This is a genomic window from Lactobacillus delbrueckii subsp. bulgaricus, from assembly GCF_046938665.1.
Classification (GTDB): Bacteria; Bacillota; Bacilli; order Lactobacillales; family Lactobacillaceae; genus Lactobacillus; species Lactobacillus delbrueckii_C.
This window is the reverse complement of the sequence record NZ_JBKZCD010000009.1, coordinates 1-57,076: the sequence shown is the minus strand read 5'-3', so window position 1 is coordinate 57,076 and position 57,076 is coordinate 1. Positions and strand designations below refer to the sequence as shown.

At 50.3% G+C, this 57,076-nt stretch carries 55 protein-coding genes, 2 tRNA genes and 1 pseudogene (1 of these 58 cut by a window edge); 13 read left to right on the top strand and 45 right to left on the bottom strand.

What is annotated here, in order from left to right; genetic code table 11:
• The 6 genes and pseudogenes from ACLUXO_RS05905 to ACLUXO_RS05880 all read right to left on the bottom strand — a co-directional run.
• Positions 1-64 carry the start of a hypothetical protein gene (locus ACLUXO_RS05905; protein ID WP_412136727.1) on the bottom strand. 509 nt of this gene lie to the left of the window's left edge, so the window shows 64 of its 573 coding nt (coding positions 1-64); its start codon is at positions 62-64; the stop codon falls past the left edge of the window.
• A 465-nt stretch (positions 65-529) separates the two neighbouring features.
• Positions 530-721: pseudogene (locus ACLUXO_RS05900) on the bottom strand (2-hydroxymuconate tautomerase); the annotation flags it as partial.
• A 75-nt stretch (positions 722-796) separates the two neighbouring features.
• Positions 797-1,642, bottom strand: coding sequence for an NAD(P)H-binding protein (locus ACLUXO_RS05895; RefSeq protein WP_412136726.1), 846 nt, complete (start codon positions 1,640-1,642; stop codon positions 797-799).
• 138 nt (positions 1,643-1,780) lie between these two features.
• Positions 1,781-2,209 (bottom strand): Rrf2 family transcriptional regulator, encoded by a 429-nt coding sequence (locus ACLUXO_RS05890; protein WP_270449300.1) that lies wholly within the window; start codon positions 2,207-2,209, stop codon positions 1,781-1,783.
• An 89-nt stretch (positions 2,210-2,298) separates the two neighbouring features.
• Complete coding sequence (locus ACLUXO_RS05885) at positions 2,299-2,778, bottom strand: YcxB family protein (RefSeq protein WP_412136725.1); 480 nt, start codon at positions 2,776-2,778, stop codon at positions 2,299-2,301.
• A gap of 98 nt (positions 2,779-2,876) precedes the next feature.
• Positions 2,877-3,587 (bottom strand): DUF975 family protein, encoded by a 711-nt coding sequence (locus tag ACLUXO_RS05880; protein ID WP_412136724.1) that lies wholly within the window; start codon positions 3,585-3,587, stop codon positions 2,877-2,879.
• Positions 3,588-3,736: 149 nt separating this feature from the next.
• Between ACLUXO_RS05880 and ACLUXO_RS05875 the strand changes: the two genes are divergently transcribed.
• Positions 3,737-6,502 carry a DEAD/DEAH box helicase gene (locus ACLUXO_RS05875; protein WP_412136723.1) on the top strand — a complete coding sequence of 922 codons (2,766 nt, stop codon included), beginning with the start codon at positions 3,737-3,739 and terminating at the stop codon, positions 6,500-6,502.
• 25 nt (positions 6,503-6,527) lie between these two features.
• On the opposite strand, the gene ACLUXO_RS05870 is transcribed toward ACLUXO_RS05875, so the two are convergent.
• The 3 genes from ACLUXO_RS05870 to ACLUXO_RS05860 form a co-directional block, all read right to left on the bottom strand.
• Positions 6,528-7,085: an ECF transporter S component gene (locus tag ACLUXO_RS05870; RefSeq protein ID WP_412136722.1), complete on the bottom strand. Its 558-nt coding sequence runs from the start codon at positions 7,083-7,085 to the stop codon at positions 6,528-6,530.
• A gap of 35 nt (positions 7,086-7,120) precedes the next feature.
• Positions 7,121-7,954 (bottom strand): pyridoxamine kinase, encoded by an 834-nt coding sequence (locus tag ACLUXO_RS05865; RefSeq protein WP_412136721.1) that lies wholly within the window; start codon positions 7,952-7,954, stop codon positions 7,121-7,123.
• Between the two features lie 398 nt (positions 7,955-8,352).
• Entirely contained in the window at positions 8,353-8,874 is a 522-nt protein-coding gene (locus ACLUXO_RS05860) for a GNAT family N-acetyltransferase (protein WP_270449309.1), read from the bottom strand.
• Positions 8,875-9,134: 260 nt separating this feature from the next.
• Here ACLUXO_RS05860 and ACLUXO_RS05855 point away from each other — a divergent pair, with 260 nt between their 5' ends.
• The gene (locus ACLUXO_RS05855) at positions 9,135-10,295 is read left to right on the top strand and encodes an SLAP domain-containing protein (RefSeq protein ID WP_412136720.1); all 1,161 of its coding nucleotides are present in this window, start codon (positions 9,135-9,137) and stop codon (positions 10,293-10,295) included.
• 112 nt (positions 10,296-10,407) lie between these two features.
• Here ACLUXO_RS05855 and ACLUXO_RS05850 read toward each other — a convergent pair whose 3' ends face one another.
• The 17 genes from ACLUXO_RS05850 to ACLUXO_RS05770 form a co-directional block, all read right to left on the bottom strand.
• Positions 10,408-10,827 (bottom strand): hypothetical protein, encoded by a 420-nt coding sequence (locus tag ACLUXO_RS05850; RefSeq protein WP_206989591.1) that lies wholly within the window; start codon positions 10,825-10,827, stop codon positions 10,408-10,410.
• 9 nt (positions 10,828-10,836) lie between these two features.
• Positions 10,837-11,184: a hypothetical protein gene (locus tag ACLUXO_RS05845; protein WP_412136719.1), complete on the bottom strand. Its 348-nt coding sequence runs from the start codon at positions 11,182-11,184 to the stop codon at positions 10,837-10,839.
• 426 nt (positions 11,185-11,610) lie between these two features.
• Entirely contained in the window at positions 11,611-12,189 is a 579-nt protein-coding gene (locus ACLUXO_RS05840; RefSeq protein ID WP_008460351.1) for a hypothetical protein, read from the bottom strand.
• A 57-nt stretch (positions 12,190-12,246) separates the two neighbouring features.
• Positions 12,247-12,609, bottom strand: coding sequence for a type II toxin-antitoxin system PemK/MazF family toxin (locus tag ACLUXO_RS05835; protein WP_412136718.1), 363 nt, complete (start codon positions 12,607-12,609; stop codon positions 12,247-12,249).
• Positions 12,590-12,829, bottom strand: coding sequence for an antitoxin of toxin-antitoxin stability system (locus ACLUXO_RS05830; protein WP_195837424.1), 240 nt, complete (start codon positions 12,827-12,829; stop codon positions 12,590-12,592). The genes ACLUXO_RS05835 and ACLUXO_RS05830 overlap by 20 nt, the downstream gene beginning before the upstream one ends.
• A 758-nt stretch (positions 12,830-13,587) precedes the next feature.
• The gene (locus tag ACLUXO_RS05825) at positions 13,588-15,186 is read right to left on the bottom strand and encodes an RNA-guided endonuclease TnpB family protein (RefSeq protein ID WP_412136717.1); all 1,599 of its coding nucleotides are present in this window, start codon (positions 15,184-15,186) and stop codon (positions 13,588-13,590) included.
• Positions 15,110-15,769, bottom strand: coding sequence for an IS607 family transposase (locus tag ACLUXO_RS05820; protein WP_412136716.1), 660 nt, complete (start codon positions 15,767-15,769; stop codon positions 15,110-15,112). The genes ACLUXO_RS05825 and ACLUXO_RS05820 overlap by 77 nt, the downstream gene beginning before the upstream one ends.
• A 348-nt stretch (positions 15,770-16,117) precedes the next feature.
• The gene (locus ACLUXO_RS05815; RefSeq protein WP_206989599.1) at positions 16,118-16,885 is read right to left on the bottom strand and encodes an ABC transporter permease; all 768 of its coding nucleotides are present in this window, start codon (positions 16,883-16,885) and stop codon (positions 16,118-16,120) included.
• Positions 16,882-17,520: an ABC transporter ATP-binding protein gene (locus tag ACLUXO_RS05810; RefSeq protein ID WP_412136715.1), complete on the bottom strand. Its 639-nt coding sequence runs from the start codon at positions 17,518-17,520 to the stop codon at positions 16,882-16,884. The genes ACLUXO_RS05815 and ACLUXO_RS05810 overlap by 4 nt, the downstream gene beginning before the upstream one ends.
• Positions 17,521-17,618: 98 nt before the next feature.
• Positions 17,619-18,449 (bottom strand): alpha/beta fold hydrolase, encoded by an 831-nt coding sequence (locus tag ACLUXO_RS05805; RefSeq protein ID WP_412136714.1) that lies wholly within the window; start codon positions 18,447-18,449, stop codon positions 17,619-17,621.
• 12 nt (positions 18,450-18,461) lie between these two features.
• The gene (locus ACLUXO_RS05800) at positions 18,462-19,460 is read right to left on the bottom strand and encodes an NADP-dependent oxidoreductase (RefSeq protein ID WP_412136713.1); all 999 of its coding nucleotides are present in this window, start codon (positions 19,458-19,460) and stop codon (positions 18,462-18,464) included.
• A complete protein-coding gene (locus ACLUXO_RS05795; RefSeq protein ID WP_412136712.1) occupies positions 19,438-19,884 on the bottom strand; it encodes an Rrf2 family transcriptional regulator in 447 nt (148 codons plus the stop codon). Before ACLUXO_RS05795 ends, ACLUXO_RS05800 begins: the two co-directional genes overlap by 23 nt.
• A 123-nt stretch (positions 19,885-20,007) precedes the next feature.
• Positions 20,008-20,080 (bottom strand) — tRNA-Thr (locus ACLUXO_RS05790).
• Between the two features lie 94 nt (positions 20,081-20,174).
• Positions 20,175-20,336 (bottom strand): hypothetical protein, encoded by a 162-nt coding sequence (locus tag ACLUXO_RS05785; RefSeq protein WP_412136711.1) that lies wholly within the window; start codon positions 20,334-20,336, stop codon positions 20,175-20,177.
• Between the two features lie 19 nt (positions 20,337-20,355).
• On the bottom strand, positions 20,356-22,857 hold the full coding sequence (lanKC, locus tag ACLUXO_RS05780; RefSeq protein WP_412136710.1) for a class III lanthionine synthetase LanKC: 2,502 nt from the start codon (positions 22,855-22,857) through the stop codon (positions 20,356-20,358).
• A 6-nt stretch (positions 22,858-22,863) separates the two neighbouring features.
• Entirely contained in the window at positions 22,864-24,570 is a 1,707-nt protein-coding gene (locus ACLUXO_RS05775; RefSeq protein WP_412136709.1) for an ABC transporter ATP-binding protein, read from the bottom strand.
• Between the two features lie 3 nt (positions 24,571-24,573).
• Positions 24,574-24,732, bottom strand: a complete 159-nt coding sequence (locus ACLUXO_RS05770) for a hypothetical protein (protein WP_412136708.1) — start codon at positions 24,730-24,732, stop codon at positions 24,574-24,576.
• 183 nt (positions 24,733-24,915) lie between these two features.
• On the opposite strand from ACLUXO_RS05770, the gene ACLUXO_RS05765 reads away from it, so the two are divergent.
• Together ACLUXO_RS05765 and ACLUXO_RS05760 are read left to right on the top strand one after the other, a co-directional pair.
• A complete protein-coding gene (locus ACLUXO_RS05765) occupies positions 24,916-26,220 on the top strand; it encodes an autolysis-associated sensor histidine kinase (protein ID WP_412136707.1) in 1,305 nt (434 codons plus the stop codon).
• Positions 26,221-26,225: 5 nt separating this feature from the next.
• A complete protein-coding gene (locus ACLUXO_RS05760) occupies positions 26,226-27,008 on the top strand; it encodes an autolysis-associated response regulator transcription factor (RefSeq protein WP_412136706.1) in 783 nt (260 codons plus the stop codon).
• A 29-nt stretch (positions 27,009-27,037) separates the two neighbouring features.
• On the opposite strand, the gene ACLUXO_RS05755 is transcribed toward ACLUXO_RS05760, so the two are convergent.
• The 3 genes from ACLUXO_RS05755 to ACLUXO_RS05745 are packed head-to-tail and all read right to left on the bottom strand — an operon-like array spanning position 27,038 to position 31,174.
• Positions 27,038-28,612, bottom strand: coding sequence for an ATP-binding cassette domain-containing protein (locus ACLUXO_RS05755; protein WP_412136705.1), 1,575 nt, complete (start codon positions 28,610-28,612; stop codon positions 27,038-27,040).
• A complete protein-coding gene (locus tag ACLUXO_RS05750) occupies positions 28,602-30,182 on the bottom strand; it encodes an ATP-binding cassette domain-containing protein (protein ID WP_412136704.1) in 1,581 nt (526 codons plus the stop codon). The genes ACLUXO_RS05755 and ACLUXO_RS05750 overlap by 11 nt, the downstream gene beginning before the upstream one ends.
• A gap of 11 nt (positions 30,183-30,193) precedes the next feature.
• Complete coding sequence (locus ACLUXO_RS05745) at positions 30,194-31,174, bottom strand: ThiF family adenylyltransferase (RefSeq protein ID WP_412136703.1); 981 nt, start codon at positions 31,172-31,174, stop codon at positions 30,194-30,196.
• A 306-nt stretch (positions 31,175-31,480) separates the two neighbouring features.
• Here ACLUXO_RS05745 and ACLUXO_RS05740 point away from each other — a divergent pair, with 306 nt between their 5' ends.
• Positions 31,481-31,882 (top strand): LytTR family transcriptional regulator DNA-binding domain-containing protein, encoded by a 402-nt coding sequence (locus ACLUXO_RS05740; protein ID WP_412136702.1) that lies wholly within the window; start codon positions 31,481-31,483, stop codon positions 31,880-31,882.
• 22 nt (positions 31,883-31,904) lie between these two features.
• Here the strand turns inward: ACLUXO_RS05740 and ACLUXO_RS05735 are convergent.
• From ACLUXO_RS05735 to ACLUXO_RS05725, 3 genes are all read right to left on the bottom strand, one after another.
• Positions 31,905-31,977 (bottom strand) — tRNA-Thr (locus ACLUXO_RS05735).
• 90 nt (positions 31,978-32,067) lie between these two features.
• Positions 32,068-32,292: a hypothetical protein gene (locus ACLUXO_RS05730; protein WP_412136701.1), complete on the bottom strand. Its 225-nt coding sequence runs from the start codon at positions 32,290-32,292 to the stop codon at positions 32,068-32,070.
• A 12-nt stretch (positions 32,293-32,304) separates the two neighbouring features.
• Entirely contained in the window at positions 32,305-32,460 is a 156-nt protein-coding gene (locus ACLUXO_RS05725) for a hypothetical protein (RefSeq protein WP_227671932.1), read from the bottom strand.
• Between the two features lie 381 nt (positions 32,461-32,841).
• On the opposite strand from ACLUXO_RS05725, the gene ACLUXO_RS05720 reads away from it, so the two are divergent.
• A complete protein-coding gene (locus tag ACLUXO_RS05720; RefSeq protein WP_412136700.1) occupies positions 32,842-34,947 on the top strand; it encodes an ABC transporter ATP-binding protein/permease in 2,106 nt (701 codons plus the stop codon).
• A gap of 105 nt (positions 34,948-35,052) precedes the next feature.
• Complete coding sequence (locus tag ACLUXO_RS05715) at positions 35,053-36,210, top strand: DUF2974 domain-containing protein (RefSeq protein ID WP_412136699.1); 1,158 nt, start codon at positions 35,053-35,055, stop codon at positions 36,208-36,210.
• 259 nt (positions 36,211-36,469) lie between these two features.
• Here the strand turns inward: ACLUXO_RS05715 and ACLUXO_RS05710 are convergent, their stop codons facing one another.
• From ACLUXO_RS05710 to dnaA, 13 genes are all read right to left on the bottom strand, one after another.
• A complete protein-coding gene (locus tag ACLUXO_RS05710; protein ID WP_412136698.1) occupies positions 36,470-36,829 on the bottom strand; it encodes a hypothetical protein in 360 nt (119 codons plus the stop codon).
• 284 nt (positions 36,830-37,113) lie between these two features.
• Positions 37,114-38,484 (bottom strand): replicative DNA helicase, encoded by a 1,371-nt coding sequence (gene dnaB, locus ACLUXO_RS05705; protein WP_412136697.1) that lies wholly within the window; start codon positions 38,482-38,484, stop codon positions 37,114-37,116.
• 23 nt (positions 38,485-38,507) lie between these two features.
• Complete coding sequence (gene rplI / locus ACLUXO_RS05700; RefSeq protein WP_003612605.1) at positions 38,508-38,963, bottom strand: 50S ribosomal protein L9; 456 nt, start codon at positions 38,961-38,963, stop codon at positions 38,508-38,510.
• 22 nt (positions 38,964-38,985) lie between these two features.
• A complete protein-coding gene (locus ACLUXO_RS05695) occupies positions 38,986-41,007 on the bottom strand; it encodes a DHH family phosphoesterase (protein WP_412136696.1) in 2,022 nt (673 codons plus the stop codon).
• 140 nt (positions 41,008-41,147) lie between these two features.
• Positions 41,148-41,384 (bottom strand): 30S ribosomal protein S18, encoded by a 237-nt coding sequence (gene rpsR / locus ACLUXO_RS05690; protein ID WP_003612635.1) that lies wholly within the window; start codon positions 41,382-41,384, stop codon positions 41,148-41,150.
• 26 nt (positions 41,385-41,410) lie between these two features.
• Positions 41,411-42,001 carry a single-stranded DNA-binding protein gene (gene ssb, locus ACLUXO_RS05685; RefSeq protein ID WP_412136695.1) on the bottom strand — a complete coding sequence of 197 codons (591 nt, stop codon included), beginning with the start codon at positions 41,999-42,001 and terminating at the stop codon, positions 41,411-41,413.
• 40 nt (positions 42,002-42,041) lie between these two features.
• Positions 42,042-42,335: a 30S ribosomal protein S6 gene (gene rpsF / locus ACLUXO_RS05680; protein ID WP_412136694.1), complete on the bottom strand. Its 294-nt coding sequence runs from the start codon at positions 42,333-42,335 to the stop codon at positions 42,042-42,044.
• 214 nt (positions 42,336-42,549) lie between these two features.
• A complete protein-coding gene (gene gyrA, locus ACLUXO_RS05675) occupies positions 42,550-45,027 on the bottom strand; it encodes a DNA gyrase subunit A (protein WP_412136693.1) in 2,478 nt (825 codons plus the stop codon).
• Between the two features lie 12 nt (positions 45,028-45,039).
• The gene (gene gyrB, locus ACLUXO_RS05670; RefSeq protein WP_002879426.1) at positions 45,040-47,001 is read right to left on the bottom strand and encodes a DNA topoisomerase (ATP-hydrolyzing) subunit B; all 1,962 of its coding nucleotides are present in this window, start codon (positions 46,999-47,001) and stop codon (positions 45,040-45,042) included.
• Positions 46,985-48,130 carry a DNA replication/repair protein RecF gene (gene recF / locus ACLUXO_RS05665; RefSeq protein WP_412136692.1) on the bottom strand — a complete coding sequence of 382 codons (1,146 nt, stop codon included), beginning with the start codon at positions 48,128-48,130 and terminating at the stop codon, positions 46,985-46,987. Before recF ends, gyrB begins: the two co-directional genes overlap by 17 nt.
• Positions 48,130-48,360, bottom strand: coding sequence for a S4 domain-containing protein YaaA (yaaA, locus tag ACLUXO_RS05660; RefSeq protein ID WP_003623647.1), 231 nt, complete (start codon positions 48,358-48,360; stop codon positions 48,130-48,132). Before yaaA ends, recF begins: the two co-directional genes overlap by 1 nt.
• Before the next feature lie 224 nt (positions 48,361-48,584).
• Positions 48,585-49,712, bottom strand: a complete 1,128-nt coding sequence (dnaN, locus tag ACLUXO_RS05655) for a DNA polymerase III subunit beta (RefSeq protein ID WP_412136691.1) — start codon at positions 49,710-49,712, stop codon at positions 48,585-48,587.
• Between the two features lie 180 nt (positions 49,713-49,892).
• Positions 49,893-51,257 carry a chromosomal replication initiator protein DnaA gene (dnaA, locus tag ACLUXO_RS05650; RefSeq protein WP_002879422.1) on the bottom strand — a complete coding sequence of 455 codons (1,365 nt, stop codon included), beginning with the start codon at positions 51,255-51,257 and terminating at the stop codon, positions 49,893-49,895.
• Between the two features lie 475 nt (positions 51,258-51,732).
• On the opposite strand from dnaA, the gene rpmH reads away from it, so the two are divergent.
• The 6 genes from rpmH to ACLUXO_RS05620 form a co-directional block, all read left to right on the top strand.
• Positions 51,733-51,873, top strand: a complete 141-nt coding sequence (gene rpmH / locus ACLUXO_RS05645) for a 50S ribosomal protein L34 (RefSeq protein ID WP_008459582.1) — start codon at positions 51,733-51,735, stop codon at positions 51,871-51,873.
• A gap of 48 nt (positions 51,874-51,921) precedes the next feature.
• Positions 51,922-52,287 (top strand): ribonuclease P protein component, encoded by a 366-nt coding sequence (gene rnpA / locus ACLUXO_RS05640; RefSeq protein WP_003612638.1) that lies wholly within the window; start codon positions 51,922-51,924, stop codon positions 52,285-52,287.
• On the top strand, positions 52,287-53,156 hold the full coding sequence (locus ACLUXO_RS05635; protein WP_270448919.1) for a YidC/Oxa1 family membrane protein insertase: 870 nt from the start codon (positions 52,287-52,289) through the stop codon (positions 53,154-53,156). Before rnpA ends, ACLUXO_RS05635 begins: the two co-directional genes overlap by 1 nt.
• Positions 53,157-53,264: 108 nt before the next feature.
• On the top strand, positions 53,265-54,650 hold the full coding sequence (mnmE, locus tag ACLUXO_RS05630) for a tRNA uridine-5-carboxymethylaminomethyl(34) synthesis GTPase MnmE (RefSeq protein WP_412136690.1): 1,386 nt from the start codon (positions 53,265-53,267) through the stop codon (positions 54,648-54,650).
• A 26-nt stretch (positions 54,651-54,676) separates the two neighbouring features.
• Positions 54,677-56,572 (top strand): tRNA uridine-5-carboxymethylaminomethyl(34) synthesis enzyme MnmG, encoded by a 1,896-nt coding sequence (mnmG, locus tag ACLUXO_RS05625; RefSeq protein ID WP_412136689.1) that lies wholly within the window; start codon positions 54,677-54,679, stop codon positions 56,570-56,572.
• Positions 56,573-56,878: 306 nt separating this feature from the next.
• A partial coding sequence (locus tag ACLUXO_RS05620) for a thiamine pyrophosphate-binding protein (protein WP_412136688.1) occupies positions 56,879-57,076 on the top strand: 198 nt, incomplete at its 3' end.

Genomic DNA, 57,076 nt, shown 5'->3' with positions numbered 1-57,076 from the left:
GCTCGCTGTCCAAGACCTGGGCCAGGATCTGGTTGGCTTCCAAAAGTTTGATACTGGTAATCATTTTTACTACCTCCGTTCGAGACACATTATCTGTGTCAGAAACTTTTTTTGCAGCCGGCAGCGCTCAAAGCCTGGTCTGGCGCGATTTCGACTTTATTACGATTTAGTCGTAATGAAAAATCGGCAGCGCAGCAGCAGCCAGCCCCCTTTTCTTTCCGAAAACAAAAGCCAGCCCTGACCCTTCCTTGTCAGTGCTGGCTTTCTAGTGCTGTGTTGTTGCGTTTTATCTTCCGCTTTCGCCTCAGTCGCTGTTTTCTACTCACTTTTCACCTATTATCTTATCATAAAACTTATACCAAGTTTAGCTAATCCTTATACTAATTTTGCTAATATTTTTTCTTTTAAGAAAGGCCCCTCATCCTTTGCTTCTCTAGCCCTCCTTCCCTTTTGATTCACTTTGCACATTATTTCCCACCTGTTATTTTCCCGAAAAAAAGACCCACCCGCCTTGGGTGAGTCCAAATCTTTAGGCTTGTGGTTCTCTCCATTCGCCGCCTTGAGCCAGCTGCTGCTTGCCAAGTTCATTAATAATCACGGAGATGTGTTCCTGTGGCGCGCCAGTGTCTTCTGAGATCACCCGGGTCACGTCCTTCATCATCTTTTCCAGTTGTTCTGGCGTCCGGCCAGCCAAGAGTTCAATATGTACAAATGGCATTGTTTTGCTCCTTTTTTCAAAAACAAGTAACTTTTCCTACATTATACCTGCTTTTTTAGAAAAAAGTATCTGCCAAAGCTACTTTGCCAAAAGTTCCTTAATTGCCTGGTCCAGCGGAGTCAAGCCGCCCAGAACTTCTTCCAGGTCACTGCTTTCTTCCGTCAATGAACCATCATCAATTGGCTGCTGGAAGGCAGCGTACATTGCCGCCGTATCATGATCCAAGCCCAGGCCTTCCAAGACCTGCACGTATTCGTCCTGGCTGACCTGCTTGGCTGCTGCTTCTTCACCAGTTGCCGCGTTCAAGGCCGCTGCCAGGTCCTGGTAGCTCCGCTTCGGGCCGGCAAATTCGTAAACTTCCTTTGGATCATCACTGGTCAAAACCTTAACCGCTGCCGCGGCATATTCACTTTCCAGTGCCCAGCCGGCAAAGTTGTTAGCCCAGTAGATCCGGTTGGCCGGACCTGGAGCCAGGAAAGTCATTTCGTTTTCCAGGTACCAGTTGTTGCGCAGGAAGGAGTGCTTGAGGCCGCTCTCCTTGAGCAGCTTTTCCGTCAGCTTGTGATCAGCTGCCAGCCAGTTTTCGCTTTCACTGGCCTTCGGGAAACTGGTGTAAGCCACGTAGCCAACGCCGGCATTCTTAGCAGCTTCAACCACATTCTTGTGCTGGTCAGCTCTAGTTACTGCCCCGCCTGGCTGAGAGGAAATAAAGAGCAACTTGTCCACGCCGGCCAGGGCCTTTTCTACAGCTGCTTCATCGCCGTAGTCTGCCTGGCGGATTTCAATTCCGGCTGGCAAAAGCTGCTTCCCCTTTTCTTCGTTGCGGACGATCGCCACTACATTTTCTGCCCCAACTGCATCAACCAAATTCTTGACCGCGGTCTGGCCGAAGTTGCCAGTAGCCGCTGAAATAGCGTACTTCATAATTGCCTCCGTTAGTTTCTTTTTCTCTTTTTTCTATTTCGTTTGCTTGTTATTTTTAAATCTACACTTATTCTAGCACGTGTATTTTTAAAGTCAACACCCATTTCCATAAAAAAACGCCAGCTTTCGCTGACGTAATTAGGCAAGCTGCCCTTCTTCTTTTATCTGGTCGACAATTTCCTGCAGGCTGATCTCCCGCATCTTGGCAAAAGCCGCCTCTTCTACTTCCGCGTAGGCTTTGGCCAGCGGCCCTTGAATGTTGCCGCCAACCGGGCACTTTTGCTCCGTGTCTTCATCGACGTGCAGCAAGTGGTGATCCATGTCGACTGCCGCGAAGATATCGTAGAGGCTGATCTCTTCCGGCTTCTTGGCCAGTTCCGGCTCAGCACTCCCCTGCTTGGTCTTCAAAAGCCCTGCCTTGCGCAGGTCCATCATCAGACTCCGCACCATGCTGGGATTGGTCACGATGCTGCGCGCGATTGCCCGGCTGGACAGGTCATCATCGGGAAAAATCTCGATGTAGGCCAGTAGGTGGACCGCGTCACTCAATTTATGGGAAAATTTCATTTTTTACCAGCTCCTTTATAAAAAGCCTGTTTTCTTAATCTTAACAGCTTTTCCGGCAATTTGCCACTTTCACTGTGTTCCACGTGAAACTATCGCTGGCATTTCTCTTGTAAAAACTTGATTAGTTCCTGGCTGCAGTTTTTCTTCAAAAGCAGGGTGCCCTGGTCCGGGGCCGGCATCAGGATGATTTCCTCGTCAGTTTCAATATAGCGGGTGATCTGGTCATAGCGGTATTCCCCGTCCCCCCGGTTGGTCAAAACCAGGAAATGGTCCGAGTAAAACTCGTAGCGCACGTAGTCATCCTTGGTCGCCGGCATGCCTGCGTAAATCTTCTTCAGCCGCCGCTTGTAGAGGTAGACGATTGCTGCTGGATAAAAAGCAATCACCAGAGCAAACATGACCGTGAAGTCATACTGCTTCAAGGCAAAAGCCACCGCTCCGGCCACGATCCAGATTGCTTCCGCGATCATGATGATCCGCCGCCGGCTCTTTTCCGTCACCTTCATGGCCATCCTGGTGTATTCGTTCAGGTCCATGTGAACCTCGCTGATATATAAGGCTTGTGCCATCTGCCTCACGTCCTTTCTATATAAAAATTATAAGCTATTCTTCCCCGCCCGTAAAAAAAGACGCGCTATCGCGCGTCTTTGAGTCAATACTAATAATCCTAATATTTATCTTCCTTGCTCAGCTCATAAGTTTCGGCGATTGTCAAATTGTAGTATGGCATCAGCCAGATCCCCAAAATTCCCAGGGTAAAAGCAGTCAGAATATACCAACCTAAAAAAGACAGGTTCAAGCAAAGCAGCTTCCAAGCCCGGCCCTTAGTCAGCTTCCAGCCAGCCCCGATTTCTGCCCAGACTGACCGCTTACTGCCGGTCCGCACGTCATCATCGATCACGTAGACGACATAGGTTAAGCGCAACTCGATCCAGACCAGCAAAACTACCAGCAAGATCAAAAGAATGATGCTTACCGCCACCGGCACTTGTGGAACAGCTGACCCGACTACCGCGGCCGCGATTGCCACAGTCACGGTCCCGATAATCAATGCTTCAATCACGCCATAGATGAGCAGCCGGACCAGGTGCTGACCAGTCAAGCCACACCAAGTATTTGGCTCTTCTGCGCCCTTTTGGACTTTGTTCCGCCAGCGGTCAAAAAAGATATATCCGTTGGCTGACAAAAGCGCGGCCGCGATTTCCAACAGGAAAAAGATGATGTCGGCTCCGGCCCCGGACTTGGAGTCAGTGGCCTGGTCAACGACATTCGGTATGATATTTGCCACAACCAGAAGCAGGCCCATCGGCATGTAGACCTTCTTCGGGATCTGCTTCAAGTTTTCCCGGGCCAGGGCCCGGATTTCCTTTGCTTTCATTGTTCTCTCCTCTGCAAAAAAGCTTTTATTATTTTCATCATTATTATAGCGCTGATTGTTTCACATGTAACATAGTTCTTTTCCTATCTTCCCCGCAGCTCCCTTGTGTTATGATGGTTAAAAATCTTTTTCCCAGTGAGGTCGATTCCATGGAACTTTCCCCCTTGAGCCCACCCCGGCTCGTCAGCAATCAGCAAGAAAACATCTGGCAGACCCTGCGCCGGCAGCTGCTGACCTGCCAGTCCTTTACCTGGGCCGTGGCCTTCATTACCGCCGACATGCTGCCTCCTTTCAAGCTGGTTATGGAAGACCTGCAAGCCAGCGGAGTCCGCGGGACTATCATCACCGGGACCTACCTGGCCTTCAACCAGCCCCGAGTTTTCGCCGAGCTCTTAAAAATTTCCAATCTTACCGTCCGGATCGCGGACGGCCCCTTCCATGCCAAGGGCTATCTTTTTGATCACGGGGACTGGCAGACCGCCGTCATCGGCAGCGCCAACTTCACCCGGTCCGCCCTCCTGGCTAACCAGGAATGGTGCCTCAAGGTCGATTCCCAAACCGATTCAGCCTTGACCCAGCAACTAGCCGCGGCTTTAGCGGACTTGACGGGCAAAAGCCAGCCATTGACTGCCACCTGGCTGGCCGACTATGAGAAAAGCTGGCAGCCGCCAGCCAAGCCTGTGTTACACGTGAAACAAGAAAAGATCGTTTCCAACCAGATGCAGGCCGCCGCCCTGGAAAATCTCCAAGCCTTAGTCAAAAGCGGCGCCCGCCGGGCCCTGGTCGTTTCCGCTACCGGGACAGGGAAGACCTACCTGGCGGCTTTGGCGGTCAAATACTTTGCCCCCCGCCGCTTCCTCTACCTGGTCCACCGGGAAGAGATCGCCCGCAAAGCCCTGGAGACTTTCAAAAAGGTCATCGGCGGCAAGGGCAGTGACTTCGCCCTTTTGACCGGGACCAGCCACCAGCAGGCCCGCTACACCTTCGCGACCATCCAGACCGTTTCCCAGGACCAGTTCCTGGCCAGCCAGGCAACTGATTTTTATGACTACATCTTGATTGACGAAGCCCACCGGTCTGCCGCGCCCAGCTATCAAAAAGTCCTCAGCCACTTCAGCCCGGCCTTTTGCCTGGGTCTGACAGCCACGCCGGAGCGGATGGACCAGCAGGATATTTTTGCCCTCTTTGACTACAATTTAGCCTACGAGATCCGCCTGGCCGATGCCCTGGAAAGCAAAATGCTCACGCCCTTCCACTATATCGGTATCCGCGACTATGAAATTGACGGCCAGACTTCTGATGACTTCAGCGACCTCCGCTGGCTGGGCGCGAAAAAGCGGGTCAGCTACCTCCTTAAAGAACTGGATTATTACGGCTGCAGCGGTCCCCGCCCCTGCGGCCTGGTCTTCTGCAGCCGGCAGGAAGAGGCCCGGCAATTGGCAGAATCTTTTACTCAACAGGGCCAACCGGCCCAGGCCTTGACCAACCAGGATTCCCCAGCCGTCCGCCGGCAGGCGGTCAAGGATCTGGAAAACGGCCGCCTCCACTACTTGGTGACGGTCGACCTTTTCAACGAAGGCGTGGACATTCCCGCCCTCAACCAGATCGTCATGCTCCGGGCCACCCAGTCAGCCACGGTCTTTATCCAGCAGCTGGGCCGGGGCTTGCGCCTCTACCCCGGCCAGGACTTCGTCACCGTCCTGGACTTCATCGGCAACTACCAGAACAACTACCTGATCCCCCTGGCCTTAGCCGGGAAAAAGCTCTCCCGTGACCAGCTGAAGTACCAGTTGCAAACCGTCAGCTTTGCCGGCCTGTCCACCATCAACTTCAGCCGGATCGCCAGCCAGGAGATCCTGGCCTCCCTGGACAAGGTCAAGCTGGACTCACTCAAGCAGCTGCGGGAAGCCTACGGTGACTTGGCCCAGCAGCTGGGCCGCCCGCCCCTTTTGCTGGATTTCGCCAAAAAAGGCCAGGTCTCACCCCGCCTCTGGCTGGACAACAAGTCCCTGCCCCACTACGGGGCCTTTCTGGCAAAAATGGGCCAGCCCTGCCAGCTGTCTTCTTACGAAAGCCAAGTCCTCTCCTTCGTTACTAAGGAACTGGCCCCAGGCCAGCGGCCGCATGAACTTTTGCTCTTGCAGGCCCTTTTGCAAAAAGACAAAATCAGCCAAAACGACTTCCAAGCTCTGCTGAAAAATTACGGGGCCTACGACTCGGCCGCCTTGGAAGAATCCCTGGCTGCCATCCTCTCCTTGGACTTCTATGATGTCAAAAGCGGATCAACTACCCAAAAGGCCAAGTACGGCGGCGAACCCGTCGCCAGCTTAAAAGGCGGCTGCTGGTTCTTAAACTCCAAGCTTGTCCAAGCCAGTCCGGACTTCCTCCGCCTGTTTAAAGACGCGGTTGAAACCGGCCTCTTCCTCACCAAAGAAAAAGACCCGGCGCAAGACTTCACCCTCTACGCGGCTTACGACCGCAAGGAGGTCTGCCGCTTGCTCAACTGGCCGCTAGACGTCAGCCGGCCCATGTATGGCTACCGGCTGAGTGGCAATGTCTGCCCGGTTTTTATCACCTACAAAAAGACTGACCAGGAGCAAAGAAATGCCCGCTATGACAACCAAGCCCGCGGCCAGCGCCTGGCCTGGTATACCAGAACTCCCCGCCACCTGTCTTCCCCGGAAGTCCAGCAGCTCTTGCGGAGGACGGAATCTGGCCACCAGGTCACCCGGATTCCGGTCTTCGTCAAGCGGGCAGATGCCTACGGCCCGAAGTTTTACTATCTGGGCTCGGCAAAAATCGATCCCGCTACTGTCCGCGAGGTCAGCCTCAAGGGCAAGAGCGCGGTCGGCCTGGACCTGGTTCTGCCCGATCCCCTACCGGCTAAAATCGCCGACCAGCTTTTTGGCAATTAAAAAGGCTTCCCAGCCGGGAAGCCTTTTAGTGTGCCCGCTTCATGACGCGGACGGTAATATCTTTCAAGGCAAAGTAGAGGATCGGCGTGCAGACCGCGGTTGAACAGGAGTTGATCACCGTGGCCAGCAGGCTCAGGAAGGCCGCTACCAGGGCGGGCTGCAATGCCGTCCCGGCCATCAAGGCCTCTACGACCGTCGTCGCGTAAGAGGTAAAAATCTTGGTTACCCCGGCGATGACCGCCAAAATAATGATGTTCTTCTTGCTGTCGTTATACTTCATGCCCCTGTAGACAGCGGACAAAACGGCAGCCACGACTACGACTTCCAGCATGGTCAGCCAGCTGGTAGCCGCGTAGCCGTTGAGAATGTCAAAGCCGCCCAGGCCGATGATCCCCGCCAGGGCCCCGTTGCGGAAGCCCAAGTAGAGAATGGCCACGGCCGTCAAGGTATTGCCGAAGTGGATGAAAGGCCGGCCCACGACTGCCGGCAGCGGGATCCGCAGGACCCAGATGCCGATGTAAATCATGGCCGCGAACAAGCCGGTCATCACGACTGCTCTTAAAGAATTCTGTTCATCGCGCATTTTTCTTCCCCTCCTAAAAATAGATGATCAATGCACTAATTTTGCAACTGCTGCAAGAGCCAAGGCAGGGCCGCCGCGTAATTAGGGCCAAAGCGCTGGTCCTGGTCCAAATCAGTCGCCAGGATTGCCTTGGCCACGAAGTCCCCGGCCACGCCAGCCGCCTGCTGCAAGTCCAGCCCGTGAAGCAGGCCGGCCAAGAGGCTGCTGGCAAAAAGGTCCCCCGTGCCAAAATAGCTGTGCGGAATCCGGTCCTGGGTCCTTTCCCAAACCCGGCCGCCCCGGCTGAGCCCGTAAACCCCGATCCGGTTGTCGGCCAGGGGCACCCCGGTCAAAACTACCTGGGACAGGGCAAACTTCTGGGCCAGGCGCTGGGTGATCACGCAGGCCCGGTGGCTGTCAATCTCAGTAAAGTCCACCGGCTCATTCAAGAGCAGCAGGGCTTCGGTCAAGTTGGGCGTCAAAATCGTTGCCTGCCGGGCCAAGCGCTGCATCTGGACAACATAGCTGTCATCAAAGCCGCGGTAGAGACGGCCGTGATCAGCCATAGCCGGGTCCAGCAGGATGAGTTTCCCCTGCCGGCTGTATTCTTCCAGCCCCTTCTCCCAGACCCGGCTGGCCGCCTGGCCCAGGTAGCCCAAATAGATGGCGTCAAAGGAGATATTTTCCTTGTCCCAGTGCGCCCAAATATCTGGCAGACTAGCCGACAGGTCCAGGAAGGTGTTCTCCCCGAACCCGCCCGTATGTGTTGACAAAATTGCCGTTGGCAAAGCCGCGGTCTGCAGGCCGCTGGCCCCTAACACGGGCAAGGCGACCGCCAGCGAGACTTGACCAACACAGGATAGATCTTGACTGATCAAGACTGATTTCACTTTTGGCCCCTCCTTATTGCTCAGTAGCTCTATTATATGCTTGCTTAAAAAATATGAAAGTAATTATTGCCAAACTTTTTTCTAATCTGGTAATAACTAGTATAACACGGGTATTTTCATTTTCAGAGCACAAGAAAAGCCAGTTGCTTAGAAGAACAACTGACTTTGGTTAGGAATGTGTTGTGTATGTATAAAATTCAATGCAATGTTACATTGAGGAAAGAAAAATAAAAGAAATTTGGATGTTGCAACTTGCGGCTCTCCACAACCTCAAGCTACGAATCTAATATACAAGATAGTTGTGATGAAATTATGACCTTTTCCTTACGAATTTCAAAACAGCTATTATTTTTAAACCGTTCGCTTATATGACTTGCTTATTACTTAGTAAGTATAATTTAAGCAGTCAGAAGTTCGTAAACGTAGCTGGTCTCATTTTCCCGGTAGACCCCATGCAGGGTGCCCACCCGCTTAAAGCCGCTCTTTTCGATCAAGTGTTGCATAGGCAGGTTGTCCTCATGAGTGTCGACTCTGACGGACTTGATGTCATTGAAGCCGCTGGTAAAGTAGTTGATCACTGCCTGGTAGAGCTGTGAAGCATAGCCGTGGCCGGTATGGTCGGAGTGGATAGCCACCCGGTGGATGGTAACGTAGTCATTCGTGTCAACTTGCCAGTGGCCGTCCAATTGGTCGTAAGCATGGTCCGGCGCTGGAATGATAGTCAAGGTCCCGACGGTTTCCCCATCGTCGGCCTTGGCCAGGTAAGCGTAGCCGTTTTCGATGTCTTGACGGACATGGTCTGGATTCGGATAGTCTCCTTGCCACTGGTCAATCCCGCTTTCTGCCAGCTGGTTGCGTCCGTCCTGCAGGATCGCCATCACTTGGTCAAAATCTTTCAACTCTGCTTTTCTAATCTGCATTTCCTATTCGCTTCCTTATCTATATTACTGGTTCAATGACAACGACAAAGGGTATTTTACATAAGTCGGCAAGCAAGCTCAAACGATCTGCTTAAAGGGAAGCCTTTTCAGTGCTAAAAACTGTAATATTATTTAAGAATTAGAAAAGGCTGTGTCAAGGTTTTGTAACATTACAGTTATATAATGAGAATTGTTGCAAAATAAACCACTTATTTTGATCATTTTCAATCACACACTTTTTTAATGGGAGTACCAGATACATGAAGTTTAAACACCTTAAACTGCTTGCATTAGTCTCCACATTGACGGCAGCTGTGAGCATGAGCTTCGCCGGCCTGGCACAGGCCAGCACGACCAGCGCCAGCAGCCGTTCTTATGGGGTCGACGTGTCAAGCTACCAGCCAACCAGCACGACCAAGTACAGCAAGGCGGGCGCCCAGTTCGTCATTGTCAAGGTCAGCGAAGGCACCAGCTACCGGAATCCAAACGCCAAGGCACAAGTAGCCAGCGCCAAGGCCAACAAGCTTTTGCCAATGGCCTACCACTTCGCCAACTTCGGTTCCAGCTCATCTAGAGCGAAGAGTGAAGCGGACTACGCTATCGCCAGCGCCAAGGCTGTCAAGCTGCCAGCAGGCTCATACCTGGCTATCGACTGGGAAACCAGCAGCGGCAACTCAACCAGCGGGAGTAGAAGCGCCAACACCAGCGCCATCATGGCCTTCATGAAGAAGGTTAAGGCAGCTGGCTACCAGCCATTGCTCTACTCTGGTTCTTACCTTTTGAACAACGCGATCAACACGAGCACGGTTACGGCAGCCTACCCTAACTCACTGTGGGTAGCCTACTACACCAGCTCAGGCCGGATCGACGCGCCAGACTTTTCATACTTCCCGTCAATGAACGGGGTCATCATCTGGCAGTTCACTGAAAACTGGAAGGGTCTGAACGTTGACGGGAACATCTCAGTGCTGCCACTGTCAATTAGCTCAAGCTCATCATCCAGTTCTTCATCAAGCTCCAGTTCATCTAAGACGCCAGCCAGTCAAGCACCTGTAAGCAAGACTAAGAAGAAGATCATGTCTAAGTCTTACGTCTACACTTCCGCTGGTAAGAGAACCGGTGCTTACAAGAGCGCGTACACTTACGTTTACGTGATCGGCGGGATTGTTAAGATCGGCAAGAGCAACTACTACAAGATTGGCGACAACCAATACATCAAGGCTAACAATGTCGATGGTACTGCCCGCAAGCTGGTTCACAATGCTTGGACTTACAACAGCAAGGGCAAGCGGGTGAAGTCAGTTGCGACCTTGAAGAAGGGCAAGCAGGTCTTCACTTACGGCGGCAAGCGAAAGATCGGTAAGAAGACTTACTACCGGATCAACGTTGGCCGTTACATCAAGGCTGCCAACGTGAAGTAAGCCGGATCACGAATTAATTTTAGAAACAAACAAAGCTCTGATTGCTACTAAAGCAGTCAGAGCTTTTTCGTTCTCAGCTATTTACACAAGTTTTTAGACAGAAAACTAAAAGTCATGACTTCGAGAGTAACTGTTCCATTACATCAGACCACATTTTCATGTCCTCGTGAGGACAAGCCAGCAAAACTGTTAAGGTAGGAAATTCTGTCTTTAAGTACTGTATAGCTTGGACGCAACGTTTGAGAAAGAGCAAATTCATGATCTCTGAATAACAGTTAAGATCCAGCTCAACAATTAAACTTGTACATTCTGGCTGAACTTCAACCAAATTCCTCAGTTTCAGCAAACTTTCTGTCTGCAACATTTTCGAAGCAGAAAGTTTCCTTCGACAAAGCGGATAATCAAACAGACAGTATACAGCCCCTAACTCTAAAACATCAGACACGGTTTCACTGGCCACTAAGCGAAGTGGTTTAGCCGGCATCGGCAACCGGTCTAAATGTATCGTAAGCAAAGAATATGACTTCTTCAATAGCGCCTCCTAAAAGTCAAAGGCAATGCCGGTATTGCACTTAATCGCCAGATTAGCAAATTCCAGCATCTTCTCGTACACTGGACGGACCGTATCGTTCATTGGCCGCTTCATCCGGTCAAGCAACCATTCCCGAAATTTCACGCACTTGTCAGGCTCAAAGAAATCAAAATCCCCCCAGTCAAACATGGCATCGAACTTATCCCACATCTCGGTCAAAAATCCATCGTCTTCCAAGGCCTGGGCCGTCTTCTCATCAAAGTAATACTCAGCCGCTGGCTGACCATCGACATAATGGATTTTGTACGCTTCGTCATACTTTAATGCACGATCATCTAATGCGACCAACAACCACATGTTACATCTCTCCTCTCTTTTTAATTTTAAAGTGAGTCTCTTTTAAGTTCCTAGATGGCGTACCATCTAATTTACAAAACATTCCTACTTTTTTGTCAAAAATACGCATTATTGCATAAGTAAAAGAGATATACTTTCCTATAGAATGTATATCTCTTTTGTTTATTTTTTAGTGTGCTTTCTAATAACCGCTCGAACTGCCGCACAACTGTTGACTACGATTAGTGCAATACCAACAAAAATAATCTCAGTTTTCCAAAAATTATTAGTAGCTTCTTCAAAAGTTTCTTCCCCTGAAAGAAAAAAGCTATATGACTGATCTAGTACCCAAATAGTAATTACTATAATAGTAACAAGATTGATAATTAGCATGTCGCCGAGCCAACTATTACAGATCTTTTTAAATAGTCTTTTCATTAGGGAGAATCATCGTGCCTTTATGCCACATTTTCCAACTACCCATCCTAACGAGGCCCAACCGATTCCTGGAACTAATGAGCTTGCTATTTTTTCTGCTAGTTTTTTTGCGACCTTTTTTCCTAAACGTTTAGCAACTCTTTTAATTATTGCTTCTGATGCTTTTTTCCAGGCATGCGATCGTAGCAATTTCTCGATTTGGCGGCTATATAACGCTTTGGCAGTATTTTTCACTCCAATTATGCCGTATTGATTTAGGAGACATTTTCCAAATTTTTCTGCTGAAAAAAACGAAGATCCGTATAAAGCCTGAAGTTGTAGCTCCTTCTCTGTAGGTAATTCTAATTCTCCAGTCGCATATGAAAGCACCCCTTTTGATAATTCAACTTCGTCCATTCCTCTGTTGGCATCATATGCATCTTCAAAAGCTTGTGCTAACTTATCAATAGCCGAGTCTAACTGCTTTCTTGTCTCCTTAGTTGTATTATTTTTATTCACAGCTTTAGCATATGTAATATTAGTTAATCCACTGAAAAAAGCTGTTCCTAAAGTTACAGCTATAAGTATGCTATAAATAATCTTCTTCATGTATTTTCCTCACACATAATAAAAGATATTCCTACTGATTTTCACCCACGAACCGAATTACTTAGTAATTAAGCTTACGATTCGTTGTTGAGCCATGGCAAATGTTGCTGTTGGTAACATTCCAACATACTCAGCATTCCGCTTTCTATAATCTAATGTGTAGAACTGCAAGGTGTTCACGTAACCGTCTATGCTTTTCATCTGAACTGGTAGAAAAAGCTGCCTAAGTTGGTTGTTAGACGCATGTGTTATCGGTGCTACTATCGTTAGACCAGAAACCTTACTGTACTTCTTTGAACTTAGAACAACAGCTGGGCATCTTTTTCGAATTTCTTTACCCAAAGAAGGATCAAAATCAATCCAGATTATATCCTGTCGGTCTGGGATGTACGCTCTCTGGCTACCATTCATCGTCGTCATCGACATTCAATCCTCCAAATGCTTCTTCTTGTTTGCAATCAGTAAATTTCTTATCCCAATCTGGATCATTGAATGGGTTTGAACTTTCAGGAATGTAAACAATAACTCCATCTCTTCCCTTATATACGCTGTATTCCTCAGCGTCTGCAACAATATCTTTCGGAATTGTAAATACTTTAGAATTTCCAACCTGTCTTGCTTTGACTGTATTTGATAGCATTTTTGTTCCCCCCTCTCTTCTTTCGTATACACTGAGTATATACTCAGCGGGTAACGCTTGCAAGCAGAAGGCTCAAGCGATGATTGAATCCAATTAATATCTACCAAAGCGTAACCGGCTACTCACTAGAACTTCACGATCTGCAAAAAGTAATTTCACTATCCGGGAGAGGGCAATTCTGACCAGCATGTCCAAAAGCACCGTCGGCCGAAAGCTAAGGGACGACTAATTTTTTGCAAACAAATAGCTACATTAACTCACTCTGTGTTGATGTGAGATAATGTAGCTTTTTTCTTATCTATAATATTTCTTACTGATGCGCGTCAAGTCATGTGCTCATTGCTGTTCATAACTTAGGCATCCTCTAGTTACTTCTTACGCCGAATCATAAAACTTACTAAATCTTGATAATCACATCAATATTGGTAAGTTTTTCTGATATTCCTTTCTAGTTAAATCTATGGGTAGATTCAACTTGGCAAAAGAAATCAGATTTTTAACCTTTTGGAGTTAAGGTCAGTGGGTACGGTTGGCTGTCAAACAACGCCAAACGGCATTATCCAATAGCTTTTTATCTGCCCCACTGGAAACTTTTAGCATGACAGTCTTGAAGGCATCTTGCCTGCTAAAAAAGCAGGCAAGCATATCGTGATGCCTTCTCGAAGCAGTCAAGCTGCGATTTTAATACCCCGAACTAAGTTCGTTAAAGCTGACTGCTCTTACATGCTAGAACCTTCAACTTTGTAGTATTACCTGGCTTATGCTTCTTTTATCCGACTGTCAAGAATCTCCTTAACTCGCTTGTAAGGCGTGTAAAGCGTGATTTCTTCGTCTGTTAATCTACTTAATATATTTTTTGCTGCGGCGGTATTTGCATTCATCTCGCCGCATTTCTTGCACCTGGTGAGTTCATGATGACTGCCGTATCTTTCCTCAAAATGCCGCCCGCAAATTGGACAGTACTGAGAAGTATATGCCGGGTTGACATCATGAGTTTCAATCGAATTCTTGCTTGAAAGATATACAATGCGCTCATCTAATTGACCCTTAGTCCATGAATTCAAGCGCTTGCGCATCTTTCTTGCGAATCTGCTGTTGTCTGATTTGACGCCTTTTTCTTTTACGAACGTCAAGTCTTCCTTGGCAATGACCGCTGGATGCTCAGTCTCGATCATTCTGTTTATCGCATGGTTGATAAAGCTTCTGACAGTTTCTTGCGCTGAGCGGTAGCTCTTGTCATACGACTTTCTGCCGATATTGTTCTGCTCCAGATTCTTGAGCTTGCCAAGCAGTTTTATTTTCTTCCTCAAAGCAGTCTTAGACAAAGGTTGGTTTGCCTTCTCCAGCTGCTCAAGCTGCTGATTGAGCCGCCAGCGCAAACTCATATATGGTTGCCGGTTTGCGTTTCGCTTGCCATATTTGTCAACAATGGCATTGGCAAGCTTGCTGAAGTTTTTACCATACTCATTGCCGCTGCTGCAGGAAAGCAGGGTGGCACGCCCCTTGTCAATGCCGATTGCCTTCTTTGAATCGCTGCTGTAGCGTTTGCTAGAGATTAGCTTATGAACTTCAAGGCGCTGCTTGATGCGATCAAGCACCACTGTGATATCGCCGGTGCGTGGATAACTCCACGGACTGGTCATCTCTACAGAAAACTGCTTTCTAGGCAGGTCTGAACTAAATGAAAAAATATTTCCTTCAAATGCCCAATTCAAGTCACACTTCATGCTGGAGCCAAGCTTGCCCGACTTGCGTGCCCGGTAGTGGTAGCGGTAAGTAATCCGGCACAGGTAGCTATACGCTTGCTTGATTTGCTTATCCGTTAGCTTAGCTTCTATTTCAGTTAAAGCCTCAGCGTATTCTTCTGGCAGCTCAATTGGCTTGTGAAGAAGAACCGCTTGCCATGCGCTCTTAAATTTTAAGATAAAGAACAGAAGGTGGCGCTGATCTGCAGAAAGATTTTCATTTCCTTGGATCAGCTTCTTCAAACGGTTAGCCAGATTCGACCACATGCTTTTTATGTTAGCGCATGCTTCACGGAGAGCACCGACCCAATGCTTGGTCTGAAAGCTATAGACTGTTTCCAGCTTGCCTTTTGAGCCTTTAACCGGCTTGTCCCACTTGCGAACTCGGTTGCGCAGAGCCTGCCAGTTGTTAACCGCTAGCATTGATTTGATGCCGCAGTAGCGGTTCAAAAAGAAATGCCGGCACCTGCCGTATCTTTCAAAGAAGTCTGACATTCTGGCAAATTCTTCATCGCTTAACTTTTTAGAGTAGACTCTAACTGTCTTGGGCTGGGTCTTGGTCACTGTCTGCTTGATTGAAGAGCTTTTTACTTTCTTGGATGACTCTTGCATTTTGATGCGACCTCTTTCCATACAGCTTAGCTGAGAAAACAGTGATTATAGATAAAACATCTTCCACAAGTTCTGAATTCGGATCAACGTTGTCCGTCTGATTGATGACAACCAAGTCAACGTCGTTTGCTTGGCAGATTGTCTCAATTATTTCAAAGCCAAAACGAACAAGTCGATCTTGGTAATTTACCACGACTCGTTCGCACTGTTTCTTGCAAATCATGTTGATCAGCTCTGTTAAGCCCTTTTTCTTATAGTTGAGACCAGATCCAATGTCTTGAATGATCTTAAACTGATAGCCATTGACTTCGCAATATCTGGATACTACGTCTTTCTGCCTTTGAAGGTCTTCTTTTTGATGGCCAGAAGAAACCCGGCAATAGCCGATGGTCAGCAGCTTCTTAGGCTTGGTAGCTTTCACATTTCCTTGTAGAACTTCATCTAGCATTTCTTTAATGTAGCGACGTTGATTGGAGGCAGTTCTAAGCGGAGTAATCAGTCCCTCAGCTTCCCAATTGCGGAGAGTTGACTTGGCAACATTAAGATATTCAGCTGCTTTTGATATGGACATGTATTCGCTCATTATTTCTTCCTTCCAATCTTTTGACACCGGCATTGTATCATGAGTTGGCAAGAAATAACACTATTTAGCATTGGATAAAATGAATACTTTTTAGCAGTCACACCCTTTTAAAAGATCTGACGATTTGCGTGCTTACAGCAATGACTATCACCGCGACAGTGTAAATGCTACCCCAAAGCTTTTCACTTTCCCAAAACATTTCAGTTGCTGCCGCGGAATGCTCGGCAAAAATCATCATGCCATAACTATAGTAGAGCGAATGGAGAGTTATCAAGACCAAACCTACTACTATGATTAACAGTAATCCTGCCAGCCATTTTATAATCTTCTTAGCAGCATGCATCGCTCCTACCCCTCTTCCCGCAGCTGGCTACGCTTGTTGAAGTAATTGCGGTAGGACAGGTAGCCCGCGATCACGGCACCCAGGCCAGTCGCTGACAAAAGCATGAAGGTGACCATGATCTGATACTTAATGGCGTAAACTGGGTCCACGCCGGCAAAAATCAATCCAGACATCATCCCCGGCAGGCTGACCAGCCCCACCGTTTTAGCCGAGTCGATCGTCGGCTGCATGGCGGTCTTGATGCTCCGCCGCAGGATGGTCATGCTGGCCGTCTTCACGTCAGCCCCGAGGGCAATTTTTTCCAAAACCTGCTGGCGCTGGTCATGAAAACCCGTGGCTAAAGCCTTATAGCAGAGGCCCATGGCCACCATCTCATTACCAGCAATCATCCCCGTAATCGGAATAATCTGCATCGGCTTTAGCTTCACCGTCTGAGTCAGCAGCAAAACACCCAAGGTGATGTAAGTCCCGATCAAGAGTGCCACGATTGACTGCCAGAGCTGGCGGTTCGGGTTGGGATCCCGTTTGTTGGCGTTCCAGGCCGCGTTAAAAATGATAAACAAGGTCATCAAGAGGGTTAAAATGGCATTGTTGACCTGCATGATGAACTTCAAGACGTAGCCGACGATGACCAGCTGGACGATAGCCCGGGCAACGCTATAAAAAATGTCCTTGGTCAAGCCCAGCTTTTCCTTCCAGGAAATCGCCACGGACACCAGAACCAGGGCAAAAGATAAGATTAGTGACAGATCGCTGACAGCCATTGATTTCATTTAAGAACTCCTCCTTTTTCCATGTGCAGGAGCTGCTTGGAAGCGGCCAGCTCCTCTTGGTCGTGGGTCACTTGCACGATCGTGGTCCCCTCCTGGTGCACCCGGGCGATCAGCTGGTGGACGATCTGCTTGCTCTCTTCATCCAGCCCAGTCGTCACCTCGTCCAAAAGGAGGACCTCCGGCCGGAAAAGCAGGTTGCGGATCAAAGCCACCCGCTGCTTCTCCCCGCCAGACAGGGTGGTAATCTTTTTGTCCAAATAGTCAGCTGGCAAATCCACCTGCTTCAAGGCTTCCTGGGCCCGCTTTTCAGCAAAGTCCTGCTTGCGGATGGCAAAAGGCAGGGCCAGGTTGTCCTTAACCGTTTCGTCGAACAAGGTTGGCTGCTGGAAGCAGTAGGACACCTGCCGGCGGTACTGGACCAGGTCCAGGTCATCAAGATTTTGCCCCTTGTAAAAAATCTCTCCCTTATTAGGCGAGATCAAGCCCGCGATCAGCTTCAAAGTCGTGCTCTTCCCGCTGCCCGACGGCCCGGTCAAGGTGAGGTAGTCCCCCTTCTCCACGGCAAAAGAAACGTCCCGCAGGATTTCCTGGCCACCAGCCCGGTAGGCCACCCGCTTGAGTTCAATAAGTGCCATTTTCTTCCTCCTAATTTCTGCAACTTTAATACTACCGTTACATTATAATTCAAAAAGGACGCGCTGCTTTTGCCAAACGACTCGTCCTTTTTCGATGATTAAGCTTGTAAAAATTTTACCGTCCGGGCGGCGAAGTCACTGGCATTTTGGAAAATGCTCATGTGCCCCGCGTCAGGGTAAATATGGAGCTGGCTGTTGGGGAACATTTTCTCCAAAACATATGAGTTTTCCGTCAGCACCATCGCGTCATGATCGCCGTTGACAATCAAAACCGGCTGCCGCCAAGCCGAAAAATCAGCTGTCGGAGCCTGCCCCCAGGCATGGATCGCCCGCAGCTGGCGCAGATAAGATGAGACCTTGATCCGCTTGTCTTTCTGCTGGCCCCGGCTCTTGATCCGCTTTAAATACTCTTTAGCCGCCTGCTTGCCCCGGAGCGTTCTGGTAAAGAATAGGTATTCTTTGACATTTTTGCCGGTCAAGAGGGCCTTGACCATAAACTTGTTGGTTTCCCGGGTTACCTGGTCTATCCCCTTCCCGCCCCGCGGGCCGGTCCCGGCCAGAATCAAGTGCTTGATCCGTTCTGGAATCAAGGCGGCCACTTCCTGGGCAATCATGCCGCCCATGGAAATGCCCAATAGGTCAATCTCTTCCAAGTCCAGGGCCTGAATGAACTTGACCACGTGCCGGGCCGCGCCCTGCAAGGTCGGCGGCACCTGGCCAGAAGACGCGCCAACGCCGGCATTGTCCAGCAAGAGCAGGTGAACTTTGGGACTTAAGGCATCGATCAAGGCTGGGTCCCAATTGTCCAAAGTCGCCGACAGGTGGTGCAACATCACCAGCGGCCGCTGGTTTGTTGGCCCGGCTTCCCGGTAGGCGTAAGTCATTTTGCCAGTTTTGACAAATTTCAGTGGCAAATCAATGTAACTCATCTGTCAGTCCTTTTAAAACTTGATTAAGACCTTCCCCCGGCTGTGGCCGTGAGCCACGTCCGCCAGGGCTTCTTTGACCTGCTCCAGGGAATACTGCTTGCCCAGAGCCGGGCGCACCTGGCTCTGGGCCAGGATCTCGCTGGCTTGAGCCAGCTGGGAACCATTGGCCGTGACGAAAACAAAGTCATAGCGCTGCTGTTTCTTCTTGGCTTGGCGCTCAATTTTAGCCGCTGCCAGCCCAAACAGGATCTGCTTGCCCCAGCCCAGGCCCATTCTTTTGGCAAAAGTCCGGTTGGGCATGGCCCGCAAGGAAACGATCCGGCCGCCCCGCTTTAAAATGCCCAGCTGTTTGAAGACTTCCTCCCCGCCCAAGGTGTCGATCACCAGGTCTACATCCTTGACCAGCTTGGTATAGTCTTCCGTCCGGTAGTCAATAAATTGGCTGACGCCCATGTCCAAGAGCGCTGCCTTCCTGGCACCAGCGCCAGTCGTGATCACCTTCAGCCCCCGGGCCACGGCCAGCGGAATGGCCATGGCGCCAAAGCTCCCGCTGCCCCCGGAAATAAACAGGGTCTGCCCCGCCTTGGCGTTCAGCAAATCGAAAGCCTGCATGGCCGTCAAAGCCGTCAATGGAACCGCCGCTGCTTCTTCATCGGTCAAGTAGTCCGGCACCTTGGCCACTGCCTGCTCACTGATGACGATTTCTTCAGCAAAAGCCCCCATATTGTCCAAAGGCGTCCGGGCATAGACCCGGTCGCCAGGCTGGAACTTTTGGACAGCAGCTCCGGTCTGCTTGACGATGCCAACGAACTCATTGCCCAAAGTCTGCGGCAGCTTGTAAGGCACGACCAGCTTCAAGTCCCCGTGCGCCACGAGGTTGTCCAGGGGGTTGACCGCGGCCACTCTGGTTTCAACCAGCAGGTCATGGTCGCCGACCGGCTTAGCCGGCGCCGTGGTCAGCTTGATAATTGGGTTCTTTGCGTCATATTTAATCAGTTGTGCTTCCTGCATCCGTTTCCTCCGCGACTTGCTTGAGCCGGTCAATGACGTCGGCCAGACTATCCTTGGCCAGCGCCGCTTTCAGTTGTCTCTCCGCCTCATCCAAGAATGGAAAGACGGCTTGCTTGATGTTTTTGCCAACAGGACAGTCTGGATTGGGATTCTGGTGAATTTGGAAGATCTCCACTTCCTCACCGTTGACTGCTTGGTAAATTTCCAGCAGGGACAACTCCTCCGGCCGCTTCAGCAGCCGCGTCCCCGACTTGCCGCGCTGACTGGCAATGATTTCGTGGTCCTTCAAAAGGGCCATCACCTTGCGGATGTAGCTGGCGTTGGTGCCAACGCTTGCCGCTAGGTCGTCGGAATTCAAGTCACGCGGGCTGGTGGCCAGCATGACCAAGATGTGAATCGCTACCGTGTATTTCGTGTCTCTCATGTCCACCTCTTTGTTAATGTATCTGATACAAATACATTAACAAGAAAGCCGGCTGCTTGTCAACTGCCAAGTTTTATTTTCGCGCAAGAAAAAACCGCCACCCTGCAGGTGACGGTTTAACTATGCTGACTAGAGGATTCGAACCTCCGACCCCTTCATTACTAGTGAAGTGCTCTGCCAACTGAGCTAAGTCAGCGACTCTTGTGCCTTAACACAGTTATTAATTAAACCATAAAAACGTGTCCTTGACAAGAGCTTTCGCGAAAAAAATTGATTTTTTAGGCGGACAGTTATTTAAACAGCTTGAAAAGAAGCTCGCCAATCCCAAAATTGCTGACATCATGCCCCGTGCAAAGAATGCTGAGACTGCTGGCCGGCGTAATCTCCTTACGGGACAATTGCTCAGCCTTTCTTTCAACCATTTTTTCAAAATCTAAAATTACATTGTTCATGCTTCTCCCTCCTTGCCTGTCAAAGCGGTAGCCAGCTGAACTCATCGCCCTGCCGCAGGTCTTTCAGTAGGGTCAACAATCCCGCGCTCCCGGTTGAAAAGTCCAAGCTCAGCTTGTAGCCGTATTTTCCAGGCGCCAAAATTTCGTCATTATTAGCGACCAAATACTGGTTCAAAGCAGCTAAAGCGTAATCCAGCAGCGCATAGTCGCCATCGCCAGCCAGGCTCTTAGCCAGCGGAAGTACCCCGCTGTAGCCCGATACCAGCGTCTCCATGTAGGTGCAATAGGTCAAACAGGACTTTTTCAGCTTATCGAACGGGAGCTGATATCTCTGCTTAAAGGCCGGGTCCTCCCTCATGAATTTATGCAGCAGCAAGGCCAGGCCGAAGTTCCCGTTTTCTAAATATGGAAGCAGCCTTTCAAAGCCACGCGATTGATCGCTAATGGTCAAAGTCTCTGCTTCTTCAGCGTGGTCCCGCAAAATCCGCGAAACGATTTCTTCCGCTGCTTCTTTTTGCCCTAATTGCCAAAAAAGCCAGCTCACGCCGCCCCAGCCTGTCAGCAGGCCAACATCCTCATCCGCGAAATTGGCAAAATCCACCTGTTGCCATCTGCCGGCCAGCTCTTCCGCGATTTTTTCACTTACTTCCGGCTTCTCTTCCAGCAAGGCCAGGGCGATCCCGGTCAAGCCCGTGGCCAGCGAATTGTCCGCCATATTCAGATCAATTTTTTGCCGCAGGATTTGCCGAAGTTGCTTGGCCAAGGCCGGAAAATCCCGCTTTTCGAAGACGCTTGCCAGACCAGCCAGACCGTTGAACAAGCCGGTTGCCTCAGACTCTTCCGCAATCTTGATTATCTTTCCTTGATTTCTTGCTACCCAAGCCTGCAGGTCCGCGTTCTGCCCAACTGCCCATAAAATGCCCGCGGCACCGCGAGCTAAGTTCAGCATTTCTATAGGATCGGCATTTTCTTCATGCAAATTTGGCACTAATCCCACCTGGTCAAAGCGCGAATGCCGCAAGATCCCCCTAGTTAAGCCATCTGTAAAAAAGTCCACGGTCTGCCGGCTCAGATCTTTCTTGGGGATAGCCAGGGGCTTTTTCAGAAAAATCGGTTCGGACGCCTGCATGTTTCCAGCAATTTTCCGTAAAAACTGGACCAGGTCCTGGCCAAAATAGCCCCCAATCCATTTTTCCTGCTTGGCAATTATATCCGGCGCCAAATCAGCGACTGGAATGACCGGCAGGAAAAGATAGTAGGCAATCCGCGCCAAGGCAAAATCGTCAGCTTCCGCGTAAGTCTTGGCTGCCCGCGAAACAAAGCCAACCGTCGTCAAACCCGGGACATACTTCTCTGTAGCCTTGCCCGCGTTTTCAAGGTCAATCAAGCGGACATCCCCGTCTTCTGTAACCAGGATATTGCTTAAGGACAGGTCGCCAACGGCGAGACCGCGGGCGTGAATCTGCTTTAGCAGTTCCTTCAGCTGCTCTAAAATTTTGATCGCCTTGGCCTTATAGCGGGCCTTTTTTTCAAGATCCCCAACGACAAAGGGAAATTCCGTGGCTAGAAGCTCTTCCAGGTTTTGTCCAGCAATATATTCCTCTACCAAAAAGTGGTGCCGCCATGAAGTAAAATCGGCCAGATAATTCACCACGCCTGGCAGGTCCGCCAACTGCCGCAAGATTTCAGCTTCATTTTCAACTCTGGCAAAGCCGTCCTTCAGATTGGCATCCAGTCCTGCCTGCTGGCGTCCTTCCTTTAAAACTACTTTTTTCCCCTCATGCAAGGCCAAATACACCCCGCCAGCATTGCTGAAGTGCAGGGCTTCTTTGACTTGATACTCCTCTAAAGGAGCGAAAGCCTCCTGCTTTGGAAAAGTGTTTTTGCCAAAAATTGGCAGGTCTTTGACAAAATCGGCTTGCTGGTAATAAGGCAGCCGCTGGTCTTCTACTTTGTTTCCAGCCGGGTCATATATTGCCGGAACCCGCTCGCCAGCCGCGTTGATCAGATAAAGCGGCTTAAAACCGCCGTAACGGAAATAAACGTTGCTTTCCTGCCAATTTTGGTCGCTCAAAATATACGGCCCCAGAGCAAAAGTTTCCGTCAGCTTTTGCAATTCTGCCAGCAGGCAAGCAAATTCCTCCTCGCCGCGTGGGTAAACCGTGATAAACTTCCCGCTTTCGCCGCGGTCAGCGTACTTGGAATTAGATTCAACGTATTGCTCCAGGCTGCTTTGAAACTTGAAAGAAACTTTCTGCTTGATCAGGCACGGCGCCACCGCATCCAGCATCCCCTGGGCCTGCTTAACCGTGGCACTCAAGTGAATCTTCCAGCCCTGGACCGGCAATTCATCTGGCTCATACAGGACGTAATGCCAATTAGCAGTCTTTTTCTCCAGCCAGGCCGCATCCGACCAGTCTTTAAGCGTAAAAAAGTGCTCTTCCTCTCCTTTTTGCCGGGTGTAAAAGAGGCTGCCGCTGTTCCTGGCCGCCTCCAAATACTTTATTTGCTCCTCCAGCATGCCTGCCTACCTCTTTTCCTTGAGCTGCTGTTCATGAACATAGCGGCGGTAGTCGGGAACTTTTTCCAGCAGTTCCTCATGACTGCCGCTGGCAACAACTGTTTTATTCTTGATGAAATAGATCCGGTCGCTGTTGGCGATCGTGGCCAGCCGGTGTGCGATCGTGATCAGGCCGCAGTTCTTGTCCCGCTTCAATCGGTCCAAGGCGGTCATGATGATTTTTTCAGTATCCGCGTCTAAATTTGACGTTGCTTCATCTAAAAGCAAAAACTTAAAGTCGCGCAGGCAGGCCCGGGCAATCTGCATCCTCTGCCTTTGCCCGCCTGACAGCTGTTTTCCGCTCTCTCCCAGCAGACTGTCTAACCCTTTCGGCAATTTTTTTGCGTATTCCTCCAAACGCACCAGAGCCAAAGCCTCCCAAAGCTCCTGGTCTGTCACTTTTCTGTTTAAGCCCAGGGTCAAATTATCACGAATGCTCCCCGAGATAATCGTGTTTTCCTGCAGCACGACGCTGAAAAAGCCCCGCCATTGCTCCAGGGAAAAATCCGTGCTGGCCTGGCCGTTTAAGCTGATCTGGCCCGCGGCAACTGGATACAAGCGGGTGATGACGTTGGCCAAGGTGGTCTTCCCAGCCCCCGTCGCCCCAACCAGGGCAATTTTTTCACCACTCCTGGCTTCCAAATCGACCTTTTCCAAGACTGGCAGATCCTGGTAGGCAAAACTGACCTGGTCAAGCCTCAGCAGACTGCTGCCTGGCGCGACGGCCAGCTGCTCCTTGCCAGTTTCTTCAGCAGTTTCGTTAATGATTTCGCTGATCTTGCGCGTGGCGCCCAACATTTGCTTTCTGTCAGAGTAAAAAAGCGCGACATTGTTGATTGGGCCAATAATTTGAAAGAAGTACATCATAAAGGCCCCCAGGGTTCCAGTCGATAGAGAGCCGCTTTTTACCCTCAGTATCCCATAAAGAACGACGGCCATAATCAGACAAAAAGACAGCATTGACTGCAAGGGCCTAATCATCGCCGCGATCCGGTCACCTTTCAGGGACAGGCGGTAGAGCTTGTTGATCTCCCTGGCATTTTTGGCAAAAACGTCCTCTTCCGCCTTATTCAATTTAACAGTCTTGATCTGCTTGATGCTCTCACTGGTGACCCCGGTCAGAGCAGCCAAGCTGCTTTGGGTTTGGTCAGCGATCACTTCGCTGATTTTTCCTAAAGGAACGGTCACTAGTCCGTCAATGGGAAAGACCAGCAGCATGAGCAGAGTCAGCTTCCAGTCCAAAGAGAAGGTGATAAGCATCGTGCCCAAGATAGTCAAGCTGCCGGTAACCACCGCCGGGATCGTTTCGGTCAAAAAGCTTCTCAGCACGTTGACATCGTTGATGATCCGGCTGGTCAAATTGCCGCTGATCTGCTGGTCAAAATATTTCTGCGGCAGGCGCAGGACCTGCTTTTGAAGACGCAAGCGCAGCTGGCGGACTTGGCGGTCGCCTTCACTGCTGATCAAGTAGTCGCTTAGGCTACTGACCAAGAGGTTGCCGATCAGGATCAGCCCGCCCAGCAGCAAGACTTTTTTAGAAAGGCCGGACCAGGCGAACTGCTTAAGGTTGATAAAATGGCGAACCAGCAGGGGCAGATACAGGTTCAGCAAACTGGCAATCATGCTCAGCAGGATCCCCCACAGCAAGCGCAGCGTGATCTTTAGCAGCTTCATGGCTTAACGGATTTTAATCGAAAAGTGGCTGTCGCTGTTTGGGCACATGATGCTGATATGGCTATGGGCATTTCGCCAATTCCAATGCTTGCTTCTTGGCTGCTCCAATTCCTTGAAAGCCTGGTTCAGTTCTTTTTCGATCATCAAAATATAATTTTCCATCTGTATTTCCTCCCTTAAGATCTATGCTTCCTGTTATATGCCTTTCCAGCCTCCCGCGAAAAAATAATTTTTGAACGTTGAATTTCTGGCCTTGAGCGTTGCTGGCGTTGCACTTTGCCGGGCACTGCTTTAACATAAATAACAACTATTCTGTAGCACGTGTATTTTCAAGGAAATGAAAAAATGATCAACAGCCTGTTCAACAATCTAGCTTTCAACCCTTACCTTTTCTCGGTCCTTCTAGCCTTTACCCTTGCCAGCGTAAGGCGGTCTGACCTGCTCCTTTATCCTCTGTTGCTGCTCCCGGTGCTCTTTGACTACCAATATGTCCTGGCGGCCATCATTGCCGTGCAATTAATCTTCCAGCTTTTCGCGCGCGGGCAGGCAAAAAGATTAAGCAGGCTCTTTTTCTACTATTTAGTCTTGATCCTTTACCCTATCCTGGGTGAGCTCTTCGGCTGGCTCGTCCAGCTGCTCTTCTACTTTTTTACTCACCAGTTGCTTGACAACTTGGCCATTAATTTAGTTTGCTTCCTTCCGGAAATCTTGATCTGCCTGCTCTTTTGCTTTTTGAAAAAGCGCTTTGCCCTAAATCTGGAAAAAATTGCCGCTGACGTCAAAGGCAACCCCCAGTTTTTAAACTTGCTGGTTTGGATCGTTTGGTCCTTCCTGCTGGTCACCTACGTGATTTGGTCCATGATCGAGGTCTTCAACATCGCTCCCTTGGTGGAACTGGGCTTGATGACTATCGTGCTTTTGCTGATCACGGTCCTCTTTTTCAATCTCTACCAGGCGATTCAAGAAAACCAGGAAATTATGGCCACGCGGGTTCAAAAAGCAGAAATCCAGCAGATTCAGGAGTATTCCGCCCGCTTGGAAGAGGCAAATATCTCCCTGCGCAAGGCGCGGCATGATTACAAAAACAGCCTCCTGGCGCTAAACGGCTACCTGCTGACCGCCGATGTCGCCGGAGCCAGCAAGTATCTTGAGGAACTGGTCGCAAGCAGCAACCGTCTGCAAGAAGCGGCCAACTCAATGACTTTGGAACTGGCCAATTTGCAGATCAAAGAACTGAAGTACTTGATCATCGACAAGCTGCAGCAGGCCCAAGACAAAGGCATCAAGACCAAGGTTGAAATCAACAAGCCAATTGCTACTCTGCCCGTAAATATCGTAAGCATCATCCGCTGCGTTGGCATTTTTTTGGACAACGCGATTGAAGCCTGCCAGTCACAGGCAGATGGGCAGATCAGCGTTCTGCTGACCAAATACTCGGGCAATAACTATTCCCTGATCGTGCAAAATACGATTTCCCAGCCAGTCAATCTTGCCCAAGTTCTGAAGCCAAGGGTAACGAGCAAGCAGAATCATGATGGACTGGGGCTTGATAACGTCAACGAAATCGTCAACAGTGACCCTTATTTGTCCTTGGAAATTGAGCAAAACGCCAGCGAAATTTCATTTGAATTAGTTATTCAGAAGGGATAGAAAAAATGCTAGCCATCATCATTTTGGAAGACAATACTGCCGAACGTGAAATCATTCAGCAAATGATTGAAAACAGAATTCAGATCAACCCGACGCCTGCTGCTTATGATGCCCGTATCGTCTTGAGTACCGGCGATCCTCACAGCGTATTGGCTTATATCGCGGAGCATCAAGACCTGAACTACCTGGCTTTTTTGGATATTGACCTGAAGACCAGTCTGGACGGCATTGAAGTCGCCAGCCGGATCAAAAATATCGGTATTTTAAGCCAAATTGTCTTTGTTACTGCCGACGCGACGGCCTTGCGGCTAACCATTGAACGGCACGTTGAGCCATTGGACTACATCACCAAAGACGCGGCTCCCTTAGAAATCCAGCACAGAATCTATGAAACAGTTGATACCGCGTATAAGCGCTACCGGCTGACCATGACTTCAGCAAAGCAGACGAGCTATTTTACCTACAGCAAGATCCGCAATTTCGTTGAGAAGATCCCACTTGCTGACCTCTATTACATCAGCATTCAGCCGAAGAAGTACAAGACCTTACGTGTCTACGCCAAAAATAAGGTCTTCGATTGCCTGGGCACCCTCAAGGATTATGAAAAAAGGTATCCAAACTTGGTCCCAGCTGATCGGCAAAGCTTGATAAATCTGGATGCAGTGCAAAATTACGATGAAAAAAAGGGCATCGCCTATTTTGATCAAGGCGTTGCCCATTCCGTTGCCGTCCGTCGCCGGCGGTCTGTCATGTTGAAACTAAATGCAACAAAAAATGACCTTGCTTAAACAAGGTCATTTTCTTTATATATGCTGATCTATGCTCGCAAGGCTACTTCCCGGTCAAACAGGTCCCGCTCTTCTTTAGTCAGATTGTGCGCGATCAAAACCACTGTCTGTTTAGACTGGAGCAATTTGTCCAGGATTTTCCGGCCAGCTGCTTGGTCGATCGCGCTGGTCCCTTCATCAACCAAGAGAAGCTGGCTGTCACGAACTTCCGCGCGGGCCAACACTACTTTCTGCTTCTGCCCGCCAGACAAATTGTCCCCCGCCAAGTCAACCGGCGTTTCCAGGCCTTGAGGCCAACTATCAACTGCCTCAGACAGCTGGGCATCAGCCGCGCTGGCCTTCGCCTTTGACTCAAGCTCTGGATCAAACATGGTGATATTGTTCATGACGCTGCTTGGCAATAAGACCGCCTGCTGAGGCAGATAGCCGATTTTAGTCCGGTCAGGCTTCACCTTTTTTCCAGCTTGGTCAAAAAAGCTGATCTGTCCTCCGCTGGCCGCTGCTTCCCCTACCAGGAGCTTAAACAGAGTCGACTTGCCAGTCCCGTTGGCCCCGGTCAAGAGTACTTTTTCCCCCGGCTTGACTTGAATATCTGGATACTTGATTTCGTGGCCATTGGCAAAAGTCAGCCGCAGATCCTTTACAGAGAAGGCAGCTGGCGCTGTCCCCCCTTCTTCCGCTTGAGCCAGTGGCTGCCGCAAGTCCAGAATCTTTTCCCGCAAGCCGCGGCTGGCAACCAGCTGCCCCCGGTAATTGGCAATATTCATCAGAGAGCCAAACAGGTACAAGCTAAAGTCATTTATCGAGGCAATCAAGCCGAATTCGAGCTGTCCGCGCGCTACCAAATAAGCAGTCAGCAGGAAAATCAGCGTGTTCCCCAAAGAATAAATAGCTTGATTGAGGTAGTCCAGTTCCTGGTCAGCTTTCTGCTGCTTTACATAAGCAGACTCTAACTCGCGGGCATCAGCATGAATAATGCTTAAGAATTTTTCCCCGACCGCGTAGCGGCGCAAAGTATCAATGCCATTGAGCCAGTCGGCTAGAGTCTGCAGATATTTCCGGTTGCTGGCCGAAATTTTGTCAGTAGCTTTTTGCAACGGCTCATCAAGAACGCGTGGCAAGTACATCTGCAAGACGCTTACGGCAATAACCAGTAAGAGCAGGCTCCAGCGGAAAGACGCCAGAGAACCGGCAACCAAGGCCAGCAGGACGGCCGAGTGCACGATGCCGCCAATAGAATCAGCATACTGGTCCTTCAGCATTTCCAGGTCATTGGTCAATTCACTTTGCAGATTTTCCTTTGTCCCAGCCCCTTCAGCATAGGCGTGGGCCAGAACCTCCTGCCGGATCTGGTGAAAATACTTTTCAAGGTGCAGTTCCCAAAAATAATCAGCCACTTGATCTAGCAGGCTGCCAAGCAAGAGCAAGAAAAGCTGCAGAGCCGCAAATAGCAAAAATTGCTGAAAATGCCGGTCTTTTATCGCGCTGAACTCCCAGGTCAAGGCAAAAGCTGCCCACACCGTCAGCAGGGCCGTCAATGCCCGGGCCAGCAGTAATGCCAGAAAGCGGCCGGGATTTAGCCGAAATAAATCCTTAATTTGCAAAATCTTCCCCTTCTTTCAAATTGATCACTTGATCAAACTGCTCCCGCTCATCTGGCGTCAAATTATGGCCAACAAAAATCAAAGTCTGTTTCCGCCCCAGCAGGAGTGGCAAAATTTTCTGCCGGCTGGCCTGGTCAAGCGCGCTCAGCGGTTCATCCATCAAAGATACTTTTTTATGACGCAGGAGGCCACGGGCCAGGAAAATCTTCTGCTTCTGCCCGCCAGACAGGTCTGCCTGCTGGGGACTGACCTCACGGTCGAGGTCAACCGCCTTAGAGAAGTCCCGGTCTAAGCCAACCTTTTTCAGTACCTCCGCCAATTTGGTCTGCTTTTTGGCATCATACATGGTGATATTGTCAGCGACTGTTCCGGGGAAAATCCAGCCAGCCTGCGGCAGATATTCAAAAGACCGGGCCGGATTTGGGATTTCCTTCCCTTCAGAATCCAAATATGTCAGCTGGCCTTTACTCGGCTCAATTTGGCCAAGCAGAAGTTTAAGCAAGCTGCTTTTCCCGCAGCCACTTGGCCCGGTAAGCAAGACCTTCTCTCCTGCCTTGATTGTAAAATCTGGATATTTAATCACTTGCCCGCCCAAGTTCACTTCTATCCCCCGGCCGATAATCGTTTGGGGATCTTCAGTCTTCGCGGCCGCTTGAACTTGCAAATGCTGGAGCATGTTTTCGTTCAACTTAGTCGTTGATTTTGCCGAAATGTAAGCCGAAAAAGCCTCTTGCAGGGAACTGAAAACGCCATTGGCTAAATAGCCAGCAGCGATGATTGCCCCGAAAGCCACCTGGCCCCTGAAGTACAGTATTCCCGCCAGAAAAGGGACTCCCACAATCCCGATATTATCGACTATTTCTTGCGTGAATTCCGCGACTGACAGGCAAGCCTGCCGCTTAATCCGGGCATCCTCCAATTTTTGGCTTTCCTCACCAAGCTGCCGGCACAATACCTTTTTTAAAGAAAAACGCCGCAGTTCCTCAATCGCTGCCAGCCACTGATCCAGTGCCTGCAGGTACTTTTGATTGCGGTTAACCACGGCTTCCGTTGCCACGCTGCTTTTTTCTTCAAAGAGCTTCGGCACAAAAAGGGCCACAAGAGCGATTGCCCAAGCACAAAGAACCAGCTGCCAATTAAAGGAAAGAATTGCCACGCTGACAAAAAAGGCGTAGAGCACATTGTTGACGAAATAATAGATGCTTTGCCAATAATCTTGGTTGATCACCTGCAAATTATTGACCAAGTCATTCTGCAGATCAGCTGTCGGCCACTGATCATTGCTATCATAATAGGCCTGCAGCAAATTTTGCCGATAGCTGTCGATTGCTGCCTGACTCTGCTGGCTGAACAAGTAGTTATTTACCGCCAAGAGCAGGTTGCCAAACAAATCCAAAGCCAATTTAAGCAGGGCCAGGCCGAAAAGCCAGGTAAATTTTCCACCAATCAAGCTGTTCAGCTGCGGACTGATCAAGTACAGACTGTAGGCTGACACAGCTTGAAACAAGACGCTCAGCGCCAGCAATACGGCCGCCCGCGGCCGATTAGCTTTCAGCCACAAATTTAACAATTTACTCCTCCTTATCCCGCTACAGAAACATTAATCTTCAAGATTGTCCATCCATCAAAATCTATCTGAATAGCATCTTTCGGAATTCGAATTCCAGTTAGAAACATAATTGCGTAGTAACTAGCCATGCCCGCTGCCATTGCTGTTACAGACGAGATTGCCGCCATTGGAAAGCTGTTGTCAATTATGCAGTCTTTTGTAATCTGTTCCTTACCTAAAAATTCACTGTAATCTCTTGTTACACCTGGAATTTTAGGATACACATTTGCTGCAGTTGAAGCGTAGCTGCTAAAAATCACAGCTTTTTTAGTCTTGTTAGAAACTTCATCAAACCAGCTGTCTAACTCTGCTGGTTGATCCATCGAATTTACAATCAGATCGGTTTCAGCATCAATATTCGCTTCAATATCAGCTGGCCCTGTAATCTTACAATGTACAGTCTCCACACTAACAGTGCTGTCTATCTTTTTTAAGTAATCTGAACACGCCTGTATCTTAGCTTTATTTATGTCGCTTTCCACATAAGCCGTTTGTCTCGTGAGATTTGATTCTTCCACTGTATCAAAATCAACCAGTTTGATATTCTTTACTCCTGCTCTAACCAGGTATTCAGCCATTGCGGATCCAATCCCGCCAACTCCAAACACAGCTACTTTTGCTTTCTGCAATTTTTCTTGGTATATATTTGGATCAACATTGTCAGACGTATCCATCCATTCAAAGAAACTGACATTTCTGGAATATTTTGAGTTATCGCTATACGAATTAGTAGTAACTAAGCCTAAAGACCGAAATTTCTCAATTATATTGATCAATTCTTGATCTGAAATCTTCAAGTCTTTTCTGTCCAGTTCCCCGTTTAAGTATTTAATGACTTTTTCGTTTAACTCGGTATACGGAACTTTTCTGATTAAGCCTTTATTCCCGATACCAAATACAATTTGATCTCCATTGACCAGAGGTTGTAAAGTCCTTTTAATATGTAAATCCATGCCCTCTCCTCCATATACAAAAAGCGCCAAACACAATTAGTGCTTGACGCTACAAAACTAAGCTATCTTGTACCACAGCCCTTACGCCAACCGATTCTATCACTGTTGCCAAATTCAACGCACATTTTTTCACATCTCCTTTCCAATATTTTTATTCATTGTTGTTTATACCGGTATTCTAGTACCTAAAAATGAGAAAGTCAATACTTTTTAATAAAAAAATAATTTTGTTCTATCCACTACTTAAACAGCTTGAAGAGCAGACTGCCGATTCCAAAATTGCTGATGTCATGCCCCGTGCAAAGAATGCTGAGACTGCTGGCCGGCGTGATCTCCTTACGGGACAATTGCTCAGCCTTCCTTTCAACCATTTTTTCAAAATCCAAAATTACATTGTTCATGCTTCTGACTAAAGGCCAAGCCGAAGTTTCCGTTTTCCAAATATGGAATCATCCCATCAAGACTTTACGCGTTTACGCCAAAAACAAGGTCTTCGATTGCCTGGGCACCCTCAAGGATTATGAAAAAAGGTATCCTAGCTTGGTCCCAGCTGACCGGCAAAGCTTGATAAACCTGGATGCAGTGCAAAATTACGATGAAAAAAAGGGCATCGCCTATTTTGATCAAGGCATTGCCCATTCCGTTGCCGTCCGTCGCCGGCGGTCTATTATGTTGAAACTGAATGCAACAAAAAATGACCTTGCTTAAACAAGGTCATTTTCTTTATATATGCTGACTAGAGGATTCGAACCTCCGACCCCTTCATTACTAGTGAAGTGCTCTGCCAACTGAGCTAAGTCAGCGACTCTTGTGCCTTAACACAGTTATTAATTAAACCATAAAAACGTGTCCTTGACAAGAGCTTTTACCAAAAAAATTGAATTTATCTGTTTTTAACCGTGAATCGGGGAAAAGAAGTAGAAGATTACCGCCAAAATCACCAAGTACGCTACTTGCACGCCAGCCGCGAGCTTAAGTGTCTTTTCCATCCCTTGCATGGCCGGATCCTGCCGTTGACTGTACAAGTACACCAGTGGCAGCCAGCCCAACAACGGCAAGATAAAGCTTAAAACCAAAAGCAGAGTCAGCCAAATCGGCTTAATCGTTTCGATTTTCATTCCGCTCACTCCTTAGAATTGGACGCCGACAGTTCTAGTATCGCTAGAAATAGGAACGTATGCCCATTGCGTCCCAACTGCACACTTGTCAGTAGCCTGCCCCATCAAGTGCATCCCGCGAGGGGTTTTATACGTCCAGTGCTTCTTGTTAACAATCGTGTTAAACATTGCACTACCGGATGTGATCCAAGCTGAAGTAACCTTACCACTGTTTGGATATGAATATCCTTTTCCGTGCAAAGTGAACCAACCGGTCGTAATGTTTGCTCTTGACTTCCACGTACAGGTCGCTTGTCTAGAAACAAATGCTGCATCAGCTTTCTGTTCATTTAAGTTTGCAAAGACAGCAAAGACTGACATAGCCGCGGCTAAACTAATTAGCCCTTTTGCTTTTCTTCTCATAAAATACACTCCTAAAATCATTAAATTAAAAATGATAACTTACTATACACTTTGCTTTCGCTTGGTGTACAATGTCATTATACTCCTCTATCGATAAATGTTAAGATAAAATTGGAAATAAATTAGTGTATAAAAGGATGTATCACAATGTATCTATTAAAAATAAAGGGACTTTCCGTTAGATATAGCAAAAAAACTATTTTATCAAAAATTGTTTTTTCATTTTCACCTGGTAATTTTTATTTAATTAAGGGACCTTCGGGGATCGGTAAAACTAGTTTAATAAATTGCCTTGGATTATTAAAAAAGCCGTCTAGCGGTTCTGTCTTCTGGGGAGAGAAGAATTTATGGGAATTGTCTGATAATGACCGTGCGGATTTTAGACACTCATATATTAGTTTTGTTTTCCAAAAAAATAATCTAGTGGAAAATATGTCTGTTAAGAACAACATCTTGCTTCCATTAGCAACGTCTTCTGACTACAATAGTGATCATGCTATAAAAAAATTATCTGAAATTACGCAATTGCTCAAGATTGAAGACTTGCTAGACAAATTTCCAAAAGATTTGTCAGGGGGAGAGGAACAAAGAGTTGCTATCGCCCGGGCTCTTATCTCTCAATCAAAAATAATCTTAGCTGACGAACCAACAAGTTCACTAGACGAAACAAATGCTGACAATATATACGGCTTTTTGTCCAAGTTAGCACATGATTTTGGCAAAATCGTCATTGTCGTTTCACACGAAAGCCTGCCTTCCAAATACGCGGACAGTATATTGGAAATAAGAAACCAATCTTTGCTTATGGTAAAAGATGATACCCATCCATTTACCAAAGATGAAGAGCCAGTAAAAAAGACAAACGACTTAACGGTTAAACAATCTTTTAGTTATAATTCAAAGCTCAAGAATCATATATCTTCTCTTTCCTGTATTTTATCTGTCGTTGTCGTACTCCTCATGTTACTTTCTTCATATCTGCCGGCACTACCAACGATTCTTGTAAACAAGCAGGAAAATTCATTCTCAGCTGTTATGGATAAAAACATCTTTGTGGTTAACGATGTTGCGAAAGTTAACAGTCCACAAGACCTTGATTCATATCGCGCGTTTAGCAGCAAGACTACCAGTAAAATCAAGGCTGCCTTCTTAGGCACAAAAGTATATCCTTTTATCAATTTTACTTCTTACGGAATCACCCCAACAAATGTGCGAACTGCAGTCCCAAAGAGCTATTCGATCTATTTAGGAAACAAACAGCGGACAATCAGCAACGATTTTTCTATTCAGCCTATCTATCCTGAAGATCTCAATAAAAAATATTTCTATGAGTCTGGTAAGCCTTTAAAAAATTTCAAGAATTTTGTCGTATCACAAGATTTTCTATCACAAAATGGACTTTCAGTAAAAAGCGTGATGAACAAAGTCATAACGTTAAAGGCCTACGTTCCCTACTTGCTGTATATAACTGAAACTGAACTTCCTAACGATAATACAAAGAGCATATCTACTGATGGCGATGTCTATAAAGTCGTAACCATTAAAGCTAAGATTTCTGGAGTATATAAGAGCAACTACCCTTATCACCGTTCTGAGCAGGGGAATGCATTTTTCATGGACTACAAAGCGATGAAAGACATTCAAGATAAGGTAATTTCCAAGTCTGATGTTCATAAGCGAGTGTTTAAGTCTTTCAGCCAAAAGGCTTGGGCTCCGAGTGCTTATGTTCTGGCCATGAAAAATATCAACCAACTGAAAAGCGCACCTAAAAAGCTGTCCTATATTTCTAAAGATATTCGTACATACTCTACGTTGCAAAACGTAGACAATATCAAACAACAGCTTGAACAAACCAAGCGTGCGACATACAAGTTTACATTTTTCATTGTTCTACTCGTTTTTCTGGTTCTCTACGTTATCTTTAATATTATCTACAAACAGCGGACTTACGAATTTGGGATTCTTAAGTGCATCGGCTTCTCAAACAAAGACATCTTTAAGATCATCACAGCGTACTCTGTAAAGATCGGCACTCTATATGCCCTTCTCGGTACGATTATCACAGTAGTAAGCTACTTCATGTTAATCTCAAAGAATACGGCCATCGGTATGCCTATATTCTTTGAGGCACTGTTGAGACTTATTTTGCTCTGCTATGGGCTCACCTTCTTAGCGGTTTTGCCTACTTTTGCCAAAATAGCAAAAATTGACCCAATTGACGTTATTACCGAAAGTAGAACCGCAGATCTATAAAACAATCATTTTTCGGCACTCGTTAGAGTGCCGTTTTTATATAAAGCCTTCCCCGCCCCGCTTTTTGCGCGATAATGTACAATGTTAGCTAAGGAGGTTTTTGCGATGGCATCAACATTAGACTATCTGCGCTGGCGAGGCGATCTGCCTTTTCAAGCTTGCCCTTTCAACAGCCTGGATGCTTCCTTAATGGCATCCCTGGCCTACCTTCCCTTTGACGGCAGCACGGTTGGCCACAGCTTAGGCGAGGTCTGCCAGTCCATCTACCAACGTGAGCCTGACCGCTGGCAAAATCTAGAAAAAGTCGAGCTCCTGCTCTTGCCCAAGTCTCCCCGCCTGGCGGACTTGACCGTCCTGGACTGGGTCAACAAGATGGAGATTGAGCCTGAACCCATCCAGTTCAACGCTGGCGCCTTTCGCCTGGACGACCGGACCATCCTGGTCGCCTACCGGGGCACCGACCAGTCCATGATCGGCTGGAGCGAGGACATGGTCATGAATTATACACCGGAAATTACCGGACAGAGGCTGGCCGCTAAGTATCTTAACCAGATCGGCCAAGCTTACCCAAATGACCGGATCTATATCACCGGCCACTCCAAGGGGGGCAACTACGCCCACTACGCTTTGGCCTTTGCTGATCCGCAGATTCAAGCCCGGGTCATCAAGTCCTACAGCTTTGACGGGCCTGGCTACCGGCACCAGATTTACGGGACCAGCGGCTTCCAGGACAATATCAAAAAGATGAAGACCTACATCCCGGAAAGCTCCATCGTCGGCTGCATGCTGGACCATACTGAGCGCGTCCTGGTCGTCAAGTGCACCCAGCCAGCACTCAGCCAGCACGACCCAAGAACCTGGAGCGTTGGCCGGGACAGCTATGTTTTGGCACAAGAGGGCCTCACGGCTACAGCCCGGGTGATCCGCCACTCCCTGATCGCCTTCAACCACCAGATTCCCGCGGAAAAAAGAGGGCAGATGTGGTCCGCCCTTTTTGAAGCTTTTGGCAGCCTGGACATCACCAAGATCAAGCAGATCAGCGGTTTTACCGGCACCTACCGCTTTGGCCGGGCATACTTTGCCATGGATCCGGAAATGCGGACTATCTTCCGGCAGATTTTTAACAATATTATTGAAACGGCCCGGCAGAGCCTTACCCTGCCCTTCAACAGGAGCGAGGACCCTTACAAGGACCGGCCGAATTTCAATGACTCAAAGAAAGGGCCCATCTTCTTTGAGGCCTACGACATCAAGCAAGAATAACAAAAAGAGTCTGGGAAAAAAGACTCTAACGAATAAAAAAGGCTTCTAGAAGTGAAAAACTTCTGGAAGCCTTTTTGCTATGCATCTCAAATCACTCATGTTACTAAATACTGGAGCATAGAGCTGCTAAAGCTATCTTTTTGTCATGTATTGAGAATCTTCCAGCCAATCAAAAAAGATGAAGCTCGAAATATTACATCGAGTTTCATCTTTTTTAATTATCTAAAGTCCATTTTTTTCCCAGACTCTTTTTTGCTGGCTAAAGCAAGTTGAAAGATACTGGATAGACCTTTGGAACAAAGTACATGCCGATCCAACGCACAATGTACTTGACCGATCCTTCATCCGCGATTAACGGCGAGATTCTGGCAAATTCCCTTTGAAAGTCCTGGGTTTTCAGCTTCATCGCATCTTCGGCTGAAAAGACCATGTCAACCGTCTTCTTCACTAGCTTATCCTCTACCGTAGGATCATCGACCCCCATTTCCAGTAAAAATAAGCTTAGAGAAACGGGGCTTTCAATACTGTCATTCCGCGACAAAGCCATTTCTTGCATGGCCTCAACCAACATCTTGGTTATAGCCGCGTGATTTTCCTCCGTGATCAAGCCGTTATACATTGCATGCTCCTCCTTATATGAAAATTTGCTTTATTTGCTAAAATAAATGTAGGTTAACAAATGAGGCAAATCTGACTTCTAATTAACTGCTATCTAAGCAGGATGGGCCGCCCGATACCCGACGCTATGCCGATGTCAAAATGGCGAATTTAACCACTCAGCAGGTAAAACCTGGTCATGCTAAGGCGGCATGAATTTCCTCCCCCTCCGACACGGAGGGTTTTCTTTTTATTTTTGCAAGTTTAAAAAAGAAGTGCGTTTTTCGCACTTCTTTTTCTTTCCCCCTAACCCTGGGCCTCATGACCTGGGTCCAGGTTGGAGAAGCGGTTGTAAGGCTTGGAGAACATCAGCTTGGCTGATCCCCGCCGGCCTGACCGGTTCTTTTCAATAATAACTTCAACTTCAACGTTTTCCGGATCTTCCTTCGGTTCCTCGCCGTCAGCATCCTCATCCCGGTAGTAGTCGTCCCGGTAGAGGAAGCCAACGATGTCGGCGTCCTGTTCGATTGACCCGGATTCCCGCAAGTCTGACAAAATTGGCCGCTTGTCCTGCCGCTGCTCAACTGACCGCGACAACTGCGACAGGGAAATTACCGGCACGTGCAATTCCTTGGCCATCTTCTTGAGCTGGCGGGAGATCGCGGAAACTTCCTGCTGGCGGGACTCAGTCTTTGGCCCTTCAATCAGCTGCAGGTAGTCGATCACGACCAGGCCCAGGTAGCCCAGTTCCTTTTGCAGGGCCAGACACTCAGCCCGGATTTCGCTGATCTTGATCCCCGGCGTGTCATCGATATAGATCGGAGCCTGCCGCAAGACACTCGCTGCCATGTCCAGCTGGTTCCACTCATCCCTGTCCAGGATCCCCGTTCTGAGGTGCTGGGAGTCGATCAAACCCGTTGAGGCCAGCATCCGCTGGACCAGCTGCTCACCAGACATTTCCAGGGAGAAGACCGCTACCGGTTTCTTCTCAGTAATACCCACATTCTTGGCGATGTTCATGGCAAAAGAGGTCTTCCCGACACCCGGCCGGGCCGCCAAAATGATCAATTCGTCATCATGCAGCCCCGTCGTCATCTCGTCCAGATAGGCAAAACCCGTCCGTAAACCCGTAACCGCGTCCTGGTTCTGGGCATTATTTGAAATCTGCTCAAAGGCCCCGGCAACCAGGTCCTCAATCTTATGAAAACCCCCGCTCCCCTTTTCATTGGAGACGTTCATGATTTCATTTTCAGCGTTGCTGAGGATCTCATCCACGCTGTCGGACCCTTGAATGGCACTGGAGATGATCTTCTGGCTGGCATTAATCAAGTTGCGCAGCTGGGCCTTCTGGTGGACGATGCGGGCATAGTCCTTGGCGTGAAAGGCAGTTGGCGTCGCCAGCAAAAGCTCTGACACGTAGGCCATGTCGCCCAGTTCTTCCAATTGTCCCCGCCGCTTGAGCTCCTCTTGCAGGGTGACCAGGTCGATTGACCTGCTCTCGTCATAGAGGGCCAAAAGGGCGCTGTAGACCAGACGGTTGGCATGTTCATAAAAGTCAGCCGGCTCTAGGACCGAGCTGACTTCGTTGATGACCTCGGGATCAATGAAAATCGCCCCTAAAACGGCTTTTTCAGCAGCAGAATCATGGGGGATCTGCTGCGTGACAAGATTATCCATCAATCACGGCTTCTTTCAGCTTCTTAATTTTCTTGGGTAACGTGGACCCGGACCTTTGATTCAACGCCCTTGAAGAGCTTGACTGGCACGTTGGTGTAGCCCAGAACCTTGATTGGTTCCCGCAGTTCCAGCTTGTGCTTGTCCAGCTTGATGCCGAACTGCTTGTCCAGGCCTTCGATGATCTTCTTGCTGGAGATTGAACCGAAGAGGCGGGAGTCGCTGCCGGCCTTGGACTTCAGTTCAACTACAGTTTCATCAGCTTCCAGCTGCTTCTTGATCTCTTGGGCAGCTGCCTTTTGCGCTTCGTATTCAGCCTTTTCATTGGCTTCCACCCGCTTCAGGGTGTTCAGGTTGCCCTTGTTGGCTTCCTTGGCCAGGCCCCGCTTGATCAGGTAGTTTTGGGCGTAGCCGTCCGGTACGTCCTTGACCTGGCCCCGCTTGCCTCTGCCTTTAACGTCTTGCATAAAAATAACTTTCATCGTTCATCGCTCCTTTTCTTCTTTAACTGTTTTCTTCCAGATACTCGTCAATTGCCACCAGCAAGCGCTGACTGGCCTCTTTGACCGTAATATCCTTGATCTGGGTCGCCGCGTTGGACAAGTGGCCGCCCCCGCCCAGCTTCTCCATAATCACCTGAACGTTGATGTGGCCCATCGACCGGGCTGAAATCCCGACCTTGTCCCCGCTTCTTCTGGTGATGGCAAAAGATGCCGACACCCCTTCCAAATCAAGCGCCGTATCGGCTGCCTGGGCCGTCAGGATCGGGTCAATCACCTTGTCCTCCGGCCCCTGCATGACCGCCATCTTCGGCCGTAGCATCTGCAGGCTGGCCACCAGGTGGCTCTTAACCAGGAAGCTGGAAATGTCTTCCTTCAAAAGCTCGCTGACCACCGAGGAGTCCGCCCCGATCGACCGCAGGTAGCTGGCCGCGTCAAAGGTTCTCGTCCCCGTTCTGAGGGAGAATTCCTTGGAGTCGACCGTGATCCCGGCCAGCATGGCCGTGGCTTCCAGGTTGGTCAAGACCCGGTTGTCTTCAGCCGGCTGCTGGTATTCGACCATTTCCGTCACCAGTTCGCTGGCTGAAGAAGCATATGGCTCCACGTAAGTCAGCATCGGGTTCTCCGGGAATTCTTCCCCCCGCCGGTGGTGGTCGATCACCACGATCCGGTTCTTCAAGCGGTCATAGAGGCGCTGGTCATAAGTGATGGAGTACTTGGAGTGGTCCACCATGACCAAAAGGGAGTTGTCCGTCGCGACCGCGTTGGCCTCATCCGGACTAACGAAAAGGTCCAGCTGGGGGTCAGCCGCTTGCATCTTCTTAACCAGGCGGTCAACATCATAGTTGCAGTGGGCCGTGTCCAGCAAAAAGTGGGCCTTGACCCCGTGCAGGCGGGCGATCTTGACGACCCCGATCCCGCTGCCGACAGAGTCCATATCGGGCCGCTGGTGCCCCTGGACAAAGACCTGGTCAACATCCTTGAATAGCTCGCCCAAGGCCTGGGAAACCATTCTGGCCCGGACCCGGGTGCGCTTCTCCATTGGGTTGGACTTGCCCCCGTAGAAGCGGGCGACCTGGCCCAGTTCCCTGAGGACCACCTGGTCCCCGCCCCGGCCAAGAGCCAGATCCAAGTTGGCCTGGGCCTGGTTGGCGATCTTTCTCAGTGACTCGCCCCCGTAGGCAATCCCGACCGACAAGGTCAAAGGAGTGTTGTTCCGGCTGGTTTCCAGGCGGATCTTGTCCAAAACTGAGAACTTGTCTTCTTCCATGGCTTCCAAATCCTGCAAGTGGGCCAGAAGCAAAAAGTGGTCCTCATCAATCCGCTTCAGGTAGGCCTTGAACTTCTTGGCATAGTCGTTCAAGGTCGTCTGCAGGTAGGTGCTGGTTCTGGCCAGTTCCTGGTCGTGCATCCGCTCGCTGAGCTCGTCGTAGTTGTCGACAAAAATCTGCCCGATAGCCAGGCGCTCAGCCCGGTACTTGTCGGCCAGGTCAGCATAACGGGTAATGTCGAGCAGGTAGATGACCCCGATGCTGTCTTGGACAACCATTTCAAATTGGTGATCCCCCCACTTGACCACCTTGCTTTCCGAAGTCTGGGCCTCAAGGGCTTCTTCAACCAGCTTGCCCAGTTTCCGGTCGACCGCCGTAATCGTCTTGCCGATGGCGTCCTTGTCGCCCAGATAGAGCTGCAGGTAAGGGTTGACCCATTGGATGTGCCGGGACTCGTCGTAAAGGAGGATCCCCAGCGGCATCTTGATCATGGCCTCCTGCTCCCCCCGCTTGATCCGGTAGGAGAGGTTGGCCGCGTAATTGTTGGTATTTTTTGCGAGAATGTAAACGCCGAAAACGACCCAAAAGACATCCACGATCAGGACCAGCAAAAGCGCCACCCCGAAGATCCGGTTGATGAAGAAAGCCACAACCGTGCTCAGCACCGTCAAGAAGGCGATGCTGGAGAAGGCAATGATTAATCTGGAATCCCGGACGAATTCTGGCAATTCAAGTTTGCGTAAAAAGTTTTTCATAAAATTCTTCCACATCTTTAAAGCAGATTAAACTACTCCCATTATAACCTATTGCCGCCCGCCACAAAACAGAAAAGAAAAAGAGACCGGGAGGAGTCCAGCTCCTTTCGGTCTCTTTATTTGCTTATTGATCCTGCTGCTTAGTCTTCAGCTACGAATGGCAGGAGGCCCATAATCCGGGCTCTCTTGATAGCGTTAGCAACCTTGCGTTGGTTCTTAGCGCTAGTACCAGTGACACGACGTGGCAAGATTTTACCTCTTTCTGAGATAAAACGTTTCAACAGATCAACATCCTTGTAGTCTACGTAGTCGATGTGGTTGGCTGCGATGAAGTCAACCTTGCGGCGACGACGACCACCTCTTCTTTGTTGAGGCATGTCTTCAGATCCTTTCTTGTGTAATTTTAAAATGGAAGATCGTCATTTGAGACGTTAATTGCATCGTCAGAGCCGTCGAACGGGTTGGCGTTCGTGTCTCCGCCGGCAAAAGTGTCTTTCTTGTTATCTTCATTGAATCCGGCATTAGCTGGCCCGTTTGACTGGGCCGGGCTGCCGAAGGCGTTGTTGTTGGCGTAGCCGCTGCCGCCGCCAAATCCGGAATTGAAGCCGGTGTTTTGGCTTTGACCTTGGCCGTAGCCGCCAAATCCGCCGTTTTGCTGACGGCTTTCACGCTCGCGGCGTGATTCGAGCAGTGAGAAATTGTCCACGAGGACTTCTGTCACGTAAACTCGCTGGCCGTCCTTGTTATCATAGTTTCTGGTCTGGATCCGGCCCTGGATGCCCACCAAACTGCCCTTGCTGGTGAAGTTGCAGAAGTTCTCCGCAGCCTTGCGCCAAATCACGCAGCTGATGAAGTCCGCTTCTCTCTGGCCTGATGCATTGGTAAACTGCCGGTCAACGGCTAAAGTGAACGTAGCAACCGAGATGCCGCTCCCAGTAGTACGTAATTCAGGATCACGTGTTAAACGGCCAACAAGTACAACGTTATTGATCATACTTATTTCCTTCCTATTCCTGTATTACGGAAAACTACAATTACTTGTCTAACTTGACAGTCATTGAACGCAGAACTGAGTCGTCGATCTTGCTCAAACGGGCAAATTCGTTGACAGCAGCAGCGTCGTCAGCAGTGAAGGTCATGATGTAGTAACTACCTTCACGATACTTTTCGATTTCGTATGCGAAACGACGCTTGCCCCAGTCCTTAGCTTCAACCATTTCACCACCATTGTCAGCGATCACCTTAGTGTACTTGTCAATAATGGCCTTCTTTGCTTCATCGTCAACGTCTGGCTTGATGATGTAAGTAATTTCGTACTTGGTTGTCATAGACTATTGCACCTCCTTTTGGACTAAATGGTTCTTGCTAAAATCAAGAACAAGGAGTAATTGATCTAATTACTCGCAATGCCTAATTTTAGCACAAAATAAAAAAATTACCAAACATTTTTTACACGTGATCCGGGATTTTCTTCCCACTAACTATTACGCCAAAAATGCTGGTAATTTTTTATTTTATCTTACTTTTTTTGCTGCTTTGCTGCTAGGCTTCCGTTTCCGGCTCGCTTTCGCCTTCAGCTTCGTCTTCAGCCGGCACGACTGCCATGCTTGCCACGGCGTTGCCGTCAGCCACCTTGATCAGGCGTACGCCCATGGTTGACCGGCCAGTCTGGGAGACATCGCTGGTCTTGAAGCGGATCATGATCCCGTCAGTGGTGATCAGCATGATGTCGCTTTGCCCGTCAACCACGGCCACGCCAGCCAGAGGACCGTTCTTTTCGCCGATCTTGGCGGTCTGGATCCCCTTGCCGCCCCGGCCCTTGACCGGGTATTCGCTGGCCGCGGTCCGCTTGCCGTAGCCCTTTTCCGAGATGGTCAGAACTTCGTCTTCCGGCTTCAAGATCCCGGAGCCAACCACGTAGTCGCCTTCACGGAGGTTGATCCCCCGGACGCCGGCCGCGCTTCTCCCCATGGCCCGGACGTCACCTTCATTGAAGGTCACGGCGTAGCCCTGGTGGGTGGCAATCAAGATGTTCTGCTGGCCGTCAGTGGTCAGGACGTTGGACAGTTCATCGCCATCCTTCAAGGTCAAGGCGATCAAACCGTTGGTCCGGATGTTCTCAAATTCCCGGATCTTGGTCCGCTTGACCGTCCCCAGCTTGGTGATGAAGAAGGCGTAGTCGTCTTCATGCCCTTGCGGCAGGTTGACCACAGTCTGGATGTGCTCGCCCTTGTCCAGCTGCAGGAGGTTGACGATTGGCAGGCCCTTGGCGCTTCTGCCGTATTCTGGGATTTCGTAGGCCTTCTTCATGTAGACCTTGCCCTTGTTGGTGTAGAAGAAAAGGTAGTCGTGGGTGCTTGAGTAGAGCAGGTGCTCGATGAAGTCGCCCTTTTGGACGCCCATCCCCTTGATCCCCTTGCCGCCGCGGTTTTGGGTCTTGAAGTCGTCGATCAGCATCCGCTTGACATAGCCCTGGTGGGTCAAAGTCAGCAGGACGTCTTGTTCTTCGATCAAGTCTTCGTCTTCGATCGTGACCACTTCGCTGGCCGTAATCTGGGTCCGGCGCTTGTCACCGAAGCGCTTCTGGATGTCCAGCAGCTCGTCGTAGATGATCTGGTCGATTCTTTCCGGCTTGGCCAGAATGTCCTTGTAGTCGGCAATCTTGACCAAAAGCTCCTGGTATTCGCCTTCGACCTTGTCTCTTTCCAAACCGGTCAGGCGGACCAGACGCATGTCCAGGATGGCCTGGGCCTGGCGGTCGTCCAGGTCAAAGCGGCTGATCAAGCCCGCCTTGGCGATGTCGCTTGATTCAGAGTTCCGGATCAAGCTGACGATTTCGTCGATATGATCCAGCGCTACCCGCAAACCTTCCAGGATGTGGGCTCTGGCTTCAGCCTTTTCCAAGTCGAACTTGGTCCGGCGGGTGATGACGTCTTCCTGGTGGGCCAGGTAGTACTGCAGCATCTGCTTCAAGGTCAGGAACTTCGGTGCCCCGTCCACGATCGCCACCATGTTCATGGCGAAGTTGGACTGCATCTGGGTTTCCTTGAAGAGGTTGTTCAAAACCACGCTGGCGCTGGCATCCCGGCGCACGTCAATCGTGATCCGCATCCCGCTCTGGTCGGATTCATCCCGCACCCCGGTAATGCCGTCGATCACCTTGTCGCGGGCCAGTTCAGCGATCTTCTGGACCAGTTCGGCCTTGTTGACCAGGTAAGGAATCTCGCTGACGATGATTCTTTCCCGCCCGCTCTTTTCAGTTTCGATTTCAGTCTTGGCCCGGACGACGATGTTGCCCTTGCCGCTTTCATAAGCGTGCAGGACCCCGCCCCGGCCCATCAAGATCCCGCCGGTCGGGAAGTCCGGCCCTGGGATGGCCTTCATCAGTTCCTTGGTCGTCACGTCCGGGTTCTTCATCAGCATGTGAATGCCGGAAATGACTTCAGACAGGTTGTGCGGCGGAATGTTGGTGGTCATCCCGACCGCGATACCGCTGGAACCGTTGACCAGGAGGTTAGGAATTCTGGCTGGCAGGACGGTCGGTTCGTTTTCCGTGTCGTCGTAGTTTCTCTGCCAGTCAACCGTGTTCTTGTTGATGTCACGGAGCATTTCCACGGCAATCTTGCTCATTCTGGCTTCGGTATAACGCATGGCGGCCGGCCGGTCGCCGTCGACGGAACCGAAGTTACCGTGCCCGTCTACCAGCATGTAGCGGTAGGCAAAGTCCTGGGCCATGTGGGCCATGGCCAGGTAGATGGAGGAGTCGCCGTGCGGGTGGTACTTACCCATGACGTCCCCGACGATTCTGGCACTCTTCTTGTAAGGCTTGTCCGGAGTCACGCCCAGCTCGTTCATCCCGTACAGGATCCGCCGCTGAACCGGCTTCAAGCCATCGCGGACATCCGGCAAAGCCCGGGCCACGATGACGGACATGGCGTAGTCCAAGAAGGAGCTCCGCATCGTTTGCGTCAGATCGACATTTCTGATCCGCCGGTCTTGTCCTTGATTTTCGTTATCCATTCCTACCTCCCATTAAGCATCCAAGTTTTCAACATATTGGGCATTGTCTTCGATGAACTTGCGCCGCGGGCCAACTTCGTTGCCCATCAGCATTTCAAAGACTTCATCCGCGTCCTTGGCGTATTCCGGGTCCACCCGGTCCAGGCGGCGGTTTTCAGGGTCCATGGTCGTCTCCCACAATTGCTCAGCGTCCATTTCCCCCAGCCCCTTGTAGCGCTGCACGATTGGCTTCGGGCTTGGCTGCAATGACCCCAGGTAGTCGTGGAGTTCTTCATCAGTGTCCAGGTACTTGATCAGCTTGCCCTGGCGCACTTGGTACAGAGGCGGACGGGCGATGTAAACATAGCCCTTGTCGATCATCGGCCGCATGTAGCGGTAGAAGAGGGTCAAGAGCAGGGTCCGGATGTGGGCCCCGTCGACGTCGGCGTCAGTCATGATGATCAGCTTGTGGTAGCGGGCCTTGGAGACGTCAAAGTCTGCCCCAAAGCCGGTCCCCAGGGCCGTAAACAGAGTCCGGATTTCCTGGTTGGCCAGGATCCGGTCCATTGAGGCCTTTTCCACGTTCAGGATCTTCCCCCGGATAGGCAGGATGGCCTGGGTCAAGCGGCTGCGCCCTTGCTTGGCGCTGCCGCCGGCGGAGTCCCCTTCGACGATGAAGAGTTCTGAGATGTTCGGGTCATTGGAAGTGTTGTCGGCCAATTTGCCTGGCAGGTTGGCGATTTCCAGGCCGGACTTCTTCCGGGTAACTTCCCGGGCGCGCTTGGCGGCAACTCTGGCTCTTTCCGCCAGTTGCCCCTTTTCCACGATCTTGCGGGCCACCTGCGGGTTTTCCATCAGGAAAGTGGAGAAGGTTTCTGAGAAGGCACGGTCAACGGCGGTTCTGGCGTCGGAGTTGCCCAGCTTGGTCTTGGTCTGCCCTTCAAACTGCGGGTTCGGGTGCTTGACGGAAATCACGGCCGTCATCCCTTCCCGGATGTCTTCCCCGGACAGGTTGTCGTCGTTTTCCTTCAAGATCTTGGCCTTGTGGGCGTAGTCGTTGACCACCCGGGTCAAGGCCGTCTTGAAGCCCGCCTCGTGCATCCCGCCTTCATAAGTGTGGATGTTGTTGGCAAAAGTCATCAAGGTTGTCTTGTAGCCGGTCGTGTACTGCAAAGATACTTCAACGTCGATACCCTCGTACTTGCCTTCCACGTAGATTGGCTCGTCAAAAAGCACCTCCTGGCCCCGGTTGAGGAAGGAGACGTATTCCTTGATCCCGCCTTCGAAGTGGTAGACGTCGGTTTCCGCCGTGTCTTTCCGCTTGTCAGTGAAGGTCAGCTTCAGCCCCTTGTTCAAGAAGGCCAGTTCCCGGATCCGGTTCTTCAAGATCTTGTCGTCAAAAACCGTGGTTTCCGTGAAGATGTTCGGGTCCGGCCAGAAGTGGACGATGGTCCCGTGTTCAGTCAAAGGCACGGTCCCGACTTCCTTCAGCTCTTCAACGACCCGGCCGTGGTCAAAGGCAATGTGGTACTTCTTGCCATCCCGCATGACAGTGACGTTCAGCTTGGTGGACAGGGCGTTGACAACGGAAGCCCCGACCCCGTGCAGACCGCCGGAAACCTTGTATCCGCCACCGCCGAACTTACCACCGGCGTGCAGAACAGTATAAACAGTTTCAACAGCTGGCCGGCCGGTCTTCTTTTCGATGTCGACCGGGATCCCCCGCCCGTCGTCTTGGACAGTCACGCTGTTGTCTTCGTTGACAGTGACTTCGATCTTGGTCGCGAAACCTGCCAGGGCTTCGTCGATCCCGTTGTCGATGATTTCCCAGACCAGGTGGTGCAAGCCCTGGGAGCTGGTTGAGCCAATGTACATCCCCGGACGCTTGCGTACGGCTTCCAGGCCGCCAAGGACTTGAATCTGGCTGGCATTGTACTTGTCAGCTTCTTGTTCAAACTGCTTGGCCTTCTTCAATTTGTTATCTTCGTCTGCCATTTAATCCTTCCTCTTTTTCTATAATTTGGCCGGAATGGATGTAAAAAATTCGCGGCTGTTTGACTATTTCCTGGGAAATACCATCCAGATCGGTTGTCGTAATAAAAGTCTGGGTTTGACCATGGATGAAATTGAGCAGGGCTGCCTGGCGGTTCTGGTCCAGTTCGCTCATCACGTCGTCCAAAAGCAGGATCGGCTCTTCTCCCGTCAGCTGCTTGATCAGCTGGATTTCCGCCAGTTTCAGGCTGAGGGCAATGGTCCGCTGCTGCCCTTGGGAGGCAAACAGGTGGGCATTCTTGCCATCCAGCTGGAATTCCAGGTCGTCGCGGTGGGGACCCAGCTGGGTCGTGGCCCGTCTGAGCTCATCGTCAGCGATCTCCGCAAAGCGGTCCAGCAGCTTCTGCTTGATCTGGGCCGGCTGGTCTGCAGCCGTAATCTCCTTGGCTGAAGGCCGGTAAAGGACCCGCAGCTCTTCTCTTTGCCCGCTGATGGCCCGGTAGGCCTCGGCCGCGTAGCGGTTGAGGTCGGCCAAATAGCGGTAGCGCCGCCAGATCAGTTCACTGGCTGCCGTGGCCACCTGCTCAGTTAAGACCCCGAGCAGAACCTGGTCACTGGCCTGCCCGCGGGCCAGCTGCTTGAGATAGTTGTTTCTCTGCTGGAGCAGCTGCCGGTACTGGCTGGCGAAATAAAGATATTCCGGATTGATCTGGCCGAATTCCAGGTCCATGAAGCGCCGGCGCAAAGAAGGGGCCCCCTTCACCAATTCCAGATCTTCCGGAGAAAAGAGGATGGCGTTAAGGTGGCCCACATACTTGGACAGCCGGGCCTGCTCGACCCGGTTGACCCAGGCGCTCTTGCCCTTCTTGCTGATGACGATGCGCAGGTCAAGGTCCAGCTGGCGCTTGTGCACCCGGCCAGCCAGGCTGGCAAAGTCCTGGCCAAAGGCAATCATTTCCCGGTCATTGCTGGTCCGGTGGGACCGGCTGAGGGCCAGAAAATAGATTGCTTCCAGCAGGTTGGTCTTGCCCTGGGCATTTTCACCCAGAAAAACGTTCACGTGCGGGTCAAATTCCAGGTCAAGGGGAGCCAGGTTGCGGAAACCGCTCTGCTTAAACCGGCCCAGGTACATTAAAGTCCCTGAACCAGCTCATATTCCTTGCCGGCAACGGTCAAACGGTCACCAGGATAGAGCTTCCTGCCCCGGCGGTCTTCCTTGTCCCCATTGACCAGAACTGGACTGTCCTTGAGGTACCACTTGGCCTGCCCGCCCGAGGAAACGATACATTCATCTTTCAAAAATTGTCCGAGGGTGATGAATTCACCATTAATCGCAAAAGTTTCGATAGTCTTCACCTTCACCAATGTAAAACTAGTATTCCACTTATAAATTATAGTCTTTTTTCCAGGGAAACTCAATTAAGAAGGCCTTTTTTAGGGCCTCTGAGCGTTTATTTACTCATTCAGTATCGTGCTACATAAAGCAGGTATTTTGGGCTTAAAGCCGTAAAAAACGCTTGTATGCAAAAATAGCCGAAAAAAAGCCACTCCGGAGAGTGGCTTTTGTGAATTATTGGCAGTCTGTTTTAGAAAGTTCGGATTGGGGTGATCAGCTGCACGAATTCAACTGACTGGTCATTTGGCACGACCGTGAATGGCCGCAGGCTTTCCGTGAAGTTGATGATGACGGAGTCAGTTACTGAGGCCCGCAGGGCAGCGGCCATGTAGTCCGGGTTGAAGGAAATGGTCAGGTCCCGGCCAGTTAAGCTGCTGAAGCCGACTTCTTCTTCAATCTTCCCGACTTCCGGGGAATTACCGGAAACCAGGACGGTTTGGTCAGCCACGTTCAAAGTCATTTGAACGGCGTTAGTCCGGTTGGCGTGGGTCAAGAGGCTGGCCCGGCTCAAAGTCTGCATCAAGTCAGAAACGGTGAACTGCACGCTGGTCGTTGACTCAGTTGGTAAAAGGCGGTCAACGTCCGGGTAGGCCCCTTCCAAAAGCCGGGTGTAGAAGGACAGGTTTTCAAATTCAAAGCGGATCTGGCTGTCGCCCAGGTAAACCTTGATGTCTTGGTCAGCGTCGCCGATGATCTGGGCCAGTTCCTGCAGGTTCTTGCCCGGGATGATCAGGGACAGGTCTTCGCTTGGACCGGCCACGATGTCGACGATTCTTTGGGACAGGCGGTGGGAGTCAGTAGCCACGGCCTTGATCTGCCCGTTCTTGAAGCTGAAGTTGACCCCGGTCAGAGTTGGCCGGCTTTCTTCGGTGGATACGGCGAAAACAGTCTGGGTAATCAGTTCCCGCAGAGTCTTAGATGGCAGGCTGAAGGAAGTTCCGGCAATTTCCGGCAGGCGCGGGTAGGCACTGGCGTCCAGGCCGTTGATTACGTAGTCCGCCTTGTCAGAGGTGATCTGGATCTGGTTGCCTTCCTTGACTTCAAAAGTGAATTCCCTGCCTGGCAATTTGCGGACGATTTCGCTGAACAGGTGGGCGGTCACGACAATGGAGCCAGTTGATTCAACCCGCAGGTCATCAGAAACCGGTTGGCTCAGTTCAATGGAAATATCGGCATTGCTGCCAGTCATGATCAGTTCAGTTTCCGTCAGGTCCAGCTTGATTCCGCTCAAAATCGGAATCTGGGCTCTTGAAGAAACTGCCTTTAAAACGGAATTCAAGTCATTGATAAAAAGATTGCGCTGTACAGTAAATTTCATCTGGTCCTCCTTGGTTAGTTTGCTGCTCTCTTTATTTAATTATTTATTTATATATAGATAGTTGTAGTAGTAGGTCCTGTGAATTCTGTTGATAACTGACCGGAAGCCCGGTAATCCGGACTTTTGCCAGTTGGAAAACTGTGGATAAATCGCGGACTTGTCCACAAGTTATCAACGGACCTATCTTTCCAGCATCTGCCGCAGGTCGGAAACAGCGGACTTGATTTCAGTGTCCGTTTTGATCTGCCGGGCGATTTTGTCGCAGGCATGCATCACGGTCGTGTGGTCCTTGCCCCCGAATTCCTGGCCGATTTTCGGCAGGCTGGCGTCGGTGAGCTCGCGGGACAGGTACATGGCAATCTGGCGCGGGATGACGATCTGCCTTACCCGCTTCTTTCCTTTAAGGTCCGGTACTGAGGTCTGGAAGTAGTTGGCCACGACCTCTTGGATCTTGGAAATCTGCAGTCCCCTGCTCTTCTGGACCAGCTTGAGGTCGGCCAAGGCTGACCGGGCTAGGCCAATGTTGATGTCCTGCTTTTGAATGGTGGCCTGGGCCTGGACTTTGACCAGGGCCCCTTCCAGCTCCCGAATATTAGTATCGACCTGGCTAGCCACGTAGTCCAGGGTGCTTTCATCGATCTCCAGGCCTTCGGATTCAGCCTTCTTGCGCAGGATGGCGATCCGGGTTTCCAGGTCTGGCGGGGTGATTTCAACCTGCAGTCCCCAGGCAAAACGCGAGACCAGCCGCTCGGACAGGTCGGGAATTTCCGTTGGCAGCCGGTCACTAGTCATGACGATCTGCTTTTGATCATTATAGAGAGTCTCAAAAGTATGGAAGAATTCTTCCTGAATCCCTTCCTTCTTGGCGAAGAACTGGATGTCGTCGACCAAGAGCAGGTCAGCTGTCCGGTATTTCTCCCGGAACTTGTCCTGAGTCTTGTTCTTGATGGAATTGATGAAGTCGTTGACAAAAGTCTCACTTTGAATGTAGACAACCTTGGCATCTGGTCTTTCCGCCAGCATCTGGTGGCCGATCGCCTGCATCAAGTGGGTTTTACCAAGGCCCACGCCCCCGAAGATGAACAAGGGGTTGTAGAAGGTCCCCGGGTTGTCGGCAACCGCTAAAGCGGCCCCGGCAGCCAGTTTGTTGCCCTCGCCTTGAATGAAGTTCTCGAAGGTGTACTTCTCGTTTAAGCGCAGGTCCTTGGTGAATTCGCGGCCTTGCGGCCGGGCTTTCTCGGGCTTGGCCTGCGGCTGGGGCTCCAGCATTCTTTCGCTGCTGGGCGCCGGGCCGTTTTTAACGACGAAAACCGGGTAGATATCGATTCCCGCGTAGGCATAAGCCGACTGGATCAGGTTAGCGGAGATGTTTTGCTCCCAATACCCCTTTGCCACGGGGGTTTGGACGGAGATTACCAATTCATGGGTGTCCTTGTTGAAGGAGACGGGCTTGGTGTTTTTGAACCAGGCATTATAGGATACTTCGTTAAATTCGGACCGCATTTCAGCGTTGAAGCTATCCCAGAATTTTTCTAAATCGAACAAAAAACATTCCCTCCAAAAAATTTTTTAGCAAAATTATTTTAGCATTTACTGACCAGGTTTTCCACAGGTGGAAGAAAGAAATCCAGAATCCACAGGCTGTGGACAAGAAATAAAAAGAAGCCTGTGAACTCTGCTGATAATTTTATCAAAATTAGCCAAAAGTGGATAAGTCTTGTGGACAACTTTTCTTAGAGCGGCAAAAGGAGAGCCTGGTTTTGACTGGACATATCCACAGGGTGTTGAAAAAGTTTTTGACAGGGTGTGGACTGTGGATAAGTCTGCAAAAAAGCCTGTTGATTGCCGGTAAAAAAATTTTTCGCGGTCTGCTTTCTGTCCACAGGCGGGGGATCAGGCCCAGGCAGTCTAAGGAAAAAATCGGGCAAGTTTGCAAGAAAAAGCTTGGTTTTTTTCGATTTCCGTGCTATTCTAGATAAGAAATTGTGCACGTAGCACTAAAAAATGGAGGTGCAAATATATGTCAACTAAGAGAACTTACCAACCTAAGAAGCGTCACCGTTCACGCGTTCACGGCTTCATGAAGCGTATGGCTACAAGCAACGGCCGTAAGGTTTTGGCTAGACGCCGTGCAAAGGGTAGAAAAGTATTATCTGCTTAAGCCACTGAATCCCAGTGGTTTTTTTAATTTGCAAGAGTGTAAAGAGCTTTGAGAAAGTCATATCGAGTTAAATCTGAACAGGATTTTCAGACCGTCTTTGAAAATGGCGAATCAGTTGCCAACCGGGCTTTTGTGATCTACGTCCTGCCTAGAAAGCAGAATAAGCATTTTCGCGTCGGCATCTCTGTCGGCAAGAAGGTCGGTCACACGGCCGTCGTGCGCAACCGTCTCAAGCGCTACATCAGGGCGGTGTTGACCGAGAACCGGGACCGGATTGCGCCGGACTTGGACTTCTTGGTGATTGCCAGACCCTACGCTCGCGATTTCGATTGGGAAAAGACGCGGGAAAACCTGCTTCACGCGCTGAACCTGGCCCACGTCATTGAAGAAATGCCAAATAAAGAGGAAAAATAGTGAAGGACATTTTATCGAAGAAGAGTACCAAGCGCCTTCTGGCCGCTCTGGCACTGGTGACGGTTTTTGCCCTTGTTCTGAGCGGCTGCGCCACGCAGACCACCCAGAAGCCAACGCCGATCTCCCATAATTCCAGCAACTGGTGGGATGCCTGGGTAGTTTACTACCTCTCCCAGTTCGTGCTTTGGATTGCCAAAGTCTGTGGGGGCAGCTACGGCTGGGCCATCATCATCTTTACGGTTATCATCCGGGTGATCCTCCTGCCTTTGAACGCGGTGCAGATCAACAGCACCAGAAAGATGCAGGAGATCCAGCCGGAACTGAAGGCCTTGCAGGAGAAGTATTCCAGCAAGGACCTGGAGACCCGGAACAAGCTGAACGAAGAAACGCAGAAGCTTTACAAGGAAGCGGGCGTCAATCCTTACGCCGGCTGCCTGCCGATGGTGATCCAGTTGCCGGTTATGTGGGCCCTGTACCAGGCCATCTGGCGGACGCCAGAGCTGCAGAATGGTAAATTCTTGTGGATGGACCTGGGTAAGCCAGACCCATACTACATCCTGCCGATTTTGGCAGCGGTATTTACCTTCCTGTCCTCATACATCGCGACTTTGTCGGTGCCTAAGTCTTCCCAGACCACGATGACTAAGATGATGAGCTATGTCATGGCCATCATGGTCGGGATCTGGGCCATCGTCTTCCAGTCCGCGATCTCCCTTTACTGGGTGATTTCCAACCTCTTCCAGGTTGGCCAGACCCTGGTCCTGCAGAACCCATTCAAGTACCGCAAGGAGCAGGAAGCCAAGGAAGAAGCTGAACGCGAGCGCCAGCGCAAGATGCGGCGGGCTTACAAGCGGATCAAGCGGAAATAATTGAATATTCATCTAAAGTTTTTTAGATAAAGTAGTGAAAGTGCTTTATCCATCATTTTTCGTGGTGGAAATTGCGCTTTTTTTATTGGAAAAAAACGAGGTAACGAGATGGTTCAACGTTTAACGGAATTTGATACGATCGCGGCGATCTCAACGCCGCTGGGAGAAGGCGGGATCTCCATCGTCCGCGTCTCTGGGGAAGATGCGGTCGCCATTGTCAACCGCTTGTTTAAGGGCAAGGACTTGGAAAAGGTTCCCAGCCACACGATCAACTACGGCCACATCGTGGACCCGGCGACCGGGCAGGTGATCGACGAGGTCATGGCCTCCGTCATGCTGGCGCCGAAGACTTTTACCAAGGAAGACATCGTGGAAATCAACTGCCACGGGGGGATCGTGGTCACCAATGACATCCTGCAGCTGCTCTTGGCTAACGGGGCCAGAATGGCTGACCCGGGCGAATTTACCAAGCGGGCCTTCGTCAACGGCCGGATCGACTTGACCCAGGCTGAAAGCGTGATGGACATCATCCGGGCCAAGACGGACAAGGCCCGGCAGGTGGCGGTCAAGCAGCTCTCCGGCGGCCTTTTGACGGAAATCCGGGCCCTGCGCCAGGAAATCCTGGATGTTTTGGCCAATGTCGAAGTCAACATCGACTACCCGGAATACGATGAAGAAGAAGTGACGGCCCAGAAGATGCTGGCTTGCGCGGAAGCCGTCAGCGGTAAGATTGACCGCCTGCTGGAGACGGCCCAGGAGGGGCAGATCCTCAGAAACGGCTTGAAGACAGCGATTGTTGGCCGGCCTAACGTGGGCAAGTCCTCCCTTTTGAACTACCTGACCCAGAGCGACAAGGCGATCGTGACGGACGTGGCCGGGACCACCCGGGACACCTTGGAAGAGTTCGTGTCCGTCAAGGGAGTGCCCTTGGAATTGATTGACACGGCCGGGATTCACCATACCGAGGACCAGGTGGAAAAAATCGGGGTCGAGCGGTCGAAGAAGGCCATTGCCCAGGCGGACTTGATCCTGCTTTTGCTGGACGGCAGCCAGGAATTGACGGAAGAAGACCGGCAGCTTTTGGACCTGACCGCCGGCAAAAAGCGGATCATCGTGCTGAACAAAACGGACCTGGGCCAGCAGCTGTCCACGGCTGAGATTGCTAAAGAAAGTGGCAGTGAAGTGATCAGCACCTCGATCATGATGAAGGAAAACCTGGACGAATTGGAAGCCTTGATCAAGAAGCTTTTCTTCAAAGGGATCGAAAACTCCAACGACCAGGTCCTGGTGACTAACCAGCGGCAGGCGGGCCTTTTGGCCAAGGCCAAGCAGCAATTGGCCGACGTGGCCAGCGGGCTTGAGGCAGGGATGCCGGTTGACCTGGTGCAAATCGACTTTACCGGGGCCTGGGAGAGCCTGGGGGAAATCACTGGCGACAGCGCCCCGGATGAATTGATCAATGACCTCTTCAGTCAGTTCTGCTTAGGGAAATAGCGAGGAAGGCAAGGAAGACGAAAAAAATGAAGACTTATGTTTCAAACGAATATGACGTGATCGTGGTCGGCGCCGGCCATGCCGGCTGTGAAGCAGCCCTGGCCAGTGCCCGGATGGGGGAGAAGACCCTGCTGCTCACCATCGGCCTGGACATGGTGGCCTTTATGCCCTGCAACCCCTCAGTCGGCGGCCCGGCCAAGGGGACCGTGGTCAGAGAAATCGACGCTTTAGGCGGGGAGATGGGCAAGAACATCGACAAGACCTACATCCAGATGCGGATGCTGAACACGGGCAAGGGGCCGGCTGTCCGGGCATTAAGAGCCCAGGCTGACAAGTGGGACTACCACGAAGAGATGAAGCGGACCATTGAAAACACCCCAAATCTGACCTTGCGCCAGGCAGTCGTTGACGACTTGATCGTTGAAGACGGGGAATGCCGGGGCGTGGTGACCAACACCGGGGCCCGCTACCGGGCCAAGAGCGTGGTCTTGACGACAGGGACCGCGGCCAGAGGGCGGATTTTTATCGGGGAACTGAACTACTCATCCGGTCCGAACAACACGATTCCGGCTATCAAGCTGTCCGAAAGCCTGGAGAGACTGGGCTTCAAGCTGCGCCGCTTTAAGACCGGGACGCCGCCCCGGGTCAACCGGCACACCATCGATTACTCCAAGACTGAAGAAGAGCCGGGCGACAAGGAGCCCCGCCACTTCTCCTTTACCAGCAGGGATGAAGACTACCTGACCGACCAGACTTCCTGCTGGATGACCTACACCAACCCGAAGACCCACGAAATCATCAATGAAAACCTGGACCGGTCACCAATGTTCTCCGGTGACATCGTCGGGGTAGGGCCGCGCTACTGTCCGTCAATTGAAACCAAGGTCGTCCGTTTCGCGGACAAGGACCGGCACCAGATCTTCCTGGAACCGGAAGGGCGGAAGACGGAAGAAATCTATGTCGGGGACTTTTCAACCTCCATGCCGGAAGAAGTGCAGCTGGAAATGCTGCACACGGTCGCTGGCCTGGAAAAGGTGGAAATGATGCGGCCGGGCTATGCCATTGAATACGACGTGGTTGACCCCTGGCAGTTGACCCACACCCTGGAAACCAAGCGGATCAAGCACCTGTATACGGCCGGGCAGATGAACGGGACTTCCGGCTATGAAGAAGCCGCCGGCCAGGGCCTGATTGCCGGGATCAACGCGGCCTTGAGCGCGGAAGGCAAGCCAGCCTTCACCCTGGGCCGCGACGAAGCTTACATCGGGGTTTTGATCGATGACCTGGTAACCAAGGGGACGGAAGAACCTTACCGGCTCTTGACCAGCCGGGCTGAATACCGCCTGCTCCTCCGCCATGACAATGCTGACCTCCGTTTGACGGAAAAGGGGCATGACCTGGGCTTGATTGACGATGACCGCTATGCTGAATTTTTGGCCAAGAAGGAACTGATCCAGGAAGACCTGGACCGGCTGAGCGAAATCACCGTTCACCCGACCATTGCCGTCAACGAATACCTGGCAGGTTTGGGCGAAACTGGCTTAAACGGCGGGGTCAAGGCAGACGTCTTCCTCAGACGGCCAAAGGTGACGGTTGAAGACGTTGAACGCCTGACCGGGCAGAAGCTGGCCGGGGACCGCTATGTCAAGGAACAGGTGGAAATCGACATCAAGTATGCCGGCTACATCAAGAAGCAGGAAATTCAAGTGGCCCGCCTGCGCCGGCAGGAAGCCAAGAAGATCCCGAAGGACATCGACTATGACCAGATCGAGGGCCTGGCTACAGAAGCCCGGGAGAAGTTCGCCAAGATCCGGCCGGAAACCCTGGCCCAGGCAGAAAGAATCTCCGGGGTCAACCCGGCTGACTTGGCCATCTTGAGCGTCTACGTGCAAAATGGCAAATACGCCAAGGTTCAGAAGTAAAGAGCAATAATTTTAGAAGGCAGACCAGAGATCCTGGCCTGCTTTTTAAATAATCGATGGCCTTTATACTTTTTCAAAAATTAATAAAAACTTTACCGAAAAATATTCTCCAGAAGTTAGCTACTTTTTCACAATGCAAAAAGGGAAGATAGCACAAATTTTTTATCCAGAAAAAGCAAGTTTGTGAATTAACTAGCTTAAAAATGCGACTATCCTTGATATAGCGGCTTTTGATAGCACTTGCAAAAGTGAAAAAATGTGGTTTAATAAAAGGCTGTAAGTAATAATTTTTAAGGAGATTCACTTATGGCAAAAATTAAGGGCGCAAACGCCGTTTTAGATGTTATGTACAAGTGGGGCATTGACCACCTTTACGGTTTCCCAGGTGGTTCTTTTGACTCAACCATGAACGCGATCTACGAAATGCAAGACAAGGTCAAGTTCATCGAAGTTCGTCACGAAGAAGCCGGTGCCTTGGCTGCCTCAGCAGAATACAAGCTTACT

Coding starts and splice junctions, on each gene's coding strand:
- ACLUXO_RS05710 (WP_412136698.1), bottom strand. CDS start 36,829: ATGTATAACGGCTTGATCACGGAGGAAAATCACGCGGCTATAACCAAG.
- ACLUXO_RS05840 (WP_008460351.1), bottom strand. CDS start 12,189: ATGAAGAAGATTATTTATAGCATACTTATAGCTGTAACTTTAGGAACA.
- ACLUXO_RS05890 (WP_270449300.1), bottom strand. CDS start 2,209: ATGAAATTTTCCCATAAATTGAGTGACGCGGTCCACCTACTGGCCTAC.
- ACLUXO_RS05745 (WP_412136703.1), bottom strand. CDS start 31,174: ATGGATTTACATATTAAAAGGACTTTACAACCTCTGGTCAATGGAGAT.
- ACLUXO_RS05715 (WP_412136699.1), top strand. CDS start 35,053: ATGGCATCAACATTAGACTATCTGCGCTGGCGAGGCGATCTGCCTTTT.
- ACLUXO_RS05885 (WP_412136725.1), bottom strand. CDS start 2,778: ATGGCACAAGCCTTATATATCAGCGAGGTTCACATGGACCTGAACGAA.
- ACLUXO_RS05835 (WP_412136718.1), bottom strand. CDS start 12,609: ATGACGACGATGAATGGTAGCCAGAGAGCGTACATCCCAGACCGACAG.
- gyrB (WP_002879426.1), bottom strand. CDS start 47,001: ATGGCAGACGAAGATAACAAATTGAAGAAGGCCAAGCAGTTTGAACAA.
- ACLUXO_RS05845 (WP_412136719.1), bottom strand. CDS start 11,184: ATGTGGTTGTTGGTCGCATTAGATGATCGTGCATTAAAGTATGACGAA.
- rpmH (WP_008459582.1), top strand. CDS start 51,733: ATGTCAACTAAGAGAACTTACCAACCTAAGAAGCGTCACCGTTCACGC.
- ACLUXO_RS05820 (WP_412136716.1), bottom strand. CDS start 15,769: ATGAGCGAATACATGTCCATATCAAAAGCAGCTGAATATCTTAATGTT.
- ACLUXO_RS05765 (WP_412136707.1), top strand. CDS start 24,916: ATGATCAACAGCCTGTTCAACAATCTAGCTTTCAACCCTTACCTTTTC.
- ACLUXO_RS05860 (WP_270449309.1), bottom strand. CDS start 8,874: ATGCAGATTAGAAAAGCAGAGTTGAAAGATTTTGACCAAGTGATGGCG.
- ACLUXO_RS05725 (WP_227671932.1), bottom strand. CDS start 32,460: ATGTTTAACACGATTGTTAACAAGAAGCACTGGACGTATAAAACCCCT.
- ACLUXO_RS05800 (WP_412136713.1), bottom strand. CDS start 19,460: ATGCAGGAAGCACAACTGATTAAATATGACGCAAAGAACCCAATTATC.
- dnaB (WP_412136697.1), bottom strand. CDS start 38,484: ATGGATAATCTTGTCACGCAGCAGATCCCCCATGATTCTGCTGCTGAA.
- rplI (WP_003612605.1), bottom strand. CDS start 38,963: ATGAAAGTTATTTTTATGCAAGACGTTAAAGGCAGAGGCAAGCGGGGC.
- rpsF (WP_412136694.1), bottom strand. CDS start 42,335: ATGACAACCAAGTACGAAATTACTTACATCATCAAGCCAGACGTTGAC.
- gyrA (WP_412136693.1), bottom strand. CDS start 45,027: ATGGATAACGAAAATCAAGGACAAGACCGGCGGATCAGAAATGTCGAT.
- dnaN (WP_412136691.1), bottom strand. CDS start 49,712: ATGAAATTTACTGTACAGCGCAATCTTTTTATCAATGACTTGAATTCC.
- ACLUXO_RS05720 (WP_412136700.1), top strand. CDS start 32,842: ATGTATCTATTAAAAATAAAGGGACTTTCCGTTAGATATAGCAAAAAA.
- mnmG (WP_412136689.1), top strand. CDS start 54,677: ATGAAGACTTATGTTTCAAACGAATATGACGTGATCGTGGTCGGCGCC.
- ACLUXO_RS05875 (WP_412136723.1), top strand. CDS start 3,737: ATGGAACTTTCCCCCTTGAGCCCACCCCGGCTCGTCAGCAATCAGCAA.
- ACLUXO_RS05795 (WP_412136712.1), bottom strand. CDS start 19,884: ATGAGAGACACGAAATACACGGTAGCGATTCACATCTTGGTCATGCTG.
- mnmE (WP_412136690.1), top strand. CDS start 53,265: ATGGTTCAACGTTTAACGGAATTTGATACGATCGCGGCGATCTCAACG.
- ACLUXO_RS05895 (WP_412136726.1), bottom strand. CDS start 1,642: ATGAAGTACGCTATTTCAGCGGCTACTGGCAACTTCGGCCAGACCGCG.
- ssb (WP_412136695.1), bottom strand. CDS start 42,001: ATGATCAATAACGTTGTACTTGTTGGCCGTTTAACACGTGATCCTGAA.
- ACLUXO_RS05855 (WP_412136720.1), top strand. CDS start 9,135: ATGAAGTTTAAACACCTTAAACTGCTTGCATTAGTCTCCACATTGACG.
- ACLUXO_RS05770 (WP_412136708.1), bottom strand. CDS start 24,732: ATGGAAAATTATATTTTGATGATCGAAAAAGAACTGAACCAGGCTTTC.
- lanKC (WP_412136710.1), bottom strand. CDS start 22,857: ATGCTGGAGGAGCAAATAAAGTATTTGGAGGCGGCCAGGAACAGCGGC.
- rpsR (WP_003612635.1), bottom strand. CDS start 41,384: ATGCCTCAACAAAGAAGAGGTGGTCGTCGTCGCCGCAAGGTTGACTTC.
- ACLUXO_RS05760 (WP_412136706.1), top strand. CDS start 26,226: ATGCTAGCCATCATCATTTTGGAAGACAATACTGCCGAACGTGAAATC.
- ACLUXO_RS05740 (WP_412136702.1), top strand. CDS start 31,481: ATGCTGAGACTGCTGGCCGGCGTGATCTCCTTACGGGACAATTGCTCA.
- ACLUXO_RS05695 (WP_412136696.1), bottom strand. CDS start 41,007: ATGAAAAACTTTTTACGCAAACTTGAATTGCCAGAATTCGTCCGGGAT.
- ACLUXO_RS05805 (WP_412136714.1), bottom strand. CDS start 18,449: ATGAGTTACATTGATTTGCCACTGAAATTTGTCAAAACTGGCAAAATG.
- ACLUXO_RS05880 (WP_412136724.1), bottom strand. CDS start 3,587: ATGAAAGCAAAGGAAATCCGGGCCCTGGCCCGGGAAAACTTGAAGCAG.
- ACLUXO_RS05730 (WP_412136701.1), bottom strand. CDS start 32,292: ATGAAAATCGAAACGATTAAGCCGATTTGGCTGACTCTGCTTTTGGTT.
- recF (WP_412136692.1), bottom strand. CDS start 48,130: ATGTACCTGGGCCGGTTTAAGCAGAGCGGTTTCCGCAACCTGGCTCCC.
- ACLUXO_RS05810 (WP_412136715.1), bottom strand. CDS start 17,520: ATGGCACTTATTGAACTCAAGCGGGTGGCCTACCGGGCTGGTGGCCAG.
- ACLUXO_RS05775 (WP_412136709.1), bottom strand. CDS start 24,570: ATGAAGCTGCTAAAGATCACGCTGCGCTTGCTGTGGGGGATCCTGCTG.
- ACLUXO_RS05830 (WP_195837424.1), bottom strand. CDS start 12,829: ATGCTATCAAATACAGTCAAAGCAAGACAGGTTGGAAATTCTAAAGTA.
- ACLUXO_RS05825 (WP_412136717.1), bottom strand. CDS start 15,186: ATGCAAGAGTCATCCAAGAAAGTAAAAAGCTCTTCAATCAAGCAGACA.
- ACLUXO_RS05785 (WP_412136711.1), bottom strand. CDS start 20,336: ATGAACAATGTAATTTTAGATTTTGAAAAAATGGTTGAAAGAAAGGCT.
- ACLUXO_RS05870 (WP_412136722.1), bottom strand. CDS start 7,085: ATGCGCGATGAACAGAATTCTTTAAGAGCAGTCGTGATGACCGGCTTG.
- ACLUXO_RS05815 (WP_206989599.1), bottom strand. CDS start 16,885: ATGAAATCAATGGCTGTCAGCGATCTGTCACTAATCTTATCTTTTGCC.